The organism is Vibrio sp. 10N.247.311.47, assembly GCF_041467535.1.
Lineage (GTDB): Bacteria > Pseudomonadota > Gammaproteobacteria > Enterobacterales > Vibrionaceae > Vibrio > Vibrio crassostreae_C.
In genome coordinates, this window is record NZ_JBFSUR010000017.1 from 1 (window position 1) to 57,671 (window position 57,671).

Consider the following 57,671-nt stretch of genomic DNA (forward strand, 5'->3'; position numbering starts at 1 on the left):
CCGTGTCAGCGAGGTGGCATTATAGAGATTTCGATCACACTGGCAAGCCCTTTTTTAAGTTTTTTTCGTTTTTTTACTCGTTCGATTAAAAAGAACTCAAAACGCCTCAAAAGTAGGCTTTTATCTTACATATTCTTCAGTTTTTCAGTGAACAAAGAGACTTTTTCCCAGTTTGTGTACTCAACTTCCTTCGTTGTATCCGTTTCACCACCTGTCATATTCATAATAAAGCGGATCATGGTTCTATCGAACCAGTTATAACGTGGGTAATAGAGGGCACCTGCAAATACACCGATTAAAGTCGGCTGCCATGGAGACTTGGTAAGGAACTTCTTAATATACGCACTGCCTTCTGGTGTATCTTTGCCTTGGTCTTCTTTACGCGCCGTTAAGTTAACACAGAAGAACGCAACCTTGTTTGATTGCAACTGAGTAAGGTTGGCATCAATAAATTGATATAGCTTCTTATTAAGGTGGCCATAACGAATCGATGCGCCAATCAACACTCTGTCGTACTGAGCAAAGTCCACCTTGCCAATAGTGTGCAGATCTTGAAGCTCACATTCGAACTCACTCATTTCTTCTTTTATATAGTTCAAGATTTTCTTGGTCTGCCCTTCACGGCTTGAATACAAAAATAGAACTTTTGCCACAATGTTGTCCTTAGCTACGCCAAAACGTAGGGGTCAATAAGATTAATAAGGTGAAGATTTCTAATCGGCCAAACAGCATAGATACGATAAGTACCCATTTTGCTTTGTCGTTCACATCGCCAAAGTGCACCGCGACTTCACCAAGGCCCGGGCCAAGGTTATTTAATGTCGCCGCTACCGCAGAGAAAGCACTCAACTCGTCCATACCAGTTGCAATAAGAGCCAGCATACAAACCACAAACACTAATGCGTATGCAGAGAAGAAGCCCCAGACCGCATCTACAACACGTTGTGGTAGTGCAGAACCGCCAACCTTGATGGTATAGACAGCCCGTGGGTGAACAAGACGCTTCATTTCACGAGCACCTTGCAGAGTAAGTAGTAAGATTCGAATCACTTTCATACCACCACCCGTAGAACCTGCACATCCCCCTATAAAAGAAGAGAACAAAAGCAGTACGGGTAAGAACAATGGCCACTCTGAGAAACCCGTCGTTGTAAAACCCGCGGTCGTAGAGATAGACACGGTTTGGAACAAGGCTTGGTCGAAAGCATCGTAGTACGAATCATAAGAGTGATGATTGAGCAGTAATAAGAAACAAACCAAGAACAGTACTGCCTGAATAAAGATAAAGGCGCGGAACTCAGGATCTTTCCAATAATACTTAGGATGCACACCACCTGAAGCAAATGCAGCAAAGTGAAGCGAATAGTTACATGCGGATATAAGAAGGAACACAACTGTAATCATGTTGATCGCAGGGCTATTGAAATACCCCATGCTCGCATCGTGAGTCGAGAAGCCACCAATCGCAATAGTAGAGAAGCTATGACTGATGGCATCAAAGAAGCTCATCCCAGCAAGCCAAAACGCCACTGCACAAGCAATGGTTAAGCTCAGGTAGATGTACCAAAGCGCTTTTGCCGTTTCAGCAATACGCGGAGTCATCTTGCTATCTTTTACTGGACCCGGGATTTCAGCACGATATAACTGCATACCACCGATACCCAGAACAGGGAGGATAGCTACCGCTAATACGATGATACCCATACCACCAAACCATTGTAGGAACTGACGATAAAAAAGAATCGCCTTAGGCAGATCATCGAGGCCGACAATTACGGTCGCACCTGTCGTAGTTAATGCAGAGAAGGATTCGAAGAAAGCATCGGTTACCGACACATTGGGGTTATCGGCGATCAAAAACGGCAGCGCACCCGCACTACCGATTACCGTCCAAAACAGAACAACAATCAAAAAGCCATCACGCGCTTTCAATTCATGCTTATAACGTCGGTTTGGAAACCAGCAAGTTGCTCCACAGAATAAGAGAACGAAGAAGGTCGTCACAAATGGCACACCCGCACCATCTCGATAGATCAGTGCGACGAGCGCAGGAGCAAGCATTGATACACTAAAAAGTGCTAATAATAATCCGACGATTCGAATAATTGAGCGAAATTGCATGAGCTATTGAACGAAGCGAAATGCTTCACACTTCCTAGTTGTCTTTGACTTTCGTTACCAGTGCCTTAGCACCGCTTTTATTGATCATGGTTTGGGTAAACGAATCTACCTGAAGGAGCTCTATTTCAATAATAAGCTCAACTTGAACACCATAATCCGCTTGGACCTCAACAGCCTGATGCTGAGCCATGATGGATTGTGCGATCGGCACAAAGCCATAGTCTAACTCTAGCCGTAATTTTGTGGTTATTTTTTTCTCGATAGTTTGAAGCAGCTTGAGAGCTTGTTGTACGCCACCGCCGTAAGCCTTAACCAAACCGCCGGTTCCAAGCTTAATTCCGCCAGAGTAGCGCGTCACAACAGCCGTTAATTCACCGACACCAGAGCCCGATAGTTGCGCCAAGATAGGCTTACCCGCTGTACCCGAGGGTTCACCATCATCACTGAAACCCCAAAGCATTGAGTCTTCAGGTCGACCAGCAACAAAACCCCAACAGTTATGTCGTGCTGAAGAATGCTCTTTTTTCACCTGTTCTACGAACTGTTTTGCAGCTTCAACACTTGGAGTATGAGCAAGATGCGTAATAAAGACGCTCTTTTTTATCTCTTCTTCAAACAGAGCCGACGCAGAAGGTATTAAATAAGGCTGTTCATTCATATCGTTAACTTAGTTAATAAGAGCGACGAAGTGTATCACGCGTGAATAATAAGGGTTAGAGGATCTGTGCCATCGCACAATGTTAAACAATTGTTTAAAAAATGTATTGAAATTAATCAAGCAGAGGTACAGACTAAGACAACTGGTCTTACCAGGTATTCTACAATAATAGAAAGATAACAAGATTCTCTCAAACAATCGTGGATTGTATGTCATGGAGATAGACAATGATTTACCAAGCTAACACCCTACAGGTAAAGGAATTACAAGATGGTATTGCGGAATTAAGCTTCTGTGCACCAGCCTCTGTAAACAAACTCGACCTTGCTACTTTAGAATCACTAGATAAAGCGTTAGATGCTCTTAATGCTCACGCAGGATTACGTGGTTTAATCTTAACTTCAAACAAAGACGCGTTCATTGTAGGCGCAGACATCACTGAATTTCTTGGCCTATTTGCTAAGCCAGAAGCAGAACTTGATGAATGGTTAAGATTCGCTAATTCAATCTTCAGCAAGCTCGAAGACCTTCCTGTCCCAACTCTTTCAATGATGCGTGGCCATGCCCTTGGCGGCGGCTGTGAATGTGTACTCGCTACCGATTTCCGTATCGGTGACAAGACCACCAGCATTGGCCTACCTGAAACCAAACTTGGCATCATGCCTGGTTTTGGTGGTTGTGTACGCCTACCTCGTGTTATCGGTGCTGACAGCGCAATGGAAATTATCACGCAAGGCAAAGCATGCCGTGCAGATGAAGCGCTTAAAGTTGGCTTGTTAGATGCGATTGTTGAAACAGACCAGTTACTAGAATCGGCAATCAATACCGTTTCTCTGGCTGCTAATGAAAAATTAGACTGGCAGCTACGCCGTAAACAAAAGACATCAGCGCTTTCACTAAGCAAACTCGAAGCGATGATGAGCTTTACCATGGCGAAGGGCTTAGTTGCTCAAAAAGCAGGGCCTCACTACCCAGCTCCGATTACTTCTGTGATTGCGATTGAAGAAGCAGCACGCAGCAATCGCGATGCAGCACTCGACATCGAACGTAAGCACTTCGTTAAGCTAGCGAAATCGGAAGAAGCAAAAGCATTAGTTGGCTTATTCCTGAATGACCAGTACATCAAAGGCTTAGCGAAACAAGCGGGTAAGTCAGCAAACAAAGCAACTGAGCGTGCAGCCGTACTTGGTGCAGGTATCATGGGCGGCGGTATTGCTTACCAATCAGCTCTAAAAGGCGTGCCAGTGATGATGAAAGACATCGCACAAGCATCGCTTGATCTAGGTATGAACGAAGCATCTAAGCTGTTGAATAAACGCTTATCACGCGGTCGCTTAGATGGATTCAAGATGGCAGGTATTCTGTCTTCTATTACTCCAAGCCTGCATTACGCGGGTGTAGAACAGTCGGATGTGATTGTTGAAGCAGTAGTAGAAAACCCGAAAGTAAAAGCAGCAGTACTGAGCGAAGTGGAAGGTTTGGTTGGTGAAGACACGGTTCTAACATCAAACACCTCTACAATTCCGATCAACCTGCTAGCGAAATCACTGAAGCGCCCAGAAAACTTCTGTGGCATGCACTTCTTTAACCCTGTGCATCGCATGCCTTTGGTTGAGATCATCCGTGGTGAACAAACCTCAGAAGAGACCATCAATCGCGTGGTTGCTTACGCAGCGAAGATGGGTAAATCCCCAATCGTTGTTAACGACTGCCCAGGCTTCTTCGTTAACCGTGTACTTTTCCCTTACTTTGGCGGTTTCAGCATGTTGCTACGCGACGGTGCTGATTTCACTAAGATCGATAAAGTGATGGAGCGTAAGTTCGGTTGGCCAATGGGCCCGGCTTACTTACTAGACGTTGTAGGCCTAGACACTGCACACCACGCACAAGCTGTGATGGCGCAAGGTTTCCCAGAGCGTATGGGCAAAGAAGGTCGTGATGCGATTGATGCACTTTACGTTGCTGAAAAATACGGTCAGAAAAACGGTAGCGGTTTCTACACATACAGCGTAGACAAGCGTGGTCGTCCGAAGAAGACCTTCTCTGAAGACATTCTTCCTATCTTGGCTGACGTATGTCAAGCACCACAAGATTTTGATGACCAAACAATTATCCAGCGCGTGATGATTCCAATGATCAACGAAGTGGTGCTTTGTCTAGAAGAAGGCATTATCGCGACACCGCAAGAAGCGGATATGGCACTGGTTTACGGTTTAGGCTTCCCTCCATTTAGAGGCGGCGTATTCCGCTACTTAGACAGTGTGGGCATTGGTAACTTCGTTGAAATGGCGAAAGGCTACCAAGACTTAGGTGCAATGTACCAAGTTCCTCAGCTATTGCTTGATATGGCAGCGAAGGGCGAAAGCTTTTACGACAGCCAACAAGCCAGTTCTCTGTAACCCACATTTGGAAAAGGAATAGCAAAATGAAAAATGTAGTTGTTGTTGATTGCCTTCGCACCCCAATGGGACGTTCCAAAGGTGGAGCTTTCCGTCACACTCGTGCTGAAGATCTGTCTGCACATTTGATGAAAGGCATTTTAGAGCGCAACCCAGAAGTAAACCCTGTCGAAATTGAAGATATTTACTGGGGTTGTGTACAACAAACACTAGAGCAAGGCTTCAACGTTGCACGTAACGCTGCCTTGCTTGCTGGTCTACCGATTGAGATTGGTGCTGTAACAGTCAACCGTTTATGTGGTTCATCTATGCAAGCTTTGCATGATGCAACTCGCTCTATCATGGTTGGTGATGCTGAAATCTGCCTGATTGGTGGTGTGGAGCACATGGGCCACGTACCAATGAACCATGGTGTTGATTTTCACCCAGGCATGTCAAAACACGTAGCAAAAGCGGCCGGCATGATGGGGCTAACCGCTGAGATGTTAGGCAAAATGCACGGTATTAGCCGTGAAGACCAAGATGCATTCGCAGCACGCTCACATGCTCGCGCTCAAGCAGCTACGGTTGAAGGTCGTTTCAAAAATGAAATCCTGCCAACCGAAGCTCACGCTGCAGACGGTTCTCTGTTCACTCTGGATTACGACGAAGTCATTCGCCCAGAGACAACAGTTGAAGGCTTATCCCAGCTGCGTCCGGTATTTGACCCAGCAAACGGCACAGTAACAGCAGGTACTTCATCAGCTCTGTCTGATGGTGCTTCTGCAATGCTTATCATGAGCGAAGAGAAAGCTAACGCACTTGGCCTTAAGATTCGCGCTCGCGTGAAGTCTATGGCTATCGCTGGCTGCGATCCTTCAATCATGGGTTACGGCCCAGTACCAGCAACCCAAAAAGCACTTAAACGTGCAGGACTAACCATTGAAGACATGGGTGTGATTGAGTTAAACGAAGCGTTTGCTGCTCAATCTCTACCTTGTGCTAAAGACTTAGGTCTACTGGATGTTGTTGACGAGAAAGTAAACCTTAACGGCGGTGCGATTGCTCTGGGTCACCCACTAGGCTGTTCTGGTTCTCGTATCTCGACGACGCTAATCAACCTGATGGAAGCACAAGACGTGAAATACGGCTTGGCGACTATGTGTATTGGTTTAGGCCAAGGTATTGCAACGGTATTTGAACGCCCATAGCGTTTACTGACTGTAATATTTGAAGGGTAATCTTTTGTGCAGCTATATTTATATAGCTGCACTTTTTATTGCTTGGCATCCAACAATGCATCGATTGTGTTCAGCGAACTCAACGAGAGAAAAACCAACCCTGACATCTATGCACAAAACGCATATATTCAATGTTGATGTTTCATTATTTTTTCTCGGATGATTCAACTAAAGTTACTTCAGTTTCCTAATATTCCTCCACGGAGCAGATCATGTTTAAAGCACTTGTACTAAACCAAGAAGACAAAAAAACTATCGCGTCAGTTTCTCAAATTGAAGAATCTCAATTACCAGAAGGTAACGTGAAGATTGATGTTAGCTACTCTTCTTTGAACTACAAAGATGGTTTGGCGATTACAGGTAAAGGGCGCATTGTTCGCAACTTCCCTATGGTTCCTGGTATCGACCTTTCTGGTGTGGTTTCACAATCTGATGACCCTCGCTACAAAGCAGGCGACGAAGTGGTTCTAACTGGTTGGGGTGTTGGTGAAGGTCACTGGGGCGGCATGGCTGAGAAAGCAAGCCTAAACGGTGACTGGTTAGTGCCGATGCCTAAAGGTCTAGACGCTAAGAAAGTAATGGCGATTGGTACAGCAGGCTTCACAGCAATGCTTTGTGTTCAAGCTATTGTCGATGCTGGCATCAAGCCTGAAGACGGTGAAATCCTAGTTACCGGCGCAAGTGGCGGTGTAGGTAGCGTATCTATCACTCTACTAAACCAACTGGGCTACAAAGTGGCAGCAGTGACTGGCCGTGCTTCTGTAAACGGTGAACTACTTAAATCACTAGGCGCGACACGTATTGTAGAGCGTGCTGAACTAGAAGAACCAGCTAAGCCACTAGAAAAACAACTGTGGGCTGGCGCTATCGATACGGTAGGCAGCAAAGTGCTTGCGAAAGTATTGGCGCAAATTGATTACAACGGTGCGGTTGCGATGTGTGGTCTAGCTGGCGGTTTTGACTTACCAACCACGGTAATGCCATTCATTCTGCGTAACGTTCGCCTACAAGGTGTTGATTCTGTAATGTGCCCTCGTGAAAAACGTATTAAAGCGTGGGAACAACTGGCTGAGCTACTACCAGAATCTTTCTACGCTCAAGCAACCAAAGAAGTGTCTTTAGACGGTGCAATTCAAGCAGCAGAAGACATCACTAACGGTCAAATCACTGGTCGCGTAGTCATTAAACTATAGGCTCTCAAACATAAAGTTATCAAACCTTAAGCAACAGCTTTAGGCTTGGATAACCCAAAACAACAAAGGGCTGATTTTTATCAGCCCTTTTGCGTTTTTGTCATTCGGGTCAAGTGAACTCAGACTCAGATCCGGTTAACCCAAACCGACATCCGCAATCCGTTTTTGAATCAACTCACCACACTCTTCTTTTACCACTCTTCTTAACCATTGTTGTGAAGCAGAAGAATCGCAACGCGAGTGCCAGATCAGTGAGTAATCAAACGGCATAAATTCAAATGGTAATGGCTTAACAACCAAGTCATAACGCTCTGCTACCAAATAAGCCAAATCAGCAGGCACAGTAATCACCAACGGCATTCTATCGACAATCGCCAATGCCGCTTCAAGGTGATAAGCACGCAGTACCATTTTTCTGGGTTGTTGATTAGCTAAAGCGTTGTCCAATAAAGCCTTAACACCATCACTGATCGCAATCATCGCATGTGGGAGTGAAACATAGTCTGCAAGGCTTAAAGGTTGATCGGCTAATGGATGGTTTTTAGATAACAGACACGACACACCAACCGGCCCCAAGACTTCTTGATGAAGTGGTGCAATGCTGCCACTCGGACGACAGATCGCCATATCAACGCGTTCGGTGCTGAGCTGTTTAAACAAATGCTCATGCTGCAACGGAGCAAACTCCAAAGAGATATTGGGTGCTTGTTCATAAATCTTAGGCAACGCATAAGGCAAGATGGTTTGCATCGCATAATCGGTGGTAGCGATCAGAAAACGTTCGCTGCAATAGTAAGGGTCAAAGTCACTCGGACTCAGCAATTGGCGAAAAGACTCCAAAGGCTGATCAATACGCTGACTGATCTCGAGTGCTTTCTTGGTAGGAATAAGGTGCTGACCTTGACGTGTAAACAACGGATCGTTTAGTAATTCTCTTAAACGCCCTAATACTCGACTGGTTGCGGATTGGCTTAAGTTAAGACGAAGCGCGGCCTGGCTTACGCTGCCCTCTTCAATCAATACCTTTAAAGCGACCAATAAATTAAGGTCTCTACGATAGATGTCTTCTAATTCCACGCCACTTACCTAGCTGTATACGATTGCCATTAGTCACTAAGTTGTTTATAGCATGCTTTAGATAAAAAAAATCCCGCAATTACGCGGGGAAGCCCAAGAAAATTGGGGGATAGTGTCGGAATGTTGTCGTATCGGAATTCGCTTGCTGTATTCGGGTTAGTGCTCTTGCTCTTCGGCTATACCTTGCCAACGGCGCATCTCTACCCAAATACCAATAATCGTTGCTACTATGCCAAAAATAGGCATCAGTGAGGTCTCTGTCGATGAGCGTAGTACTAACGCACAAAAAGAAATAAAACAGAGAACCGAATAAATTGTTAATCTATCTAATCCTGTCAACATCGCCACTCCTTAGCTAGTTGCCTTTGCTTCAAGTTGTTATCAACTTGTTAACTAAGTTATAGGAAATGATTCTGTTTGCCAAGCACTTATTGCATATTTTTTCTGCAGACGTATTATTCACTCGTTAGATAGATATAGAGATACAAACCATGACATTCAAACCTGAACTGGCAACCCATACTTTAGAAGCTGAAGGCCTGCGTTGCCCGGAACCAGTAATGATGGTCAGGAAGACAATTAGAAACATGCAGGATGGCGATGTGTTACTGGTAAAAGCTGACGATCCTTCGACAACTCGAGATATTCCGAGCTTTTGTCGATTCATGGATCACCAGTTGGTAGGCCAAGCAACAGAAACGTTGCCTTACCAGTATTTGATCAGAAAGGGATTGGAGGCGTAACGCCCCACCGACTATCAAGTATCAAAAAAGCCGCTCGTACCTTATGTTCTTAAACAGAACTCAGAGTACGAGCGGCTTTTTGTTTATTCGCTTCTAGATTTGTTTTGCAGATGCTCCAGCTGATGCTGAATTTCTCGGATATCTTTGCGCATCGGAATAATATGCGCGACCCGAATCCAAGCCTCTACCGCAAGTGCAGTCATGATGATGGCACCCGCGACCATTGGCAGCCACATGTCCGTCAACACCATGCCTAACAGTGTAAGTGCAAGACCAAAAGTAAATAGATAACTTTGGCTTTGTGGAGTAATACCCATATAACGCGTCAACATAATCATGCCCTCGTGTTCTTAACTCACAAGATTAAAATATCATGACAAGTATGACAGTTATATGTCCATTCGCTCGATAAACCCCACAATACTGTAAGAGTATGACCTACAACACATTACTCTACTGATTGAGTATAATAAGACTCAATACCACCTGTTAATAGAAAGCAGCAGCGATAGCTAAACCCACGAATAGCAAGGCTGTGATCTTACGAATCAGATCAAGCGGCATCTTATCCGCAGAGAGCTTACCGATGATCACCACAGGCACATTCGCCAGCAGCATACCGATCGTAGTACCCAGAATCACCCACGTTAATGCATCAGAATATTGAGCCCCTAGAATAGAGGTCGCAATTTGGGTTTTATCACCGATCTCAGCAATGAAGAAGGCGATGAAACTGGCGACAAACGGGCCTCGATTCGAGATCTGCTCATCGTCATCCAACTTATCCGGAATCAGAATCCAGCCCGCCATCGCAATGAAACTGACCACCAGCACCCATTTTAAGATTTCAGGAGATAAGTAATCTGCGATAACGACACCGAGCCATGCAGCAAGAGCATGATTGGCAATGGTGGCAAAAAAGATAGCCGCGATAATAGGTATCGGCTTGCGATATCGACTGGCTAATAAAAGGGATAGCAACTGAGTCTTATCACCGATCTCGGCTAAGGCGACAGTTGTAATTGAAATTGCTAAAACGCTCACGACATGCTCATTTGGGACGGAGATTATTATATTTAACCAAAGACAAACCTCGCGCCCCATCCCGGTTCACGATGCTTGTCTAAGGTCTTGCTAAGCGCCACCAAGGTGGTGGTTGCCTCGAACGCCATGATGATTTTGCATCAATTATGTTGACGGACGAACTCATTCAAATAGGATATGAATAAGTAAGCTACTCCCCAAAGACCGCGAGATTTTAATCACCCACGCTTTCAAACACAAGTGTCAAAGTTATCAAAATATCCACTTGTGCCGAAAAACAAACATTAAAGGCAAAAAAATCCACTAAACGACATTTTAGACCACTAATTAAACAAGATTACCCCTACTCGCTTTACCAATATCTCGGTATACTCAGAGGTTATTTTTATCATTCATTTAAAAGAATCGCGCGAACCTGACTATGCAAAAATACGATATCAAAACCTTCCAGGGAATGATCCTCGCGCTGCAGGATTACTGGGCACAAAACGGTTGTACCATTGTTCAACCACTAGATATGGAAGTAGGTGCTGGCACCTCTCACCCAATGACATGTCTACGTGCACTTGGCCCAGAGCCAATGTCTACAGCTTACGTTCAACCTTCTCGTCGTCCGACCGATGGCCGTTACGGTGAAAACCCGAACCGTCTGCAGCACTACTACCAATTCCAAGTAGCGCTAAAACCATCGCCAGACAATATCCAAGAGTTGTACCTAGGCTCCCTAGAGGTTCTTGGTGTTGACCCACTTGTTCACGACATTCGCTTCGTTGAAGATAACTGGGAAAACCCAACACTAGGCGCATGGGGCCTTGGTTGGGAAGTATGGCTAAACGGCATGGAAGTAACTCAGTTTACTTACTTCCAACAGGTTGGCGGCCTTGAGTGTAAGCCAGTAACTGGCGAGATCACTTACGGTATCGAGCGTCTAGCAATGTACATCCAGGAAGTAGATTCTGTTTACGACCTAGTATGGAACGTAGCACCAGACGGTTCTAACGTGACTTACGGTGACATCTTCCACCAAAACGAAGTTGAGCAATCGACGTACAACTTCGAGCACGCAGACGTAGATTTCCTATTCACTTTCTTCGACCAGTGCGAGAAAGAGTGTAAAGAGCTACTTGAGCTTGAGAAGCCACTGCCGCTTCCAGCTTACGAGCGCATTCTAAAAGCAGGTCACGCATTCAACATCCTTGATGCGCGCAAAGCTATCTCTGTAACAGAGCGTCAACGTTACATCCTTCGTATCCGCAACCTGACTAAATCAGTTGCTGAAGCGTACTACGCGTCACGTGAAGCGCTTGGCTTCCCAATGTGTAAGAAGGAAGGTAAATAATCATGGCGAAGAATTTTCTAATTGAACTGGGTACGGAAGAGCTTCCACCAACAGCACTTCGTTCTCTAGCAGAAGCGTTTGCTTCTAACTTTGAAGCAGGTCTTAAAACGGCTGAGCTTTCTCACGAAGGCATCAAGTGGTACGCAGCACCTCGTCGTCTAGCACTTAAAGTAACTGCACTGGCTGAAGGCCAAGCAGACAAAGTGGTTGAGAAACGTGGCCCTGCTGTTTCTGTGGCATTCGATGCTGAAGGCAACGCGACCAAAGCGGCACAAGGTTGGGCTCGTGGTAACGGTATTACTGTTGAGCAAGCTGACCGTCTGAAAACAGACAAAGGCGAGTGGCTTCTTTTCAAACAAGAAGTAGCTGGCAAACCAGTTCAAGAATTGGTGATGGACATTGCTGCGAAAGCACTGGCTGGCCTACCAATTCCTAAAGCAATGCGCTGGGGTAACTCAGACATTCAATTTATCCGTCCAGTAAAAACACTGACAGTACTACTAGGTGATGAGCTTGTTGAAGGCGAAATCCTAGGCGTAGCATCTGCTCGTACTATCCGTGGCCACCGTTTCATGGGCGAACAAGAGTTCACAATCGACTCTGCTGACCAATACCCTGCGATCCTAGAAGAGCGCGGTAAAGTAATGGCAGATTACGAAGCGCGTAAAGCGATCATCCTTGCTGATTCGCAAAAAGCGGCAGCTGCGGTTGGCGGTACAGCTGACCTAGAAGATGACCTTGTTGAAGAAGTAACGTCTCTGGTTGAATGGCCAGTAGTACTGACAGCGAAGTTTGAAGAAGAGTTCCTAAAAGTCCCTTCTGAAGCTTTGGTTTACACCATGAAGGGTGACCAAAAGTACTTCCCTGTTTACGATGACAACAAGAAGCTACTACCGAACTTCATCTTCGTATCGAACATCGAGTCTAAAGAGCCTCGTCACGTTATCGAAGGTAACGAGAAAGTGGTACGCCCACGTCTTGCTGATGCTGAATTCTTCTTCAACACAGACCGTAAGCGCCCGCTTATCGACCGTCTTGCTGAACTAGACCAGGCTATCTTCCAGAAGCAATTGGGTACTATCAAAGACAAAACAGACCGCATCACAGAGCTTGCAGGCTACATTGCTGAGCAAATCGATGCTGACGTTGAAAAGTCTAAGCGTGCTGGCCTACTGGCTAAGTGTGACCTAATGACCTCTATGGTATTCGAATTTACGGATACTCAAGGTGTGATGGGCATGCACTACGCGACTCACGACGGTGAAGACGAGCAAGTTGCACTGGCACTTTACGAGCAATACATGCCTCGTTTCGCGGGTGACGATCTACCAAGCACTGGTATCTCTTCAGCAGTAGCAATGGCAGACAAGCTAGACACTATCGTAGGTATCTTCGGTATTGGCCAAGCACCAAAAGGTTCTGACCCATTTGCACTTCGTCGTGCGTCTCTAGGTGTGCTACGTATCATCGTTGAAAACGGCTACAACCTAGACCTAACCGATCTGATCGGCAAAGCGAAAGAGCTACTAGGCGACAAGCTGACTAACAAAAACGTAGAAGCTGACGTTATCGACTTCATGCTAGGTCGTTTCCGCGCATGGTACCAAGATGCTGGTTTCAGCGTTGATATCATCCAAGCGGTACTAGCACGTCGTCCAACTAAGCCTGCTGACTTTGACCAACGTGTTAAAGCGGTTTCTCACTTCCGTGAACTGGAAGCAGCAGAAGCACTAGCAGCAGCGAACAAGCGTGTAGGTAATATCCTTGCGAAATTCGATGGCGAGCTACCAGCTGAAATCGACCTAACGCTTCTTCAAGAAGACGCAGAGAAAGCACTGGCTGAAAACGTTGAAGTAATGACGGAAGCACTAGAACCAGCATTCGCAACAGGTAACTACCAAGAAGCCCTAAGCAAGCTTGCTGATCTACGTGAACCAGTTGATGCATTCTTCGATAACGTAATGGTTATGGCTGATGACGAAGCGCTTAAGAAGAACCGTCTAACGCTACTGAACAACCTACGTAACCTGTTCCTACAGATTGCTGACATCTCTCTACTGCAAAAATAAGCACAAGTGAGACAATTACTCTAAGTCATACTCTGAGTAATTAACGGTAAACACCCAAAGGGAAGCGAAAGCTTCCCTTTTTGTTTTTGTGAACCAAGCATTTGTTTGTAGAGGTCTTATTGATTAACTGAATGAAACAGCACTCAGACTGTAGAGGGCATTGTTTGCTATAACTGACCTGTTTATTCAGGGGAAGGGAACAATGAAAAAAACAGTACTCGCGCTTTCAATACTCGCACTCAGCGCATGCAGCCAAACCAGTGACAACAACCTATTACTGACAATTGATAACGACACTGTCGTATTCGAATCATCCGGTAAAGGCACCGTGATTGCAGAACAGGAACTCGCGAAAGGTAGCTATACCTTCTCTATCAGCGATACTCAAAATACCTGTGGCACCAACTATGCGCTGGCTGAAGAAAACCGCATCAAATTCAATAAACCCCTTCGCCTAGACGACTGCGCCGAGAAGTCTGAATTAGATATCAAGATCTTTCGCGCTAACACCTATCAGTTTATGCTCAACCCACAAACCAATGAACTGACCGTTCAGATAAAGCCGAAGCAACAACAAGTACAAAGCTTTGCTTGTCCGGTTCCTAGTGACGAACCAACCATCATCGACGTTGCTCAAACCTTTGATGATGGCACCGTGGTTAGAGACGCTCTTTCAGGCAAACAAGTCACAGTAACGAATGGCAGCGTCACCATGCAGCCAGCAGAAAATAGCCAAGGTGTTCTGCTGCTTGAGAAAGTAGAACCAGAAACCAAAGCTGACTTTAGTTGGGATAACGCCACGGTTTACTTCGTAATGACTGACCGTTTCCACAATGGTAATCCTGATAACGACAACAGTTACGGTCGCAGCCAAGATGGACAAGACGAAATCGGCACCTTCCACGGTGGTGACTTGGCAGGCTTAACCGAAAAACTCGATTACATAGAATCACTCGGTGCTAATGCTATCTGGATAACGTCTCCGTTAGAGCAAATCCACGGCTGGGTTGGCGGCGGTGATCGAGGTGACTTCAAACACTACGGCTACCACGGCTACTACCATCAAGATTGGACCAAGCTCGATGACAACATGGGCACCGAAGACGAGCTAAAAACCTTCATCGATACCGCGCATAGCAAAGGCATTCGTGTTGTTTGGGATGTGGTAATGAACCACACCGGCTATGCGACGCTTGCCGACATGCAAGAGTTTGATTTTGGTAAGCTCAACCTAACTGACGAAGAAGCCAAACAAACACTTGGCGAAAACTGGACAGATTGGCAACCTGCCAAAGGTCAGAACTGGCACTACTTCAACAACTACATCTCTTACAGCGACAAAGAAGCGTGGGAAAAGTGGTGGGGCAAAGCTTGGCTACGCAGCGATATCGGCGCCTATGACTCTCCGGGCTACAATAACCTCACCATGTCTTTGGCGCATCTGCCCGATTTCAAAACAGAGTCGACAGAGACAATCGGGCTGCCTAATTTCTATCGCAATAAGTCCACCAGCGCGACCGATGAACTCAAAACACCTCGTAACCATTTAATCACTTGGTTATCGGATTGGGTGCGCGAATATGGTGTCGATGGTTTCAGGGTCGATACCGCTAAACACGTTGAACTCGAAGCATGGGCAGAACTGAAAGAGAGCACCAACCAGGCACTTGCCGAGTGGAAACAGAACAACCCAGACAAGGCCTTGGATGACTTCCCCTTCTGGATGACTGGCGAAGTATGGGCACACAGCGTGGTCAAATCAGATTACTTCGCTAACGGATTTGATTCGATCATCAACTTTGAATTCCAGAGTGATATCGCACCAAAGGCGCTCAAGTGCCTATCCGATCTTGATGCTGATTACCTTCGATACGCAGAGAAGATCAACAACGACAGCGAGTTCAACGTACTGAGTTACCTTTCGTCTCACGACACCTCGCTATTCTGGACACAACATGGCAGTGACTTTGCAAAACAAACCAAAGCTGCAAACGCGTTGATGCTGGCTCCCGGTGCGGTACAGATCTATTACGGCGATGAAATCGCCCGAGACTTTGGCCCAACGGGTTCTGATCCAATGCAAGGCACACGCTCAGACATGCCTTGGGATCAAATCACTGGCGAACGTGCAGAGCTGCTAGAACACTGGCAAGCGCTTGGCCAATTCCGCCAACGCCACCCAGCCGTTGCTCAGGGTAAGCACATCATCCGTAACAGCAAGGGCTACTATGCGTTCGAACGCCAATACCAAGATGACAAGGTATTAGTCGTTTATACCGGTTCGAACTAAACCTTCATTAACATAAACACCAGAAACTAAAGGGGAAGCTTAGGCTTCTCCTTTTTTTATCGCTAAAGGTACGTTCAATAAGCAAGCTGTCACTCATTAACCAAACTTTATAGAAGTTTTTTACGTGTTAGAGCATTTGGCGCTATGCGTCGCAAAAACATTGCGGTATGTTCAAGGAATACACTGATGGCAGACATAAGGTCTGCCTTAATGACACGTAACAAGCAATCACAATGAATTAGGTAAAATTAGTAATGCAGTTCTCTAAGTTTGGCGAAAAGTTTAATCGATACTCTGGAATCACTCGTTTAATGGATGATTTGAATGATGGCCTGCGCACTCCTGGCGCTATCATGCTCGGTGGTGGCAACCCAGCCGCTATCCCTGCCATGCTCGATTACTTTAACCAAGCCAGTGCCGACATGCTCGCCAGTGGAGAACTCATCGCCGCCCTCGCCAACTACGATGGTCCGCAGGGTAAAGACAGCTTCATCAAATCGTTAGCGGCAATGCTGAAAGAGACCTACGGTTGGGACATCAGCGAGAAGAACATCAGCCTGACTAATGGCAGTCAAAGTGGCTTCTTCTACCTATTCAACCTGCTAGCAGGCCAACAGCCTGACGGCTCACATAAGAAAATCCTACTGCCGATCGCACCGGAATACATCGGCTACGGCGACGCGGGTATTGATGACGATATTTTTATCTCTTACCACCCAGAGATCGAACTGCTAGAAAACCGTCAGTTTAAATACCACGTTGATTTTGAACAACTAAAGGTTGATGACTCAGTCGCGGCTATCTGTGCATCTCGTCCAACCAACCCAACGGGTAACGTACTGACCGACGAAGAAGTGCGTAAACTGGATAAACTGGCGCGTGAAAACAACATCCCACTGCTGATCGACAATGCTTACGGCCTGCCGTTTCCTAACATCATCTTTGAAGATGTCGAACCGCTCTGGAATGAAAATACGATTCTGTGCATGAGCCTTTCTAAGCTTGGTTTGCCGGGTGTGCGTTGCGGTATCGTAATTGCGAATGAAGAAGTAACACAAGCATTGACCAACATGAATGGCATCATTAGCTTAGCGCCAAACAGTGTTGGCCCTGCAATTGCCAATCACATGATTGAAAAAGGCGATTTACTGCGCTTAAGTAGCGAGGTAATCAAACCTTTCTATAAAGATAAGTCACTACGTGCAGTTGAACTGTTACAAGACGCTATCGACGACCCTCGCTTCCGTATTCACAAGCCTGAAGGCGCTATCTTCTTATGGCTATGGTTTGATGAGCTGCCGATCACCACAATGGAACTGTACGACCGCCTTAAAGCTCGCGGCGTATTGATTGTTCCGGGTGAATACTTCTTTATCGGCCAAGAAGACGAGTGGGGTCATGCTCACCAGTGCTTACGCATGAACTACGTACAAGATGATGAGGCGATGCAGAAAGGCATTGCTATCATTGCTGAAGAAGTGAAAAAGGCTTACTCAGAGCAGTAATAAGAGCTTTTAGCTTACCGCAGGTCAAATACAAAAAGAGCACCTCATTAGGTGCTCTTTCACTTTTACTTCCCGATATTTTTTAGCTCTAAGGAGCTAACAGTAATTAGCCTTCTAGTAGACTATTACCATTGATAGCAATCTTACGTGGTTGCATCGCTTCTGGGATTTCGCGTTCGAGGTCGATGTGAAGAAGACCATTTTCCATGCTTGCACCTACCACTTTTACGTAGTCAGCCAGTTGGAATTTACGCTCGAAATCGCGCTCTGCGATACCTTGGTATACGAAGGTTTTCTCTGCTTCTGCTTTACGCTCACCTTTCACAATTAGCATGTTCTCTTTCTGAGTCAGATCTAATTGGTCATCAGCAAAACCAGCGACTGCCATAGTAATACGGTAGTTGTTCTCGTCTTTTTGCTCGATGTTGTATGGAGGGTAACCGCCAGAAGAGTTCTTCGATGTATTCGCTTCCATCATGTTGAATAGACGATCGAAGCCGATTGCGTTGCGGTAAAGTGGAGTGAAATCTACAGTTCTCATAATGCTATCCTTTTAGTAAGCAATAGTCTTAGCTGCGAATTTTACTTGGATCTAACCTGTGTGTGACCCAGTAAACAGCTAAGAGATTCAATTCGCATTCCTCGGGTTTCACCTCTATTGGCGACAACGCTGGGACATGGCAATGAATCAATTTTTAAGTTGTGTGCTGCCAAAGTTATCCTCTATTGAGCGATACTTCGTTAGCGGTAATGAAGGTTCTGTTTCTTCTCTTGTAGAGCAAGACAGTCATCCTCTTCACAAATAGATATATGGATTGAGCAAAATAGTTTCAAGGGGTTATTTTCAATTATTTTTGCAACTCAATATTTTTCAATATCTTACAAACATAAAAAAGCACCATCCAAAGGATAGTGCTTTAAAATGATTTTAGTTTTTTGAGACGAAGCTATTTGGCTTTAGTTCAAGGAAGAGGCGCGGAGCATACGAATGTATGTGAGCACCTCTGACACAGAAATTAAGCCAAAGAGCGAAGTATCAAAGAGACTAAACGTCTAGGTTTGCTACTTTCAGTGCATTCTCTTCGATGAAGTTACGACGAGGTTCAACTTGGTCACCCATTAGCGTCGTAAACAACAAATCAGCACCAACAGCGTCTTCAATTGTTACTTGCATCATACGGCGAGTTTCAGGATCCATTGTGGTTTCCCAAAGTTGATCCGGGTTCATCTCGCCTAGACCTTTGTATCGCTGTAGGCTTAGACCACGACGAGACTCTTTCACTAACCAGTTCAGAGCATCAACGAAGCTAGAAACTTCTTGAGTACGCTCACCACGCTTAATGTAAGCGCCTTCTTCAATCAAGCCATCAAGAGCTTCAGAAAGATCCGCTAGCTTACCAAACTCTTTAGAGTTAATAAGATCGATGCTTAGTAGGTGTTCATGAGTCACACCATGAGTACGAACCACAATCTTAGGAACGCTTAAGCCTAGCTCTTCGTGTTTTTCAACTTCAAGGCTGTATTGGCTTGCACCTACTTCTTTCGCGTTTAGCTGTTCAACAAGCTGCTTACCCCAAGCTTCAACTGCCGCGTCATCATGACACTGCTCGGCCGTTAGACGAGGAACGTAAATCAGTTCGTGAACCAATGCGCGTGGGTAACGGCGGCTCATACGATCAACAAGCTTGATGCCTGCATTGTATTGCTGAACAAGCTTCTCTAAACCTTCACCTGCAAATGCTGGCGCTTCAGGGTTTACGTGCAGTTCTGCGTTGTCTAAAGCCAAAGATACTTGATACTGGTTCATCGCATCTTCATCTTTAATGTACTGCTCTTGCTTACCTTTCTTCACTTTGTAAAGTGGCGGTTGAGCAATGTAGATGTAGCCACGTTCAATCAGCTCTGGCATTTGACGGTAGAAGAACGTCAGTAGCAGGGTACGGATGTGAGAACCATCGACATCGGCATCGGTCATGATGATGATGTTGTGGTAACGCAGTTTATCTGGGTTGTATTCGTCACGACCAATACCACAACCAAGAGCGGTGATTAGCGTTGCTACTTCTTGAGAAGACAGCATTTTATCGAAACGTGCTTTCTCTACGTTAAGGATTTTACCTTTCAGCGGTAGGATTGCTTGGTTCTTACGGTTACGCCCCTGCTTAGCTGAACCGCCAGCAGAGTCTCCTTCCACAATATATAGTTCAGACAGTGCAGGATCTTTTTCCTGACAGTCAGCAAGCTTACCAGGAAGACCCGCTAAATCTAATGCGCCTTTACGACGAGTCATTTCACGAGCTTTACGCGCTGCATCACGAGCACGTGCTGCATCAATAATTTTAGAACAAACTGTTTTCGCTTCACCTGGGTTCTCAATAAGGAACTCAGACAACTTCTCACCCATTGTAGATTCAACGGCAGACTTCACTTCTGAAGAAACCAGCTTATCTTTAGTTTGGCTTGAGAACTTAGGATCAGGCACTTTAACAGAAACAATCGCCGTCAGACCTTCACGAGCATCATCACCAGAGGTCGCAGTCTTCGCTTTCTTAGAGAAGCCTTCCTTGTCCATGAAGCTGTTCAGAGTACGCGTTAGCGCCGCACGGAAACCTGCTAAGTGAGCACCACCATCGCGTTGAGGGATGTTGTTGGTGAAACAGTAGATGTTTTCTTGGTAGCCGTCATTCCACTGCATCGCAACTTCAACGGTAATACCGTCTTCGCGCTCAGAGTTAAAGTGGAAGATTTTTTGGATGATTGGCGTTTTGTTAGTATTAAGGTGTTCAACAAACGCTTGGATACCGCCTTCGTATTCGAAGTGATCCATTTTGTCTTCTTCGCGCTCGTCAATTAGCTTAATTGATACACCTGAGTTCAAGAATGATAGCTCACGTAGACGCTTAGCTAAAATGTCGTAATGGAACTCGATGTTAGTGAAGGTTTCTTCACTCGGCCAGAAACGAATCTCTGTACCTGTTTTATCCGTGTCACCGATAACCGCTAGTGGCGCTTGAGGCTCACCGTGGCTGTAGGTTTGAGTGTGGATTTTGCCACCGCGGTGGATAGTAAGAGTAACTTGCTTAGAAAGTGCGTTAACTACTGAAACACCAACACCGTGCAGACCACCAGATACCTTGTACGAGTTATCATCGAACTTACCACCAGCGTGAAGAACCGTCATGATTACTTCGGCTGCAGATACGTTTTCTTCTGGGTGCAATTCTGTTGGAATACCACGGCCGTCATCGCTCACAGACACAGAACTATCTTCATGGATAGTTACAATGATGTCATTACAGTGACCAGCTAGCGCTTCATCAATAGAGTTATCTACCACCTCAAAAACCATGTGGTGCAGACCGGTACCATCATCCGTGTCGCCAATGTACATTCCAGGACGCTTACGTACCGCATCCAGACCCTTCAGTACTTTAATACTCGATGAATCGTAATTATCTGACATAGTTACTCTCTGACTAATTATCCTTGCTCTATTTTGCCATGTTCCACATGAAACATCCTGCTATTTTCGTCATGCATATCTGCAATCTGATCAGCGGTAATAGAGCTTACAAAAACTTGAGCCTGGGTCGCCTTTAAACACTCAGCAAGACGTGCTCGGCGTTGGCTATCTAATTCGGAAGCGAAGTCATCTATCAAATAGATGCACTGCTTACCTGTCATTTGAGTGAGGTGTTGCCCTTGTGCTACTCGTAGCGCGCACACCATCAACTTCAATTGACCTCGTGACAAGACATCTTCCACTGGAGTGCCGTTCACTTTTATCTTCAGATCCGCTTTGTTTGGCCCACTAAAGGTGTAACCAAGCTGCTGATCCCTTTCAAAATTCTTTTCTAATATATCGGCGTACGGGGTGTCTTTGTCCCAGCCACGATAGTAGTTAATCTTTATCTCAAACTCAGGAAGGAAGGTCGCACAGATTTCTTCGGCGACTTCTTTGAGCTGATCAACGTAGGTGGCACGCCACTGACTGATGCTTTCTGCTAAACGGGCCAATTCTTGGTCCCAATAGCTCAGCTCTCGATAGTGCGTTGCCGTTTTCAATAAGGCGTTTCGCTGCTTATTGAGGCGCTTTACCCTGCCCCACGCATCATAAAAGCCCGACTCACTGTGGAAGACTCCCCAATCAATGAATGCTCGGCGATGCTTAGGTCCATCGGTTAGTAAATCAAACCCTTCAGGGTGAATCAACTGCAAAGGTAAGACTTGAGCTAACTGAGCCAACTTTTGCCCAGTTTGACCGCTTATTTTAACCTCTGTCGTGCCATCGCGCTGCTTATTAATGCCAATTGGCAGCTCAAATTGATCCGAGGTCATAAAACGGCCATGTACAAACAGCTCACTACACTCGTTTTGTATGATACGACCGGTAAGTGAACTCTTGAATGAGCGACCATGTCCGAGCAGATACACAGCTTCAAGGACACTGGTTTTGCCGCTTCCGTTAGCCCCTATAAGAAAGTTAAAGCCTGATGACGGTTGAATGTCACAGGCTTCAATATTTCTAAACTGCTTAACGATTAAGCGCGATAAAGGCATAACGTCTTCATATTAATCTTCAATCACGACTCGGTAGGTCAACATAGGGCTGCTTATAAGCGAATTGGCATAACAACGTACATCGCGCTGTCATCTTGTGCGTTCTCGATAAGAGCACTCGCATTGGCGTCTGACATTGAGATGCGAACCTGTTCACAACGCAGTGTGTTCAGAACATCCAATACGTAGCTTACGTTGAAGCCAATCTCTAGCGCGTCACCGTCGAAGTTAACATCGAGTACTTCTTCTGCTTCTTCTTGCTCTGGGTTGTTCGCGGTAATGCGCATCTCGCTATCCGCAAGGTTAACGCGAACACCACGGAATTTTTCATTCGATAGAATCGCAGCACGAGAAAATGCTGAACGTAATTCATCACAGCCAGCTTCAAGTGTCTTGGTGGTATTTTGCGGCATTACGCGGCGATAATCAGGGAAACGACCATCAACCAGCTTAGAAGTGAAGACATAGTTGTTCACTTCAGCTCGCACGTTAGAGTTACCAATTTGCAGTGTTACTGGCTGTTCAGGTGCATCCAATAGCTTCACTAGCTCTTGAACACCTTTACGAGGAACAATGATCTGCTTCTGAGCAAAATCCGCACCCAGTTGTGCTTGAGATACTGCCATACGGTGACCATCGGTCGCCACGCTGCGCAGGATAGAGCCTTCAATCTCAAACAACATACCGTTGAGGTAATAACGAACATCTTGGTTCGCCATTGAGAATTGTGTTTTCTCGATAAGACCGCGAAGTTCAGCTTGTGTCACTGACACTTCAACTTCACTGCTCCAGTCTTCAATATTTGGAAAATCTGCCGCAGGTAATGTTGCTAAAGAAAAGCGGCTACGACCAGAGCGAACCTGAATACGGTCACCATCCAATACCACAGTGATCACTGAGTTATCTGGCAATCCACGGCAGATATCTAGGAATTTACGTGAAGGTACGGTAATGCTGCCCGCTTCGAAATCACCTTCAAGCGTTACACGGCTGATCAGTTCAACTTCTAGATCCGTCGCTGTCATCGACAACACGTTATCTTCTACTTTAATCAGTAGGTTTCCTAGAATTGGAAGCGTTGGCCTGCCACCGAGTGCGCCAGATACTTGTTGTAATGGCTTAATCAGGTGACTACGTTCAATGGTAAATTTCATATCTTGCTCTTACGGTCTAAATGGCACTGCGTAATAGTACGTGGCCAAGATTCTGCTTATTAAGGTTAAGAATACTGTGTATTAAGAAGAAAGGGTACGAATCAAGTTCGAATAATCTTCTTTAATGTCGTGGCTCTCTTCACGCAGCTGAGCAATCTTACGACAAGCATGTAGTACCGTCGTGTGGTCACGACCACCGAATGCATCGCCAATCTCAGGCAAGCTGTGGTTTGTTAGCTCTTTCGCCAGTGCCATCGCCAATTGACGTGGACGAGCAACAGAACGAGAACGACGCTTAGACAATAGATCAGCGACTTTGATTTTGTAGTACTCAGCGACTGTCTTTTGAATGTTATCAATAGTGACCAGTTTTTCTTGCAGGGCAAGTAAGTCACGCAGTGCTTCACGCACGAAGTCGATCGTGATCGGGCGGCCAGTGAAGTTTGCATTCGCAATAACACGGTTCAATGCGCCTTCCAGTTCACGAACGTTAGAGCGTAGACGCTTGGCAATAAAGAACGCCACTTCATCCGCAAGGTGAATTTGGTGGTCTTCGGCTTTCTTCATCAAGATCGCAACACGTGTCTCAAGCTCTGGTGGCTCAATCGCTACCGTCAAACCCCAGCCGAAACGAGATTTAAGACGATCTTCTACCCCGTTGATCTCTTTTGGATAACGGTCAGACGTTAGGATGATCTGTTGGTTGCCTTCAAGCAGCGCGTTAAAGGTATGGAAGAACTCTTCTTGAGAACGCTCTTTATTAGCAAAGAATTGGATGTCATCGATAAGCAATGCATCAACACTACGGTAGTAGCGCTTAAATTCTTCGATCGCGTTGTTTTGCAGAGCCTTTACCATATCCTGAACAAAACGCTCTGAGTGCATGTAAACCACTTTCGCATTCGGCTTATTATCAACAATGGCGTTACCCACCGCATGCAACAAGTGCGTTTTACCTAAACCAGTGCCGCCGTATAGGAACAACGGGTTGTAGGCTGTACCTGGGTTATCAGAAACCTGACGTGCCGCAGCCAAACCGAGTTGGTTCGACTTACCTTCAACAAAGTTATTGAACTTATGTTTTGGGTTCACGTTTGAGCGGTGATTCAAGTCAACCGCGACAGGCTCTTCATCACGCCAGATATTATGGACAGGTTTGCGAGCTTGTAATTGCGCAGGTGCTGATGACTCAGCGGCCACATCAGCTGCAGTGCGAGTCTGAGTTGGTGTCGGTGTCGCAGGCTTTGGTGCAATCACACGCTTGCTTCCCACTTCAAAATGAAGATGTGGGATATCGTTACCGCAATATTCTTGCAGCAGACGGTTAATGCTATTTAGATACTTATCACGAACCCAATCGAGTACGAAACGGTTCGGTGCAAATAGAGTTAGAGTATTGTCATTGAGTTCCGCTTGTAACGGACGAACCCACATACTGAATTCTGTAGCTGGTAACTCTTCTTGAAGCTGTTGCAAACACTGCAACCAAAGCGAAGATGACACGGTGCCCTCACTCTATTTAAAGTAATATGAAATGACCGCTAATTTTACCTGTTGATAAGTCAGATCACCAGCAATTGATCACAGATCCAGTGAATAAGATCCAAGTTATTCACAATAAATTTGTAATTTATCGGTGGATCCACACATCTTGCCCCTAATTTACTCACACAATGATCCACTTATGCCCGGATCCTTGCTAGTTATCCCCAAATCGGGAATTCAATCTGGTTATGGTTAATAACATCTGGTTATTTATTCTAGTGAGCATTTTCCCAGTAACATCCAAACCCATAAATATAAGGAGTTACCAAATGAATAACTGGATTAAGGCTGCAATTGCGGCTATCGCACTCTCTGCTGCTACTGTTCAAGCTGCGACTGAAGTTAAAGTCGGCATGTCTGGTCGCTATTTCCCGTTTACGTTCGTTAAACAAGACCAGCTACAGGGTTTTGAAGTGGATTTATGGGATGAGATCGGTAAGCGTAACGATTACAAGGTTGAATACGTAACGGCAAACTTCTCTGGTCTGTTTGGTCTTCTTGAAACGGGTCGCATCGATACCATTTCAAACCAAATTACAATGACGGATGCACGTAAAGCGAAATACCTATTCGCAGACCCATACGTAGTAGACGGCGCACAAATTACCGTTCGTAAAGGTAATGACAGCATTAAAGGCATCGAAGACCTTGATGGCAAGACGGTTGCGGTAAACCTAGGCTCAAACTTTGAACAACTGCTTCGCAGCTACGACAAAGATGGCAAGATCAATGTCAAAACCTACGATACAGGTATTGAACATGACGTGGCACTGGGTCGTGCCGATGCATTCGTAATGGATCGCCTATCAGCACTAGAGCTTATCAAGAAGACTGGTCTACCATTACAACTAGCAGGTCAGCCATTCGAAACAATTGAAAACGCTTGGCCTTTCGTCGACAACGATAACGGCAAAAAACTGCAAGCAGAAGTAAATGAAGCATTAGCAGCAATGCGCGCAGATGGTACGCTAGAAAGTATCTCTCAGAAATGGTTTGGTGCGGACATTACTCAGAAGTAATTACTCACTTTCTCCATTCAAGGCCCACTGCTTTATACAGCGGTGGGCTTTTTGCTTTTGTGCACTGATTAAAAAACCTGATACAACAGTACTTACATATAGAACAACACTGCCAATAAAAATACGAGATAGATTATGGGATTTGACTTTAATTACATGCTAGAGCTGTTGCCAATACTACTGAAGTATTTAGGCACCACGATGGAGATGGCGACCTGGGGCTTGTTCTTTGCTCTGATCCTGTCTCTGATACTGGCGAATATTCGTGTATTCAAAATCCCAGTGCTCGACCAACTGAGCCAGCTGTACATTAGCTTCTTCCGAGGCACACCACTGTTGGTGCAGCTGTTCCTCCTTTATTACGGCTTACCACAAGTCTTCCCGTGGATGGTTGGGTTGGATGCCTTCAGCGCCGCTGTGATTGGCTTAACCCTGCACTTTGCCGCGTATATGGCAGAAAGTATTCGTGCCGCGATTATCGGTATTGATCGCAGCCAGATGGAAGCCAGCCTTTCGGTCGGTATGACAACCAGCCAAGCGATGCGCCGAGTGATCTTACCGCAAGCAACTCGCGTGGCACTGCCGTCGTTGATGAACTACTTCATCGATATGATCAAGTCGACTTCACTTGCCTTCACCCTAGGTGTCGCCGAAATCATGGCTAAAGCTCAGATGGAGGCTTCTTCAAGTTTCCGCTTCTTCGAGGCTTTCTTAGCAGTCGCACTGATTTACTGGGGCGTGGTGGTTATCCTCACTCGTATTCAAATTTGGGCCGAAGTGAAACTGAATAAGGCGTATGTACGATGATCAAATTACAAAATATCCACAAGCAGTTTGGTGACACCGAAGTTTTGAAAGGGATCGACCTAGAAATCAAACAAGGTGAGATAATTGTCATCATAGGTTCAAGTGGTACGGGTAAATCTACCCTACTGCGTTGTGTGAATTTTCTAGAGCAAGCCGATCAAGGCACGATTTCGATTGATGATATCAAGGTTGATACTCAGAAACACACTAAGGCAGAGGTGCTTGCACTGCGTCGTAAGACCGGTTTTGTGTTCCAAAACTATGCACTGTTCGCTCACCAAACCGCGAGACAGAATATTGCTGAAGGTTTAATTACCGTTCGTGGTTGGAAAAAACAGCAAGCCCATGAAAAAGCACAACAAATACTTGATGATATTGGCTTAGGTGACAAAGGTGATAGCTACCCAGCCGCGCTCTCTGGTGGCCAGCAACAACGGGTGGGTATTGGCCGTGCAATGGCACTACAACCCGAGCTTTTACTGTTTGATGAGCCGACTTCAGCGCTCGATCCTGAGTGGGTTGGCGAAGTGCTTAACCTAATGAAAAAACTGGCAAATCAGCATCAAACCATGCTGGTGGTTACCCATGAAATGCAGTTCGCGAGAGAGGTCGCAGACCGAGTGATCTTCATGGCTGACGGTCATATTATCGAGCAGGGATCTCCACAGGATATTTTTGGTAATCCACAGGATCCTAAATTAAAAAAATTCTTAAATAAGGTTGGGATCGACTAAGGATCCTTGTGATTTTAGTTATTCTACGTATAATCCCCCGACCGGAATTTTAGTTAACCCAATCATTGACACTTTTTGTGACAGTGATTACAATTCCGCCTCTTTGTTGAGAGGCGTCGGTTTTCCTTTCTTATATAAAGAAGAGAAAAAATGCCCACGCCGGGTTTAACAAAAACCTAAAACTACTGATCAGTAAGGTAATTACAATGAAACGCACTTTTCAACCTACAGTTCTAAAGCGTAAGCGTACTCACGGTTTCCGTGCTCGCATGGCTACTAAGAACGGTCGCGCAACAATCAATGCACGTCGTGCAAAAGGCCGTAAGCGTCTTTCTAAGTAATCTTTGATTATTTTGAATAAGCTAGCCTTCGGTCGGGAGTTACGCTTGTTAACTCCCGAACATTATCAAAATGTCTTCAAGCAAGCTCATCGAGCTGGCTCCCCTCATTTCACCATCATTGCCCGAAATAACTCTCTTTCAAATCCTCGTCTTGGATTAGCCGTTCCGAAAAAGCAGATTAAAACCGCCGTGGGTCGTAACCGATTCAAGCGTCTTACTCGTGAAAGCTTTCGTAACACTCAACACAAACTTCCTAACAAAGATTTTGTTGTAATCGCTAAGAAGAGCGCGCAAGATTTAAGCAATGAAGAAATGTTCAAGCTACTCGACAAATTATGGCTTCGCCTGTCTCGCCCTTCGCGTGGATAGCGCTAATACCCATCTATTTTTATAGATGGTTTATTAGTCCACTCATCGGCCCACGCTGCCGATTTACTCCAACCTGCTCTTTATATGCGATAGAAGCGTTGAAAGCTCACGGTTTTGTAAAAGGGTGTTGGTTATCAGGCAAACGTCTATTAAAATGCCATCCTTTGAACGAAGGGGGCTTTGACCCCGTTCCACCAGTCCAAAAACAAGACAGAGATAAATAACGATGGATTCTCAACGTAATATCCTGTTAATCGCATTGGCTTTGGTTTCTTTCCTACTGTTCCAACAATGGAACGTAGCTCAGAATCCAGCACCACAAGCGGTTGAGCAGGCACAATCTGGCAGCACCCTACCAGCGCCATCTTATGCAGATGATCTAGACCCGGCTCCTGGTCAAGTTGCTTCTTCTGCTAAAACTATCACAGTAACAACTGATGTACTGACTCTGTCAATTGATACGGTTGGTGGTGATGTCGTTAAAGCAAACCTAAACGATTACTCTGCTGAGTTCGATTCTGAAGATACGTTTGTTCTTCTTAAAAACGAACCAGGTCACCAATTTATCGCACAAAGCGGTCTAGTGGGTCCTCAAGGTATCGATTTAAGCAGCACAAACCGCCCAAGCTACACAGTTTCAGCAGACAGCTTCACGCTTGCTGATGGTCAGGATGAACTACGCATCCCGATGACTTACCAAGCGAACGGCCTTGATTACACGAAAACATTCATCCTTAAGCGTGGCAGCTACGCAATGGATGTTGAATACGATGTAGTCAACAACTCTGGTAACAACGCGACATTCGGCATGTACGCTCACCTGCGTCAGAACGTAATGGATGACGGCGGTAGCCTAACAATGCCAACTTACCGTGGTGGTGCTTACTCTACGGAAGATACGCGTTACAAAAAATACAGCTTCGACGACATGCAAGATCGCAACCTGTCTCTTAACCTAGCAAACGGTCAAGGTTGGGCAGCGATGATTCAGCACTACTTTGCAAGTGCATGGATCCCACGCGACGAAGCAGGCAGCAACCTTTACACTCGTGTAATTGGTAACCTTGGCGACATCGGTGTTCGCATGCCGAACAAAACCATCGCTACTGGCGACGAAGCAAACTTCAAAGCAACGCTTTGGGTTGGTCCTAAACTTCAAGACCAAATGGCTGCTGTTGCACCTAACCTAGACCTAGTAGTTGACTACGGTTGGTTATGGTTCATTGCTAAACCACTTCATACTCTGCTTTCGTTCATTCAAGGCATCGTTGTGAACTGGGGTCTGGCAATCATCTGTCTAACTTTCATCGTTCGTGGTGCTATGTACCCACTAACGAAAGCTCAGTACACGTCTATGGCGAAAATGCGTATGCTTCAGCCTAAGCTGACTGCAATGCGTGAGCGTATCGGCGACGACCGTCAACGCATGAGCCAAGAAATGATGGAGCTTTACAAGAAAGAGAAAGTAAACCCACTAGGTGGCTGTTTACCTATCCTTCTGCAAATGCCTATCTTCATTTCGCTATACTGGGCACTAATGGAGTCTGTTGAACTGCGTCACTCACCGTTCTTCGGTTGGATTACTGACCTTTCAGCACAAGACCCATACTACATCTTGCCACTTCTGATGGGTGCTTCAATGTTCCTAATCCAGAAGATGAGCCCGACAACTGTAACGGATCCAATGCAGCAGAAGATCATGACCTTTATGCCGGTTATGTTCACATTCTTCTTCCTGTTCTTCCCTTCAGGTCTGGTTCTATACTGGCTAGTATCGAACATCGTAACTCTGATTCAGCAAACGCTTATCTACCGCGCGCTGGAAAAGAAAGGCTTACATTCTAAGTAAGTTCGATAATAGAAAGAGACAAAGAAAGGCGACCAAAAGGTCGCCTTTTTGTTTTTAGCTGATTACAATTCAGCTAATTGATTAATCGTGAGCGCCCCTTTTTGGCTTTCACATGCTAGCAGGCACAACTATGACTACAGATACGATTGTTGCTCAAGCGACTGCACCCGGCCGTGGCGGCGTCGGTATTATTCGCGTTTCAGGCCCACAAGCAGCCCAAGTTGCGCTTGAAGTTACCGGCAAAGTACTGAAACCACGTTACGCTGAGTACACCCCTTTTAAATCTCACGATGGTTTAGAGCTAGACCAAGGCATCGCGCTTTACTTTCCTAACCCGCACTCGTTTACCGGTGAAGACGTTTTAGAGCTGCAAGGCCACGGTGGTCCTGTGGTAATGGATATGCTCATCAAGCGCATCCTCGCTATTCCAGGGCTACGCGCAGCACGCCCAGGTGAGTTCTCGGAGCGTGCCTTCTTGAACGACAAGATGGATTTAACCCAAGCAGAAGCGATTGCTGACCTCATTGATGCCAGTTCAGAAGAAGCGGCGAAATCAGCTCTGCAATCGTTGCAAGGTGAGTTCTCGAAACGCATTAATACGCTGGTGGACTCTCTGATTCACTTACGCATCTATGTTGAAGCCGCTATCGACTTCCCAGAAGAAGAGATTGATTTCCTTGCTGACGGTAAAGTAAGTGCTGACTTACAAGCTATCATCGACAACCTCGAAGCGGTTCGCCAAGAAGCCAATCAAGGTGCCATCATGCGTGAAGGTATGAAGGTGGTGATTGCAGGTCGTCCTAATGCCGGTAAGTCGAGCTTACTGAATGCATTATCGGGTAAAGACTCCGCGATTGTGACTGATATTGCAGGTACAACCCGTGATGTACTTCGTGAACATATCCATATTGATGGTATGCCACTGCACATTATTGATACCGCAGGCCTGCGTGAAGCCTCGGATGAAGTCGAAAAAATCGGTATTGAACGCGCTTGGGAAGAAATTGCTCAAGCCGATCGCGTTTTATTTATGGTCGATGGCACCACTACCGATGCAACCGACCCGAAAGATATCTGGCCAGATTTCGTTGATCGTCTGCCGAATAACATCGGAATGACCGTGATTCGTAACAAAGCCGATCAAACCGGTGAAGATCTCGGGATTTGCCATGTTAATGATCCAACTCTGATTCGACTATCAGCAAAGACGGGACAAGGCGTTGATGCACTACGTAATCACTTAAAAGATTGCATGGGCTTTGCTGGTGGCAATGAAGGTGGCTTCATGGCACGTCGTCGCCACTTAGATGCCCTAGAACGCGCATCTGAGCATCTAGATATTGGCCAGCAACAGCTCGAAGGCTATATGGCAGGGGAAATCTTGGCAGAAGAACTGCGTATAACGCAGCAACACCTTAACGAGATTACTGGTGAATTCAGTTCCGATGACCTACTCGGCCGTATCTTCACCTCTTTCTGTATTGGTAAATAACCTTTAAAGGCCGGCTCATGCTGGCCTTTTTCTTTAGTAAGGACAGCTTAATGATCCACATTATTACAGGCAGCACCTTAGGTGGTGCAGAGTACGTTGGCGATCACCTTAATGATCATCTTGAAGAGCAAGGCCACGAGATCACCCTTCATAATCAGCCTGAATTCGATGATATTCCCCAACAAGGCTTTTGGTTGCTGGTGACTTCAACTCATGGTGCGGGTGAATTTCCAGATAATATTAAGCCGTTTATCGACGCATTGACCCAGCAATCTCCAGATTTAAGCCCGGTTCGCTTTGCTGTCGTGGCGCTTGGTGATTCGAGTTACGATACCTTCTGTTTGGCGGGAAAATCAGTCCACAGCCAGATGAAAGAGCTCGGTGCTCAGCCTATTTCTGACTGTTTTACCATCGATGTATTGGAAACTCCGGTACCAGAAGACGCAGCAGAAGCTTGGTTCAACGATCATAGCGACCAGTTTTAACCTCTCTCCTCTCTCAAAAAGCGGCTTATGCCGCTTTTTTTGTCTCTGAACATCGTGATTGTGAATAACTTTTTTTCAAAAACATCGAAAATTAGCGATCTATTTTCAATTTCTGCTGTGGATAAGATCATACATATACGGTGATTAACCTATAGTTATCCAAATAACAAGTTTTAGGCTAATTTCCTCCTGTGAATAAGTAGCCATTTTGATCCCAGCTAATCCTCATCCTGATCAAAGTTAGATCACATCATTTGATCCAAAAAAGATCCATGATCTCGTTGATCATTTCCGACTTATCCACAGATACCCTCGATCCTAATAATAGATCTAATAAAAGATCTCCTTAAAGATCTTATCTATATTAATTAAAAACAGCTTTTTCGAAAAATCCCAAAAACGTTTTCTCAGGCTATGAAAACAGGTAGAATATCGCTCCTTTTTATCAATCTAGAAAACGTTTGAATACCTGAGGTCGGTTCATGCTTTATCACGAAAAATTTGACGTCATCGTTGTTGGTGGTGGCCATGCAGGAACGGAAGCCGCACTCGCATCTGCACGTACTGGTCAAAGTACGTTATTACTTACTCATAATATCGATACACTAGGACAAATGTCTTGTAACCCAGCCATTGGCGGGATCGGTAAGGGCCACTTGGTAAAAGAGGTCGATGCAATGGGTGGATTAATGGCGCAAGCTATTGATCATGCAGGTATTCAGTTCAGAACATTGAACGCATCAAAAGGCCCTGCGGTTCGTGCTACTCGTGCACAAGCTGACCGCGCACTGTACAAAGCCTTTGTTCGTAACGTTCTTGAAAACACGCCAAACCTGACTTTGTTCCAACAGTCGGTTGATGACTTGATCGTTGAACAGGATCAAGTGGTAGGTGTGGTAACGCAGATGGGCCTTAAGTTCCGCGCAAGCGCTGTGGTTCTGACTGTGGGCACATTCCTAGGCGGCAAGATCCATATTGGTATGGAAAGTTCTTCAGGTGGCCGTGCTGGTGATCCACCATCGATCGCACTGGCTGACCGTCTTCGTGATCTTCCATTCCGAGTTGATCGCCTGAAAACAGGTACTCCTCCTCGTATCGATGCGCGTAGCGTTGATTTTTCTGAGCTTGAGGTTCAGCACGGTGATAACCCGACGCCTGTTTTCTCGTTCATGGGCAGCCGAGCTCAACAACCTCGTCAAATTCCATGTTACATCACGCATACCAATGAAAATACGCATGACGTAATTCGTGCCAACCTTGATCGCAGCCCTATGTACGCGGGTGTGATTGAAGGCATTGGCCCTCGTTACTGCCCTTCGATTGAAGACAAAGTAATGCGTTTTGCTGACAAGAACAGTCACCAAATTTTTATTGAGCCAGAAGGTCTAACGACTCACGAGCTATACCCGAATGGTATCTCTACCAGTCTGCCGTTTGATGTACAGGTTCAAATTGTTCGTTCGATGAAGGGCTTTGAAAATGCTCATATCGTTCGCCCTGGCTATGCGATTGAGTACGATTTCTTTGATCCTCGCGACCTTAAGCTGACTTACGAAACTAAGTTTATCAAAGGTCTATTCTTTGCGGGTCAAATCAACGGTACCACTGGCTATGAAGAAGCGGCTGCACAAGGCTTGATGGCCGGTCTGAATGCAAGTTTGTTTACTCAAGGCAAAGAAGGCTGGAGTCCACGTCGTGACCAAGCTTACATGGGCGTGCTTATCGACGACCTATCTACCATGGGTACCAAAGAACCTTACCGCATGTTTACGTCTCGCGCGGAATACCGTCTGCTGCTTCGTGAAGACAACGCCGATATCCGCTTGACTGAAAAGTCGCGTGAACTTGGCCTTGTTGATGACGCTCGTTGGGCTCGTTTCAACGAGAAGATGGAAAACATGGAGAAGGAGCGTCAACGTCTGAAAGAGACTTGGATTAATCCAAAATCTGAAGATATTGATCAACTGAACCAAATTCTGAAAACACCAATGTCTCGTGAAGCGAGCGGTGAAGATCTTCTTCGTCGCCCTGAAATGACTTATTCACAGTTAACCGCATTGGATCGTTTTGGTCCTGCACTGGAAGATCAACAAGCGTCTGAGCAAGTTGAGATCCAAGTGAAGTACGATGGTTACATTCAGCGTCAACAAGACGAAATTGAAAAATCACTGCGTCATGAAAACACCAAACTGCCTGCTGATATCGATTACAGCAAGGTAAAAGGACTTTCTAACGAAGTGGTTCTTAAACTAACGACAGCTAAGCCTGACTCAATTGGTATTGCTTCGCGAATTTCAGGTATCACACCTGCAGCAATCTCAATTCTGTTGGTTTACTTGAAAAAACACGGCCTGTTGAAAAAAGGTGAGGAAGCATAATGAGCGCATTACGCGAAAAACTGGATCACCTTATTGGCCAGACTGAACTTGAAGTATCTGAAAAACAACGTGGCCAGTTGGTTGGCTACGTTGAGTTACTGAACAAGTGGAACAAAGCTTATAACCTAACATCAGTTCGTGACCCACAAGAAATGATGGTGAAACATATCTTAGATAGCATCATTGTTAGCACTCACTTACAAGGTAAGCGCTTTATCGATGTGGGTACGGGACCTGGTCTTCCTGGGATTCCGCTCTCAATCATGAATCCAGACTGCGAGTTTTACTTGCTAGACAGCCTAGGTAAGCGTATTCGTTTTATCAAACAGGTGATTCATGAGCTGGGTATCGACAACGTGGTACCGGTTCAAAGTCGCGTTGAAGAATTTCAACCAGAAGAAAAGTTTGATGCAGTGCTCAGTCGTGCATTTGCGTCAATGACAGACATGGTAGAGTGGTGTCACCATTTACCTAAAGAGCAATCCGGTGTATTTTTGGCTCTTAAGGGACAACATCCTAGAGACGAAATCGACCTGTTACCTGAATGGTGTTCAGTGACAGACATTAAAGCTTTGCAAGTGCCAGAGCTTGATGGAGAGCGTCATCTAGTTACTTTATCGCGTCAGGGATAATCAGCGAGGCCATAGTGGGTAGAATCGTAGCAATTGCCAACCAGAAGGGTGGCGTAGGAAAAACAACAACTTGCATTAATTTAGCAGCATCAATGGCGGCAACAAAACGCAAGATATTGGTTGTTGACCTCGATCCTCAAGGTAATGCCACTATGGCGAGCGGTGTCGACAAGTATCAAGTTGAAGCAACAGCTTACGATTTGTTGGTTGAAGACACCCCATTTGATGAGGTGGTTTGCCGGAGTACATCTGGCAATTATGACCTCATCGCCGCGAACGGTGATGTTACTGCGGCAGAAATCAAGCTGATGGAAGTGTTTGCTCGTGAAGTTCGTTTAAAAAATGCACTCGAACCCATTCGTAATAACTATGATTTCATCTTTATTGATTGCCCGCCCTCATTAAACCTTCTTACAATCAACGCGATGGCTGCGGCCGATTCCGTATTGGTTCCTATGCAATGTGAATACTTTGCTTTGGAAGGTTTGACTGCATTGATGGATACCATCAGTAAGCTAGCGGCTGTTGTAAACGAGAACCTGAAGATCGAAGGTCTTCTGCGTACTATGTACGATCCTCGCAACCGCTTATCGAACGAAGTATCTGATCAACTCAAAAAACACTTTGGTAGCAAAGTCTACCGAACTGTGATCCCTAGAAATGTGCGTCTGGCAGAAGCCCCGAGTCACGGCAAGCCAGCAATGTACTACGACAAATATTCCGCAGGAGCTAAGGCTTACCTTGCTCTTGCTGGCGAAATGTTGCGTCGTGAAGAAGTCCCAGTATAGGTCCAACCAAAGGAATTCGCTCAATGTCTAAGCGTGGTTTAGGAAAAGGGCTAGATGCATTGCTTGCAACTAGCTCATTGGCTCGTGAAAAACAGCAAGTTGCTTCTCATAGTCAGGCGTTGTCGGCTGATGGTGAGCTTATTGAACTGGCTGTTGGTTGCTTAAAGCCTGGTGTATATCAACCGCGTAAGGATATTGCGCCGGAAGCGCTAGAAGAGTTAGCGGCATCTATACAATCTCAAGGCATTATCCAACCGATCGTTGTACGCCCTTTAGCGCACGACCAATTTGAGATTATTGCTGGTGAACGTCGTTGGAGAGCGGCTCGTCAAGCTGGTCTTAAACAAGTTCCATGCTTGATCAAGAGAGTAGAAGACAAGGCCGCGATTGCGATGGCATTGATCGAGAACATTCAACGTGAAGATCTGAATGTTATCGAAGAATCACAAGCGCTAGAGCGCTTGCAGAACGAGTTTTCACTGACACATCAGCAGGTCGCCGATGTGATTGGTAAATCCAGAGCTACCGTTAGTAACTTATTACGTCTAAATCAGCTCGAAAATGAAGTAAAAGGTTTAGTTTCCAGTAAACAACTAGAAATGGGGCATGCTAGAGCACTGCTTGCGCTTGAAGGTGTTACCCAGGTTGAGGCAGCGAATACCGCAGCAACCAAAAAAATGACCGTGCGTCAAACTGAGCAACTTGTCAAAAAGTGCTTAAAACCAGACGTTGAAGCTGAATCGAAGCCCGAAGACACTGAGGCCATCGAACTTTCACGAAGACTCACGGAAAAATTGCAAGCAAACGTTTCAGTTACTCGTTCTGTTAGCGGTAAGTCAAAAGTGACAATTACTCTTGATGAGCCTCACAAATTAGAGCAACTTATTGCTAAACTAGAGTACTAAATGAGATAATTGATTTAGGTCAATTATGTAATAAACAAGTAATTTCTTACAAAAGTTGTCGGTTTGTATACAGAAATGTAAATGATTGCTGCATTCTTATTGCAATCAATTTGGCTGAACGTATAATTTTCGCCAATTTCTCAGCACGCTTTTAAGCGAGTGGTAAAGTGGGCTTAAAGAGGAACGAATACATGGTAGCGGCGTTAGCAAGACCAGGACGAGTGCTTGCAAAGCAAATGTTATTGATCGAGCTTAGCGCGGTTATATTAGTGGCGATAGGGTTAGGTTTAGCTGTTAATCCTGATTGGGGTTTTGCTGCATTGGTTGGTGGCGGTATTTTTGTCATCGCGAATGTGGTTTTTTGTGTGTGTGCTTTCCTATTTTGTGGAGCTCGCGCAACTAAGTTAGTTGCGGCGTCGTTCTATGCAGGTGAAGCACTAAAGATCCTTATCACAGTTCTACTATTCTCTATTGTCTACATGTATATGCAGGTGGAATTAATTCCCCTCAAACTGACCTATTTACTGGTTCTAGGTATTAATATCTTTGCGCCAGTGCTTTTCATTAACAATAAAAAATAGGATGAGTTATGGCTGCGCCAACAGCATCCGGATACATTGAACACCATTTACAAAACCTTTCTTTAGCTAAGTTTGGTCTTGTAGAGGAGACAAGTTTCTGGAACGTACATATAGACAGTCTGTTTTTTTCGGTGTTGACAGGGATGTTATTCCTTTGGGTTTTTCGCTCAGTCGCTAAGAAAGCAACAGTAGGTGTACCTGGTAAGCTTCAGTGTTTTGTTGAAATGGTAGTGGAATTCGTTGGCGACAACGTTAAAGAAACTTTCCATGGTCGCAACCCTCTGATTGCCCCACTAGCACTGACTATATTCTGCTGGATTATCATTATGAACTTGATGGACTTAGTGCCTATCGATTTCTTACCATATCCTGCAGAGCATTGGCTAGGTATCCCTTACTTGAAAGTGGTTCCTACAGCTGATGTAAATATAACCATGGCAATGGCTTTGGGTGTTTTTGCTCTGATGATCTACTACAGCATCAAAGTGAAAGGCCTAGGCGGATTTGCTAAAGAATTGGCACTGCATCCATTTAATCACCCAATCATGATCCCATTTAACTTGGTACTTGAGGTAATTTCGTTATTAGCGAAGCCACTATCTCTAGGTATGCGTTTATTTGGTAATATGTTTGCGGGTGAGGTGGTGTTTATTCTTATCGCGGCAATGCTACCGTGGTACTTACAATGGGTAGGTGCACTACCTTGGGCTATCTTCCATATCTTAGTTATATTGATTCAAGCGTTTGTTTTCATGATGTTGACAATCGTTTACTTATCAATGGCTCATGAAGATAGTGATCACTAAAAAATTTTTAAGCTTTATTCTAACTATTAATGTTAATCGGAGAACGTAAATGGAAACTGTACTAAGTTTTTCAGCAATCGCTGTTGCTATTATTGTTGGTCTTTGTGCCGTAGGTACTGCAATTGGTTTTGCTATTCTTGGTGGTAAATTCCTAGAAGGCGCTGCGCGTCAACCTGAAATGGCTCCAATGCTACAAGTTAAGATGTTCATCATCGCTGGTCTACTGGATGCTGTTCCAATGATCGGTATCGTAATCGCACTACTATTCACGTTTGCTAACCCATTTGTTGGTCAACTAGCAGGCTAATTAACTCTTTAATAGTTAATTAAATTTTTGTAGTTGATTCTTAACGAGGGGTAGCTGTTGTGAATATGAACGCAACTCTGCTAGGTCAAGCAATTGCTTTTTCACTGTTTGTTTGGTTCTGCATGAAATATGTATGGCCACCAATCATGCAAGCAATTGAAGAACGTCAGAAAAAAATTGCTGACGGTCTTGTAGCCGCTGAACGCGCTACTAAAGACTTGAACCTGGCACAAGCCAACGCTTCTGAGCAAATGAAAGAAGCAAAGCGCACTGCAACTGAGGTTATTGATCAGGCAAACAAACGTAAAGCTCAAATTATTGATGAAGCACGCGAAGAAGCTCAGGCAGAACGCCAGAAAATCTTAGCGCAAGCTGAAGCAGAAATTGAAGCAGAGCGTACACGTGCCCGTGATGACCTGCGCAAACAAGTCGCAACTCTGGCTATAGCTGGTGCTGAGAAAATCCTTGAGCGTACAATCGATAAAGATGTACACGATGATCTTCTTAACAACATTACTGCAAAACTTTAAAGCAAGGGGCTGTATATGTCTGATTTGACTACAATCGCACGCCCCTATGCTAAAGCAGCGTTTGACTTTGCGGTAGATAAAGGTGAGCTAGACCAATGGGGTCAAATGCTTACTTTTGCTGCCGAAGTGGCACAAAATGATGATGTTCACAATTTATTAAGCGGTTCTATGACTGCTGAAAAATTAGCTGAAGTATTCATTGTAATTTGTGGCGAACAATTTGATGAATTCGGCCAGAACTTAATTAAAGTGATGGCAGAGAATGGCCGCTTAATGGCTTTTCCTGATGTTTGTAAAGAGTTCTTTATACTCAAAAAAGAGTATGAGAAAGAGATCGACGTTGAAGTTACTTCAGCTGTTGAACTTTCTGAAGAACAACGCACAAGCATTATCAGCAAATTGGAACTGCGCCTTGCGCGCAAAGTTCAGCTGAATTGCAGTATAGATGAGACTCTACTTAGTGGAGTTATTATTCGAGCCGGAGACCTAGTCATCGATAACTCAGCGCGCAGTCGTTTAGACCGCCTGAGCGATGCATTGCAGTCTTAATGGGGATTGGAGCATGCAACTTAATTCCACTGAAATTAGCGATCTAATTAAACAACGTATTGAATCTTTCGACGTTGTTAGTGAAGCTCGCAATGAAGGTACTATCGTTTCTGTAAGCGATGGCATCCTTAGCATCCACGGCCTAGCGGACGTGATGCAAGGTGAAATGATCGAACTACCGGGTGGCCGTTACGCTCTAGCACTGAACTTGAACCGTGATTCGGTTGGTGCTGTTGTAATGGGCCCGTATGCTGACCTACAGGAAGGCATGAAAGTTACAGGTACTGGTCGTATTCTAGAAGTACCAGTAGGTCCTGAAATGCTTGGTCGTGTTGTAAACACGCTAGGTGAGCCAATTGATGGTAAAGGTCCAATCGAAGCTAAATTGACTTCGCCTGTAGAAATTATCGCACCAGGTGTAATCGACCGTAAATCGGTAGATCAACCTGTTCAAACTGGTTACAAGTCTGTTGACTCAATGATCCCTATCGGTCGTGGTCAACGTGAACTAGTAATCGGTGACCGTCAGACTGGTAAAACAGCAATGGCGATCGATGCGATTATTAACCAAAAAGATTCTGGTATTTTCTCTATCTACGTAGCTATCGGCCAAAAAGCGTCGACTATTGCTAACGTAGTTCGCAAACTAGAAGAGCACGGCGCACTAGCAAACACTGTTGTTGTTGTTGCATCGGCTTCTGAATCTGCAGCGCTGCAATACCTTGCACCGTATGCTGGTTGTGCGATGGGCGAATACTTCCGTGATCGCGGTGAAGATGCACTGATTGTTTATGATGACCTATCTAAGCAAGCTGTAGCTTACCGTCAAATCTCGCTACTACTTAAGCGTCCACCAGGTCGTGAAGCGTTCCCAGGTGATGTTTTCTACCTTCACTCTCGTCTACTAGAGCGTGCTGCTCGTGTAAGCGAACACTACGTAGAAGAATTCACTAAAGGCGAAGTGAAAGGCAAGACGGGTTCTTTAACTGCTCTTCCTATCATCGAAACGCAAGCTGGTGACGTATCTGCATTCGTACCGACGAACGTAATCTCGATTACCGATGGTCAGATCTTCCTACAAACTGAGCTATTCAACGCGGGCGTACGTCCAGCTGTTGACCCTGGTATCTCAGTTTCTCGTGTAGGTGGTTCGGCGCAGACTAAAATCATCAAGAAGCTATCTGGCGGTATCCGTACTGCTCTAGCTCAATACCGTGAACTTGCAGCATTTGCTCAGTTCTCTTCGGATCTTGATGAAGCGACTAAGAAGCAGCTAGACCACGGTCAAAAAGTTACAGAACTGATGAAGCAGAAGCAATACGCTCCTATGTCTGTATTTGACCAAGCTCTAGTAATCTTCGCTGCAGAGCGTGGATACCTTCAAGACGTTGAACTTTCTAAAGTTCTAGACTTTGAAGCTGCTTTACTGTCGTTTGCTCGTGGTCAATATGCCGATCTAGCAACACAGATCGACACAACGGGTGCTTTCAATAAAGAAATCGAAGCTGAGCTGAAGAAGCTTGTTGACGATTTCAAGGCAACCCAGACCTGGTAATTGGTAGGTGGTCTTAGGGCCACCTCATACCATTAACGGAGAGTAACGATGGCCGGCGCAAAAGAGATACGTAATAAAATCGGTAGTGTTAAAAGCACACAGAAGATTACGAAAGCAATGGAAATGGTAGCAGCTTCAAAAATGCGTCGTTCTCAAGACGCAATGGAAGCTACTCGTCCATATGCAGAAACAATGCGTAAAGTGATCGGTCATTTGGCTAATGGTAGCCTCGAGTATAAGCATCCTTATCTTGAGGAACGTGAAGCCAAACGTGTTGGTTACATCATCGTTTCTACAGACCGTGGTCTTTGTGGTGGTTTGAACATTAATTTGTTCAAAAAAGCCATGAACGACATGAAAGATTGGTCTGAGAAAGGTGCTGACGTTGAACTTGCAATTGTAGGTTCAAAAGCGACAGCATTTTTCAACAACAGCGGCGCGAAAGTAGCAGCTCAAGTTTCTGGTCTGGGCGATCGCCCAAGCCTTGAAGACTTGATTGGCTCTGTAAGCGTTATGCTGAAGAAATATGATGAAGGCGAATTGGATCGCCTGTTCGTAGTGTTCAACAAGTTTGAAAACACTATGGTACAAGAACCAACGATCGATCAATTACTTCCTTTGCCTAAATCAGACAGCGAAGACATGAAACGCGATCATGCTTGGGACTACATTTATGAGCCTGAGCCAAAACCACTACTAGATGCACTACTGGTTCGCTACGTCGAATCTCAAGTATATCAAGGTGTGGTCGAGAACCTTGCTTGTGAGCAAGCGGCTCGAATGATTGCTATGAAATCAGCAACAGATAACGCTGGTGACATTATTGATGACTTAGAACTTGTGTACAACAAAGCGCGTCAAGCGGCAATTACACAAGAACTTTCTGAGATCGTTTCAGGCGCAGCTGCGGTTTAAGCTTAGGTAAAACTAAATAGTTAGAGGATTAACGATGGCTACAGGTAAGATCGTACAGATCATCGGTGCGGTAGTCGACGTAGAGTTCCCACAGGGTGAAGTACCTCGTGTATACGACGCTCTGAATGTTAATGAAGTACAAGAACGTCTAGTTCTTGAAGTTCAGCAACAACTTGGCGGTGGCGTAGTTCGCGCAATCGTAATGGGTAGCTCTGATGGTTTACGTCGTGGTTTGACAGTTGAAAATACTGGCGCTCCAATCTCAGTACCAGTAGGTACTAAGACATTGGGTCGTATCATGAATGTCCTAGGTGACGCGATTGATGAGTGTGGCGAGATTGGTGCTGAAGAGCATTACGCCATTCACCGTGAAGCTCCAAGCTACGAAGAGCAGTCTAACGAGACAGCTCTTCTAGAAACTGGTGTTAAAGTAATCGACTTGATTTGTCCATTCGCTAAGGGTGGTAAAATCGGTCTATTCGGTGGTGCTGGTGTAGGTAAGACCGTTAACATGATGGAACTTATCAACAACATCGCACTTCAACACTCAGGCCTATCTGTATTTGCAGGTGTAGGTGAGCGTACTCGTGAAGGTAACGATTTCTACTTTGAGATGCAGGAAGCAGGTGTTGTAAACATCGAAAAACCTGAAGAATCAAAAGTAGCGATGGTTTACGGTCAGATGAACGAGCCACCAGGTAACCGTCTACGTGTTGCCCTGACTGGCCTAACAATGGCAGAGCGCTTCCGTGACGAAGGTCGTGACGTTCTACTGTTCGTTGATAACATCTACCGTTACACACTAGCAGGTACTGAAGTATCAGCACTTCTAGGTCGTATGCCTTCTGCGGTAGGTTACCAACCTACACTGGCTGAAGAAATGGGTGTTCTACAAGAGCGTATCACGTCAACTAAAGCTGGTTCTATCACGTCTGTACAGGCGGTATACGTACCTGCGGATGACTTGACTGACCCGTCTCCAGCAACAACGTTCGCTCACTTGGATGCAACGGTTGTACTTAACCGTAACATCGCATCTATGGGTCTATACCCTGCGATCGACCCGCTAGATTCTACTTCACGTCAACTGGATCCATTGGTAGTTGGACAAGAGCACTACGACATCGCTCGTGGCGTTCAGTCTACTCTTCAGCGCTATAAAGAGCTGAAAGATATCATTGCTATCCTAGGTATGGACGAGCTATCTGAAGAAGATAAGCAAGTTGTATCTCGTGCTCGTAAGATTGAGAAGTTCCTAACTCAGCCTTACCACGTAGCGGAAGTATTTACAGGTGACCCAGGCATTTACGTACCTCTTAAAGAGACTCTACGTGGCTTCCAAGGTCTTCTATCTGGTGAATACGATGACATTCCAGAGCAAGCGTTCATGTACTGTGGTGCAATTGACGAAGCTATCGAGAATGCTAAGAAGCTATAAGGCTAACTAGGAGGCGATATGGCAGCAATAACCTTTCACCTAGACGTTGTAAGTGCAGAGAAACAAATTTTCTCAGGCCTTGTTGAGACGTTTCAGGTGACCGGTAGTGAGGGTGAACTTGGTATTTTCCATGGTCACTGTCCACTGCTGACCGCTATCAAGCCTGGCATGGTGCGTATTGTTAAGCAGCACGGCCACGAAGAAATCATTTATGTTTCTGGTGGTATGGTAGAAGTTCAGCCTGGTACAGCAACTGTACTGGCTGATACAGCTATCCGTGGTGAAGAGCTAGACGCAGCAAAGGCGGAAGAAGCTAAGCGCAAGGCTGTGGAGAATATCCAAAATCAGCATGGCGACATAGACTTCGCACAAGCGGCCGGTGAACTGGCTAAAGCCATTGCTCAGTTACGAGTTATCGAACTGACAAAACAGCGTCGTTAATCTTTTTAAGATTACAGACTCTGAGATAAAGGCGACCTAAGGGTCGCCTTTTTGCATTTTTAGATTCTCAAAAATGCTTCTTTTACGTATCACTACTGGTTAAATGGTTATTGTGATTTAATTTTTTGCCCAAAAACGGTTACAATATCGGCTTAATAAAAATAACGTTGGATAGGTTTACAATGAAGTTTAGCGCGGTAATTCTCGCGGCGGGCAAAGGCACTCGCATGTATTCAAACACACCAAAGGTTCTGCACACACTTGCGGGTAAGCCAATGGTGAAGCATGTTATCGATACATGTAATGGTCTAGGCGCTCAAAACATCAACCTGGTTTACGGCCACGGTGGTGATCAGATGAAGGCTACCTTAGCTGAAGAATCTGTAAACTGGGCACTGCAAGCTGAACAGCTCGGCACAGGTCACGCTGTGGATCAAGCATCTGCACATTTCGCTGATGATGAAAAAGTATTGGTGCTCTACGGTGATGTTCCACTAATCTCACCTGAAACCATTGAAAACCTATTAGACGCTCAACCAAACGGTGGCATCGCGCTACTTACTGTCGTGTTAGACAACCCGATGGGCTACGGACGTATTATTCGTCGTAATGGCCCTGTTGTGGCTATCGTTGAACAGAAAGATGCAACGGATGAGCAGAAGCTTATCAAAGAGATCAATACCGGCGTTATGGTGGCGACTGGTGGCGATCTGAAGCGCTGGTTGTCAGGTCTAAGCAACGACAACGCACAGGGTGAATATTACCTGACTGACGTTATCGCTGCGGCTCACGACGAAGGTCGTGCAGTTGAAGCGGTACACCCAGTAAGCCCGATTGAAGTGGAAGGCGTAAACGACCGCTCTCAACTGGCTCGTCTAGAGCGCGCTTACCAAGCTGAGCAAGCCGATAAGCTATTGAAGCAAGGCGTAATGCTACGCGACCCAAGCCGCTTTGATCTGCGTGGTGAACTGCAGTGCGGTATGGACGTTGAGATTGATACTAACGTTATCATCGAAGGCAGCGTAAGCATTGGCGATAACGTGGTTATCGGCACTGGCTGCGTGCTGAAAGACTGTGAGATCGATGACAACACAGTTATTCGTCCATACAGCGTAATCGAAGGAGCGACTGTTGGTGAAGACTGTACGGTTGGTCCATTTACTCGCCTACGCCCTGGTGCAGACATGCGTAACGATTCGCACGTTGGTAACTTTGTTGAAGTGAAGAACACTCGCCTTGGTGAAGGTTCTAAAGCGAATCACCTAACGTACTTGGGCGATGCTGAAATTGGTCAGCGTGTAAACGTAGGGGCGGGTGCAATTACTTGTAACTACGATGGGGCGAATAAGTTTAAGACCATTATTGGTGATGACGTGTTTGTTGGTTCAGATAGTCAATTAATAGCGCCTGTTACGATTGGTAATGGTGCGACGGTTGGTGCTGGCTCTACAGTGACGCGTGATGTGTTGGAAAATGAGCTGGTTATCAGCCGTGCGAAAGAACGTAAGATTGCTGACTGGCAGCGTCCGACTAAGAAAAAGTAGTCTCTTAATAAATAAGATGATTTAAATGAAAGTCAGTAGTACCGCTACTGGCTTTTTCTTATTTATCTAGATATAAAAAAAGAGCGAGTAATCTCGCTCTTTTTTGTTTTCGTTAACTTAGAAACTAGTCTTGTTTCTCGTCAGCGACTACTCGAGAGTTGTCAGGTGTCGCGAAGTGTTCAGAAAGCTCTTTGTTCGAAACAATATAGCCAACCCACAACGCACCCAAACAGATCACAACGGCAATACCCGTCGCGCTTAGTGCTTGGCTAGCCATTGCCGCGACCAATGCACTTGATAGGCCACTGATACTGATTTGCAGGCTGTTTTGTAGACCAGCAGCTGTTGCTGGGCTTTGTTTAGCGCTTGATAGAGCACGGTTTACTACGATTGGGTAAAGTGCGCCGTTTGCGACAGCAATCAAACAGAAAGGCGCAAGTAGAGGCCAGATTGACGTCAGTTCCCACTGTGATGCGATAAAGATAAGCATCGCCGCTACACTGAACAAACCGATAAGGTTTCTTAGTACAACGCCATCGCCATATTTCTTCACTGCTTGCTTACCGAAGTAACCACCCGCCATGAACGCGATTGTTTGTGGGATAAAGCTCAAACCGATGTCTTTTGCTTCATAACCTAGTTGGGCCATGATCTCTGGCATACCCGTTAGGTAAGCGAAGAACGCTGCAGATGCTGAAGCAAACATTAAGACATTACCCATGTAAGGCTTTGATTTAAGCAACATCTTGATGTCTGTCTTAATCGATGTCTGTTTTACTTCAGGCGCTTCTTTTGGTTGAGCCATTGTTGTCGCCACTAGCAGTGCACCCATCAAGGTTAATGTGATGAAGATGCTGTGCCAGCCAAAGCTATCCGCCAGTAACACACCTAGCTGAGGTGCTAATGCAGGAGATAGCGCAACCAAAGGCATGATGGTTGCAAAAATTTGTTGGCTACTGCTTTGCGAGTAACGCTTGATAACCATTGCTTGCCAGATTACCGCAGGAGCACATACGCCGATCGCTTGAATGAATCGTAGTGTCAGTAGGTGCCATACCTCGGTGCTGAATGCTAAGCCGAATGAAGCTGCAGTAAAGATAACAAGACCAACCGCCAGCGTATTACGGTGACCATACTTGTCACTCGCCAGACCCCAAAGAAGCTGACCCATTGCCATACCGCCAAGGAATACCGTTAAAGACAGGGCAATCTGCTCTGGGCCGGTTGCGAAATCAACTTCCATTGCCTTAAATGCAGGAAGGTACATATCGGTCGCAATAAAGCCAAGCATTGAAAGAACTGCAAGGTAGACCAATTGAAATTTAGAAATATTCATAAGATGCCATTAAGCTAAAGGTAGTGATGTTTTTATCATCAAAAAAATTGTTTGATATACAGAAGTGAAAGCCCCTGTTTATTTATGCTGACATTCTATTTTTCAGACCTGATAAAATAAAACGCTAAAATATGTGGTTATCAATCAAAAAATTTGAAGGCTTATGTTCTCTAAATCCTCTTTAGAAATGCTCGATACGGTAGCGCGCTTGGGCAGTTTTACCGCGGCGGCTGAGCAGTTGCACAAAGTGCCCTCGGCGATCAGTTATGGTGTCAGACAGGTCGAACAAGAACTGGATGTGCTGCTTTTCAGGCGTTTACCGAGAAAGGTTGAGCTCACTCCGGCAGGTGAACTGTTCATTGAAGAGGCGCGTGCACTACTGAGGCAAATGGAAGAGGTCAGTGCCCAGACTCGTCGAGCAGCTCGAGGTTGGAAGAAAACCTTGCGTCTGACGCTCGATAATGTGGTGAAGCTCGACAAGATGAAGCCGATGATTGAAGAGTTCTATCAAACCTTTGAGTTTGCCGAACTTCAGATCAACATGGAGGTTTTCAACGGCTCATGGGAAGCGATTGCACAGGGCAGGGCGGATATCGTGATTGGCGCCACCTCAGCTGTGCCAGTTGGTGGCGATTTTGAAGTCAAAGACATGGGGCAATTAGATTGGGCATTTGTAATGTCGCCAAGTCACCCGTGTGTGCGCGAACAGAACCTCAATGAAGAGTTCGTGAGCCAATATCCAGCCATCTGCTTGGATGATACCTCCAGTGTGCTCCCTAAGCGACACACAGGCCACTACTCAAGTCAAAGACGCCTGTTGTTACCCAATTGGTATAGCGCAATTGAATGCCTTAAAAATGGAGTAGGGGTGGGTTATATGCCGAGGCACATTGCCGCGCCAATTATCGAACAAGGCTTGCTGGTGGAAAAAATACTGCCTGAACCGAGTCCGCAGAGTCATTGTTGTTTGGTGTGGCGAAAAGACGATAACCATAAGTTGATCGAGTGGATGGTGAAATACCTAGGATCGAGTGAACAACTTCACCAAGATTGGTTGGATCATCGCAAGGCGGTCTAATGATCTTAGCGAGAAGATCCTTTTCAAGTTTGAGTTGAATCAGCACCAATAAAAAGAGCGAGTAAATACTCGCTCTTTTTGATTCGGTCGTTAACTCTTATGACAAGAAGAACTTGTAGGAAGGGTTATCGGTTTCATCTTTACACTGATAGCCAAGCTCTCGTAGATGTGTTGAGAACTGAGCTAAATCATCATCATCCAGTTCGAATCCACACAATACACGGCCGTAATCAGCGCCGTGGTTACGGTAGTTGAACAGGCTGATATTCCAATGGGTACCTAAGGTATCAAGGAACTTAATCAATGCTCCTGGGTATTCAGGAAACTCGAAGCTGTATAGGCGCTCTTTCAATGGTTTTGATGGTTTGCCACCAATCATGTAACGAATGTGCAGTTTTGCCATCTCATCATCAGACAGATCGACGACTGGATAGCCACCTTCACGCAGGTCGTTGATGATGTGATCGAGTTCTTCTTGTCCACCATTGAGACGTACACCGACGAAGATGTTCGCTAGGCTGTCATCGTTATGACGGTAGTTAAACTCAGTCACAGCACGGCCGCCAATGATATTACAGAACTCTAGGAAGGCACCTTGTCGCTCAGGAATAGTAACCGCAAGTAGACCTTCGCGCTTTTCACCCAGCTCACAACGTTCAGACACATAGCGCAGACCATGGAAGTTGGTATTAGCACCAGAAAGTACAGTTGCCAGTTGTTTGCCTTGCAGTTGGTTCTGCTCTGCAAACTTCTTTAAACCAGCCAGAGCAAGCGCACCAGAAGGCTCGGCAATCGCACGAGTGTCTTCAAAGATGTCTTTCACCGCAGAGCATATCTCATCGCTAGAGACTGCAATGTGACCGTCAATGTACTGTTGGCAAAGACGGAATGTCTCTTCACCAATGCGTTTAACCGCAACACCATCAGCAAACATACTGACCTGATCCAGTACCACAGGTTCACCGGCATCGAGGGCCGCTTTTAAGCAAGACGAATCTTCTGGTTCTACTGCAATGACTTTAATCTCTGGCATCAGCTGTTTTACTAATACAGCAACACCCGCAGCTAAGCCACCACCACCAACCGGCACAAAGATGTAATCCATATGACCATTCTGCTGCAGCATCTCCATACCCATCGTGCCTTGTCCTGCAATCACCAGTGGGTGATCGAAAGGCGGCACAAAGGTAAAGCCATGTTCAGCAGAAAGACGCTCGGCTTCTGCCTTGGCTTCATCAAAGTTGCTGCCGTGCAGAACCACGTTACCGCCAAAGCCACGTACCGCATCAACCTTGATGTCTGGCGTGGTTTTTGGCATCACAATCGTAGTCTGAATGCCCAGCTTAGAGCCAGACAGCGCCATACCTTGAGCATGGTTACCTGCCGATGCTGCAATCACACCTGCGGCTTTCTGTTGCTCTGAAAGGCTTGATACCATGTTGTAGGCACCACGTAGCTTGAACGAGTGGACCGGCTGACGGTCTTCACGCTTTAGCTGAACCTGATTACCAATGCGAGCACTTAAGCGAGGCATCTCTTGCAGAGGTGTCACGATTGCGGCTTCGTAAACTGGCGCTCTCAGGATCTGACGCAGATAATCTGCGCCAGTTTGTTTTTGGGGACTGACCGTGTCATCACTCATAGACTAGCCCTCTAGCTTAGACTTATCACGCACGGCGCCTTTGTCGGCACTGGTTGCCATGCTTGCGTAAGCTTTCAGTGCGAATGAAACTTCACGCTGACGGTTTTCTGGTTTCCAGCCTAGTGCGTCTTGCTTAACACGACGCGCTTCTAGTTCAGCTTCAGGCACATCAAGTGTGATCGAACGGCTAGGGATGTCGATAGTGATGATATCGCCAGTGTTTACTAGACCAATCACACCGCCACTTGCTGCTTCTGGAGAAGCGTGACCGATAGACAAACCGGATGTACCGCCAGAGAAACGTCCGTCAGTTAGAAGAGCACAAGACTTACCTAGACCCATAGATTTTAGGTAGGTAGTTGGGTAGAGCATTTCTTGCATGCCCGGACCACCTTTAGGACCTTCGTAACGGATAACAACCACTTCGCCTGCTTTTACTTTACCCGCTAAGATGCCGTCTACGGCTGTGTCTTGGCTTTCAAATACGATAGCAGGACCTTGGAATTTCAGGTTCTCTTCATCAACACCTGCTGTCTTAACGATACAACCGTCAACGGCGATGTTGCCTGAAAGTACGGCTAGGCCACCTTCTTGGCTGAATGCATTCTCTTTAGTACGGATACAACCTTCTTTACGGTCGTCATCAAGACGATCCCAACGGCAATCTTGTGAGAAGGCTTTGGTGGTACGAATACCTGCTGGGCCCGCGCGGAAGAACTTAAGTACCGCTTCGTCTTCTGTCTGCATGATGTCGTATTGAGCTAGCTGCTCTTGCATGCTTAGGCCAAGTACAGTGCGAGTTTGGTTGTTCAGTAGGCCTGCGCGGTCTAGTTCACCTAGGATAGCCATAACACCACCAGCGCGGTGAACGTCTTCCATGTGGTATTTAGGTGTTGAAGGCGCAACCTTACATAGGTGTGGAACGCGGCGAGACATCTCGTCGATATCACCCATATCAAAGTCGACTTCACCTTCTTGAGCTGCTGCCAATAGGTGAAGAACGGTGTTACTAGAACCGCCCATTGCGATATCCAGTGCCATCGCGTTTTCAAATGCTGCGCGGTTTGCGATGTTACGAGGCAGTGCTGATTCGTCATCTTGCTCGTAGTAACGCTTGGTTAGGTCAACGATGCGCTTACCAGCATTGATGAATAGCTCTTCACGGTCTGCGTGGGTTGCTAGCATAGAACCGTTACCTGGCTGAGATAGACCAAGCGCTTCTGTTAGACAGTTCATTGAGTTCGCTGTGAACATACCTGAACATGAACCACATGTCGGACATGCAGAACGCTCTACTTGCTCACTTTGCTCATCAGAAATGGTTGGATCGGCACCTTGGATCATTGCGTCAACAAGGTCTAGCTTGATGATTTGATCGGAAAGCTTAGTTTTACCCGCTTCCATTGGGCCGCCTGATACAAAGATCACTGGGATGTTAAGGCGCATTGCTGCCATCATCATTCCCGGAGTGATTTTGTCACAGTTAGAGATACATACCATCGCATCCGCACAGTGAGCATTCACCATGTACTCTACTGAGTCTGCGATAAGCTCACGTGATGGCAGTGAGTACAGCATGCCACCGTGACCCATTGCGATACCATCATCAACTGCGATGGTGTTGAATTCTTTAGCGATACCGCCCGCTTTCTCGATTTCACCTGCTACCAATTGACCCATATCTTTAAGGTGAACGTGGCCTGGTACGAATTGAGTGAAAGAGTTTACAACTGCGATGATTGGCTTACCGAAGTCATCATCTTTAACGCCAGTTGCACGCCATAAAGCGCGCGCACCAGCCATGTTGCGTCCGTGGGTAGTCGTTGCTGAACGATAGATTGGCATTGCTTAAATCCTTATAAAATATTTGGCTGTTGCTTACTTAGTTGTTTGCGTTTGGTTTTCTGAAGTTTGGTCTGCTGGGTAAACGTAGTCTAACCAGCCCCACTTATCTTCAGTGGTTCCATTGAATAGACCAAAGTAAGCCGCTTGAACTTTTTCAGTGATAGGACCGCGTTTGCCTTCACCTACTGTAATTTTGTCTACGCTGCGAACCGGAACGATTTCCGCCGCTGTGCCTGTCATGAATACTTCATCGGCAAGGTATAGCGCTTCACGAGCAATGTTCTCTTCACGGATCTCATAACCCATGTCTTTTGCTAGTGTCATGATCGAATCACGCGTGATACCCGGCAGAATCGCACTGGTCGCTGGTGGTGTGGATAGCACGCCGTTACGTACCACAAAGATGTTCTCACCAGCCCCTTCAGAAAGGTAACCATCAACACTCAGTGCGATGCCTTCATCGTAACCATGACGGCGAGCTTCGCCACCAACTAATAGTGAAGATAGGTAGTTACCACCGGCTTTTGCTGCGGTTGGGATCGTGTTTGGAGCGGCACGGTTCCAGCTAGAAATCATTGCATCAACGCCGTTTTCTAGTGCTTCTTCGCCTAGGTAAGACCCCCAAGGGAAAGCAGCGATGATCAGTTCCATCTCAGTATTTTCTGGCGGGCAGACACCCAAACCAACGTTACCTACGAAACCTAGAGGGCGGATGTACGCTGACTCTAGCTTATTTTGGCGTAGCGTTTCGCGAGTCGCTTCCATAATTTCTTCCTCAGTGTAAGGAATAGGGAAGCGATAGATTTTTGCTGAGTCTTTTAGGCGCTTAGCATGTTCAGGGTGACGGAAGATAACCGGCCCTTTTGGTGTGTTGTAACAACGAACACCTTCAAACACAGAAGTACCGTAGTGCATTGCGTGAGTCAGGACGTGAACGTTCGCCTCTGCCCAAGGAACCATCTCACCGTTAAACCAAATATAGTCTGCTGTTTTAGCTGTCATGTTTGCGGTTCCTTATGCGTTTATCTTTTGTTGTAAGTTGTTGTTTGGCAGTTCATTACGGCTGATCGAGATAACGTCAACGGTACGCACATCCCACAGCTTTTCGATTTGATTGACCAAAAAAGAGATTGGACGGTCACTGTCTACAATGATCTCTACACTCGCCACTTTACTTTCGTGGTTTTGAGTGCCCGCGACTTGCTTAACAATAAAGCCACGGTGGCGGATAACACGAAGAACACGCTCTAGTAGTACAGGCTTATCATCGGCTTTGATGTCTAATAGGTATCTTTTCATGTTATGTGTTCTCCAACATCTCACTGTTTGAAGCACCTGGCGGTACTAGTGGCCATACGTTCTCTTCTTCATCAATAAGAACATGAAGTAGGTAAGCGGTTTTGCTTTCTAGCATCTCTTTCAGTGCTGGCTCTACTTCTTCTTTGCGCGTGATGGTTTTACCCGGGATATCGAAGGCTTTCGCTAGCATCACGAAGTCTGGGTTGTCATCTAGGATGGTTTCACTGTGGCGGCCATCGAAGAACAACGATTGCCATTGGCGAACCATACCCAAGCGAGAGTTGTTTAGAAGCACCATCTTCACTGGGATTTGGCGGCGTTTCAGTGTGCCAAGCTCTTGCACGTTCATCATGAACGAGCCATCACCAGAGATTAGAATAGATTGGTCATCAGGACGCCCAACCGAAGCACCCATTGCAGCTGGCAAGCCAAAGCCCATGGTGCCTAAACCGGCAGAGGTAATGAAGTTCTGTGGATCGCGAGGCTGAATGTGCTGAGCTGCCCACATTTGGTGTTGGCCCACATCAGTCGATACGATAGAGCTTGCTGGCATCATGTCTGACAGTTGCTTCAACAGCAGTGGAGCAAAAATCAGATCACCAGGGTGGTCGTAACGCCATTTGAATGAGCTACGAAGACCTTCAGAGTGATGAACCCAAGAGGAGATGTCTTGGCTTAGCTCTAGTTGAGGCATGATCTTGTTGATGTCACCGCGAATTGGCGCATTGGCAAGACGCAGTTTGCTGAACTCAGCGGCATCGATATCGATATGGATAACCTTAGCATGCGGCGCAAAGGTATCGAGTTTGCCAGTTACTCGGTCATCAAAACGAGCACCGACAACAATCAACAGGTCACTCTCTTGAACCACAAGGTTAGCGGCTTTAGTGCCGTGCATACCCAGCATGCCAAGGTAGTGTGGGTCGTCACGTTCGATAGTGCCCAAGCCTTTCAGTGTGCTTACTGCTGGCATTGGGTTTAGGCGTAAAAACTCACGAACCGCATCGGTTGCTTTAGCAAGTTGAACACCACCACCTACGTATAAAACAGGACGGGTCGCTTGAGACAAAAAGTACTGTGCCTGTTCAATGGCATCAGTTGTCGCAACAGGAATTGCGGGTGGAGTAAATTCAGGAAGAGCGTTAACAGGTGCTTCTGCTAGTTGAACGTCTTTAGCGATATCGACGATAACCGGGCCAGGGCGGCCAGACTTTGCTACCACAAACGCTTCAGCGAGGGTTGGAGCTAGCTCTTCAATATCAGTTACTAGGTAGCTGTGTTTAGTACATGACAGAGACATACCAATCACATCCATTTCTTGGAATGCATCGGTACCAATGTGGGAACTTGCAACCTGACCTGTGATAGCAACCAATGGGATTGAATCCATAAAGGCATCAGCAAGGCCAGTGACTAGGTTGGTTGCACCTGGTCCCGAGGTTGCCATACAAACAGCGACATCTTGTGTTGCTCTAGCCATGCCGATCGCGGCCATAGCGGCGCCTTGCTCATGGCGACATAGGATATGTTCAACCCCGCCGTCATAGAGTGCATCGTAGATTGGCATGATGGCACCACCGGGGTAACCAAATACGGTCTCAATTCCTTGTTGCTTGAGTGCGGATACGACTAGTTCTGCGCCTTTCATCGGAATTCTCCCGTATTACCTTTATTTTGGTAACTGTTTCCTTTGTCTCTGCACATCTTGTGCTCCCATTCTTCCTGTAAATCGGCAAAGCCGAAAATGCTCAAAAATATAAAAATCGAATGTTTAAATTAGAAAAAACCCCCGGACTTGTCAGTGCGGGGGTTTTTTCTAATTCGTGGTTACTTTCTTCCCACTCGCCCCCGCGCAGTCTTAATAATGACTACGATAATCAGGTTAATCAGTGCGTAAATGCGAGCGTTAAAAATCATAATATTCGAGTTTTCTCGTTTATTGTCTTCAGTAAATGTCTACATCTCTAGTGTTATCACACAAATCTGCCGCATGACAAGGGAAATGTCATTCTTTTTTCACATTAAAATACCATTCCACCAAGCTATATAACAACCTTATCGCTTTGGTGAGCAACGAATATCCAGAGCGAATACTTTTAAATCAAAGACAAAGGAAAGTTATGGGACTCGCGATAATTCATAGCCGAGCTAGTGTGGGTGTAGAGGCGCCAGAAGTGACCGTTGAGGTGCATATAAGCAACGGAATGCCTGGCTTCACGCTGGTGGGTCTACCTGAAACAACGGTCAAGGAATCTAAAGATCGAGTGAGAAGCGCGATCATCAATTCTCGCTTTGAGTTTCCATCGAAAAGAATCACGGTTAATCTCGCCCCAGCCGATTTGCCCAAAGAAGGTGGCCGTTTTGACCTGCCCATCGCGCTTGGGATTTTGGTGGCGTCAGATCAGCTTCCGACATCAAAAATAGCTCAACATGAATTTATCGGTGAGTTGGCATTGTCAGGAGAACTTCGCTCGGTAAAGGGCGTTTTGCCTGCGACGTTAGCCGCCGACAGTGTCGAGCGATGCTTAGTTGTCCCACATCATAACGGTGATCAGGCTGCGCTGGTGGGCAAGGGAGCGCATAAATCTGCACAAACCTTGTTGGAGGTTTGTGCTGACATGTGTGGACAGGCTCAGCTTGGGCTATATAGAACGGAACATCATCAGGCTGATGTTTCAGTGCTTCGCGACCTACAAGATATTATCGGCCAACAACAAGGCAAGCGAGCTCCACCGTCACCTCGATCAAGTTTATGAAAGTGTCACCTGTAAAATAATGCAAAAAGTGTTACCCTTTAGTTTGTGTTACTTAACAGTGGTTATCCATATGATTCTTAAGAAGGCTATCGAATTAGAAGTAGGCGCATTAGGTTCTTTCAATGAAGAGACAGAAGAGCTGAATGGTGAACATTTGAGAGTTATCAAATATCAGGCACCAGAGGTGGTACTTAAGTTTCCCGTGTTGCATAGCACTTCTATGATGAGTGAATGTCTTGATGCTAACTTGTTCTTACAGCAGAAATACACAGGTCGTGTTAATTACAAGGATATAGAGGACAAGAATAGAGATAGCGATGGTGAGACAGTTCAGGTGGTCACACTTGATAAGATAGCAGCTTCACTCAAAGCATACTTTACTTTCTGCGAAGAAGAGAGCTTAGATATTTACGATGGCCTACTAAACACTTTCTCTGCTGACCAGAAACTATGGCTGCCGCCATACCGATTTAAAAGTCATGTCATTGATAGAGTGAAATCTAGAGAGATAGAGTTCAGCACTGGGAACCTTTTACTCTTGCACGTTAAACAGTTTTACGAATGGATGTATAAGACTGGTCGAATTGATAAGATCCCTTTTGATTACAAGTACGTTTCAGTATCCAAGGGCAAGGATAAAGACGATGATGAGTTGGACTTTCTCTTTGCTCCTGATGCAGTTATTTCTGCATATAAGAAACCACTCCTAGTACAAACAACTGACCTAAGGGTACCAAAGAAACACAAATCGGATAAGGTGAAACGAGACAATCAGCCTTGGTCACTAGCTGAAATGACGGCTTTTTTCGGAACTCAATACATGCAGTTTGAGACAAGACGCCTCTGGGCTGATTTAGGTTTTCAGGTGGGTCTCAGAGCTAAAGAAATAACCCGCTTACCTGATGAACAAATTGTAGATCCTGAACTCTCTGATAAATCAGTATTCGATGTTGAGATAATTGGCAAAAATGACAAGCGAAGAACCGTATTAGTTCCCAAGAAACTGATGTCACGTCTTTTTGATCATAAGAATTCTGCAAAACGACTCAAGCATATGCCTAAGTACAAATCCTACTTAGAAAGCCTTCCTGAGCACTCCGATGCACTAGCCTACGAACAAACACACGGCAAGCCATTATTTATAAACCAACGTGGGGTCAGAATCTCTGAGCGCTCTGTTATTAATATTGTTTCCAAATCTAGACCAGAACTCAGAAAAAAAGGCAACTTAATCCTTGATGAGCCGCACTTTCATGGCTCTAGATCCACATATGCTACAAGGTTAATTAAAGCTATGTTCGCTATGGGGATGCCATTAGGTTTCATCAAATGGAAGGTTATGGAGCTGCTAGGTCATAATAACTGGGATACCACATTACAGCATTACGTTAATGTGGCTAGAGGCATTACATATGATGAGAAGTTAGACCTGTGGGTTAGTGAAATTTACAAGGATGTTGAAGAACGTTTAACTCGGGAAAAACAGGAGCTAAGTCAAGAAGTGGAAGCTTCAGTAATAGAACTAGGAAGTGAGGATCAGGGATGACAATAAGTGAAGCAAACATGGTTAAAAAGTTTCACGAGAAGAATGGAGCCATCATTGAAAGGCATCATTTGCAAGATTCTAGGCTACTGAAGCAATTAGATAGCATACTCACAACTTCTTTACCTGCGGGAGCATCAAGGGACACAAAGCGCCAAACAATAAATTATTTCTTTGAACTCTTGGACTGTTTATCCGATGAAAACCTTAAGGTATTGAGAGGTTCTGGCGTAAGCTTCTTGTTAGAAGAAACAGATGTATGGGTTGAGTTAGAATATCTTATTCATGCTGCTCATGCTTCTAACCCCAAAAAAGCAGTAGGGTTAAGAAAGGCTTTAGCAAATATCATAAATTACTCTCATGGTATTTATGCAACATCTAAAATAGTTACTACAGAGACTCTAGTAGGTAATGAGTACAGACTTCAATTACACAGTGATCTCATTTTTAATCATGGACTTTTTGGAACAAAGCTTTTTCAAGATCTAAGAGACTTAACTTCCTCTGTTTACAAACATGGTGGATTATCAGTAACGCTTGCTGGCTCTATCAAAGGTTTTTTTGACATCTTACCTCTTTTGAATAAGCAGCAAATCAAGAAGTTAAAAGAAAAAGGTTTGCATCCACTTATAATCAATAAGGTGGATTGGATCGATCTTGAGTATACCATATACAATGTAAGTGACGAAAAATCAGCTTTGCTACGAATAAAACAACTAACTAACTTAATAAATTACTCTAATGGTGTTTATAAGCAGGCTGATTTAATTACAACAACTAAACATGAAGG

General features: G+C 45.5%; 53 protein-coding genes and 1 pseudogene (1 of these 54 running past the window's edge). 36 read left to right on the forward strand and 18 right to left on the reverse strand.

Annotation, left to right across the window (positions count from 1 at the left end):
* Positions 1 to 125: 125 nt before the first annotated feature.
* Genes hemG through AB6E51_RS12620 form a run of 3 tightly spaced genes read right to left on the reverse strand, consistent with a single transcriptional unit; the run spans position 126 to position 2,779 of the window.
* Entirely contained in the window at positions 126 to 653 is a 528-nt protein-coding gene (gene hemG, locus AB6E51_RS12610) for a menaquinone-dependent protoporphyrinogen IX dehydrogenase (RefSeq protein WP_102331978.1), read from the reverse strand.
* A 10-nt stretch (positions 654 to 663) separates the two neighbouring features.
* Complete coding sequence (locus tag AB6E51_RS12615) at positions 664 to 2,121, reverse strand: TrkH family potassium uptake protein (RefSeq protein ID WP_008223210.1); 1,458 nt, start codon at positions 2,119 to 2,121, stop codon at positions 664 to 666.
* A 34-nt stretch (positions 2,122 to 2,155) separates the two neighbouring features.
* Entirely contained in the window at positions 2,156 to 2,779 is a 624-nt protein-coding gene (locus tag AB6E51_RS12620; protein WP_017058823.1) for a YigZ family protein, read from the reverse strand.
* A gap of 227 nt (positions 2,780 to 3,006) precedes the next feature.
* Here AB6E51_RS12620 and fadB point away from each other — a divergent pair, with 227 nt between their 5' ends.
* From fadB to AB6E51_RS12635, 3 genes are all read left to right on the forward strand, one after another.
* Positions 3,007 to 5,178, forward strand: a complete 2,172-nt coding sequence (gene fadB, locus AB6E51_RS12625; RefSeq protein WP_017058822.1) for a fatty acid oxidation complex subunit alpha FadB — start codon at positions 3,007 to 3,009, stop codon at positions 5,176 to 5,178.
* A gap of 26 nt (positions 5,179 to 5,204) precedes the next feature.
* Positions 5,205 to 6,368 (forward strand): acetyl-CoA C-acyltransferase FadA, encoded by a 1,164-nt coding sequence (fadA, locus tag AB6E51_RS12630; RefSeq protein ID WP_017058821.1) that lies wholly within the window; start codon positions 5,205 to 5,207, stop codon positions 6,366 to 6,368.
* 242 nt (positions 6,369 to 6,610) lie between these two features.
* Entirely contained in the window at positions 6,611 to 7,591 is a 981-nt protein-coding gene (locus tag AB6E51_RS12635; RefSeq protein ID WP_017058820.1) for an MDR family oxidoreductase, read from the forward strand.
* Between the two features lie 135 nt (positions 7,592 to 7,726).
* On the opposite strand, the gene AB6E51_RS12640 is transcribed toward AB6E51_RS12635, so the two are convergent.
* The gene (locus tag AB6E51_RS12640) at positions 7,727 to 8,668 is read right to left on the reverse strand and encodes a LysR family transcriptional regulator (protein WP_017058819.1); all 942 of its coding nucleotides are present in this window, start codon (positions 8,666 to 8,668) and stop codon (positions 7,727 to 7,729) included.
* A 156-nt stretch (positions 8,669 to 8,824) separates the two neighbouring features.
* Positions 8,825 to 9,010, reverse strand: coding sequence for a hypothetical protein (locus AB6E51_RS12645; protein WP_004736674.1), 186 nt, complete (start codon positions 9,008 to 9,010; stop codon positions 8,825 to 8,827).
* Positions 9,011 to 9,159: 149 nt separating this feature from the next.
* On the opposite strand from AB6E51_RS12645, the gene tusA reads away from it, so the two are divergent.
* Positions 9,160 to 9,411, forward strand: a complete 252-nt coding sequence (gene tusA, locus AB6E51_RS12650; RefSeq protein WP_004736675.1) for a sulfurtransferase TusA — start codon at positions 9,160 to 9,162, stop codon at positions 9,409 to 9,411.
* Positions 9,412 to 9,494: 83 nt separating this feature from the next.
* Here the strand turns inward: tusA and AB6E51_RS12655 are convergent, their stop codons facing one another.
* Both AB6E51_RS12655 and AB6E51_RS12660 read right to left on the reverse strand, forming a co-directional pair.
* Positions 9,495 to 9,749: a hypothetical protein gene (locus AB6E51_RS12655; protein WP_017058818.1), complete on the reverse strand. Its 255-nt coding sequence runs from the start codon at positions 9,747 to 9,749 to the stop codon at positions 9,495 to 9,497.
* 151 nt (positions 9,750 to 9,900) lie between these two features.
* Positions 9,901 to 10,455, reverse strand: a complete 555-nt coding sequence (locus AB6E51_RS12660) for a TMEM165/GDT1 family protein (protein WP_017077289.1) — start codon at positions 10,453 to 10,455, stop codon at positions 9,901 to 9,903.
* A gap of 421 nt (positions 10,456 to 10,876) precedes the next feature.
* On the opposite strand from AB6E51_RS12660, the gene glyQ reads away from it, so the two are divergent.
* From glyQ to AB6E51_RS12680, 4 genes are all read left to right on the forward strand, one after another.
* Positions 10,877 to 11,794 (forward strand): glycine--tRNA ligase subunit alpha, encoded by a 918-nt coding sequence (gene glyQ / locus AB6E51_RS12665; protein WP_017058815.1) that lies wholly within the window; start codon positions 10,877 to 10,879, stop codon positions 11,792 to 11,794.
* Positions 11,795 to 11,796: 2 nt separating this feature from the next.
* Complete coding sequence (glyS, locus tag AB6E51_RS12670) at positions 11,797 to 13,863, forward strand: glycine--tRNA ligase subunit beta (RefSeq protein ID WP_017058814.1); 2,067 nt, start codon at positions 11,797 to 11,799, stop codon at positions 13,861 to 13,863.
* Positions 13,864 to 14,065: 202 nt separating this feature from the next.
* Entirely contained in the window at positions 14,066 to 16,153 is a 2,088-nt protein-coding gene (locus tag AB6E51_RS12675) for an alpha-amylase (protein ID WP_372058963.1), read from the forward strand.
* Between the two features lie 254 nt (positions 16,154 to 16,407).
* Complete coding sequence (locus tag AB6E51_RS12680; protein WP_102331976.1) at positions 16,408 to 17,658, forward strand: valine--pyruvate transaminase; 1,251 nt, start codon at positions 16,408 to 16,410, stop codon at positions 17,656 to 17,658.
* 106 nt (positions 17,659 to 17,764) lie between these two features.
* Here AB6E51_RS12680 and AB6E51_RS12685 read toward each other — a convergent pair whose 3' ends face one another.
* Positions 17,765 to 18,199: an Hsp20 family protein gene (locus tag AB6E51_RS12685; RefSeq protein WP_009848140.1), complete on the reverse strand. Its 435-nt coding sequence runs from the start codon at positions 18,197 to 18,199 to the stop codon at positions 17,765 to 17,767.
* Between the two features lie 142 nt (positions 18,200 to 18,341).
* Here AB6E51_RS12685 and AB6E51_RS12690 point away from each other — a divergent pair, with 142 nt between their 5' ends.
* Positions 18,342 to 18,464 (forward strand): hypothetical protein, encoded by a 123-nt coding sequence (locus AB6E51_RS12690; RefSeq protein ID WP_267869012.1) that lies wholly within the window; start codon positions 18,342 to 18,344, stop codon positions 18,462 to 18,464.
* Positions 18,465 to 18,703: 239 nt separating this feature from the next.
* Here AB6E51_RS12690 and gyrB read toward each other — a convergent pair whose 3' ends face one another.
* The 4 genes from gyrB to dnaA all read right to left on the reverse strand — a co-directional run bounded on the left by gyrB (position 18,704) and on the right by dnaA (position 24,875).
* A complete protein-coding gene (gene gyrB / locus AB6E51_RS12695; protein ID WP_017058811.1) occupies positions 18,704 to 21,121 on the reverse strand; it encodes a DNA topoisomerase (ATP-hydrolyzing) subunit B in 2,418 nt (805 codons plus the stop codon).
* Positions 21,122 to 21,138: 17 nt separating this feature from the next.
* Positions 21,139 to 22,218, reverse strand: coding sequence for a DNA replication/repair protein RecF (recF, locus tag AB6E51_RS12700; RefSeq protein ID WP_017058810.1), 1,080 nt, complete (start codon positions 22,216 to 22,218; stop codon positions 21,139 to 21,141).
* A gap of 53 nt (positions 22,219 to 22,271) precedes the next feature.
* Positions 22,272 to 23,372 (reverse strand): DNA polymerase III subunit beta, encoded by a 1,101-nt coding sequence (gene dnaN / locus AB6E51_RS12705; RefSeq protein WP_017058809.1) that lies wholly within the window; start codon positions 23,370 to 23,372, stop codon positions 22,272 to 22,274.
* An 81-nt stretch (positions 23,373 to 23,453) separates the two neighbouring features.
* The gene (gene dnaA, locus AB6E51_RS12710) at positions 23,454 to 24,875 is read right to left on the reverse strand and encodes a chromosomal replication initiator protein DnaA (RefSeq protein WP_017058808.1); all 1,422 of its coding nucleotides are present in this window, start codon (positions 24,873 to 24,875) and stop codon (positions 23,454 to 23,456) included.
* A 311-nt stretch (positions 24,876 to 25,186) separates the two neighbouring features.
* Here dnaA and AB6E51_RS12715 point away from each other — a divergent pair, with 311 nt between their 5' ends.
* The 23 genes from AB6E51_RS12715 (at position 25,187) to glmU (ending at position 45,382) form a co-directional block, all read left to right on the forward strand.
* Complete coding sequence (locus AB6E51_RS12715) at positions 25,187 to 25,936, forward strand: amino acid ABC transporter substrate-binding protein (RefSeq protein WP_009848135.1); 750 nt, start codon at positions 25,187 to 25,189, stop codon at positions 25,934 to 25,936.
* A gap of 135 nt (positions 25,937 to 26,071) precedes the next feature.
* Positions 26,072 to 26,743 (forward strand): amino acid ABC transporter permease, encoded by a 672-nt coding sequence (locus AB6E51_RS12720; protein ID WP_009848134.1) that lies wholly within the window; start codon positions 26,072 to 26,074, stop codon positions 26,741 to 26,743.
* Positions 26,740 to 27,477 carry an amino acid ABC transporter ATP-binding protein gene (locus AB6E51_RS12725; protein WP_017058807.1) on the forward strand — a complete coding sequence of 246 codons (738 nt, stop codon included), beginning with the start codon at positions 26,740 to 26,742 and terminating at the stop codon, positions 27,475 to 27,477. Before AB6E51_RS12720 ends, AB6E51_RS12725 begins: the two co-directional genes overlap by 4 nt.
* 206 nt (positions 27,478 to 27,683) lie before the next feature.
* Entirely contained in the window at positions 27,684 to 27,818 is a 135-nt protein-coding gene (gene rpmH / locus AB6E51_RS12730; RefSeq protein WP_004735800.1) for a 50S ribosomal protein L34, read from the forward strand.
* Positions 27,819 to 27,863: 45 nt separating this feature from the next.
* Positions 27,864 to 28,187 carry a ribonuclease P protein component gene (rnpA, locus tag AB6E51_RS12735; RefSeq protein ID WP_017055478.1) on the forward strand — a complete coding sequence of 108 codons (324 nt, stop codon included), beginning with the start codon at positions 27,864 to 27,866 and terminating at the stop codon, positions 28,185 to 28,187.
* Entirely contained in the window at positions 28,154 to 28,411 is a 258-nt protein-coding gene (gene yidD / locus AB6E51_RS12740; RefSeq protein ID WP_004735802.1) for a membrane protein insertion efficiency factor YidD, read from the forward strand. The genes rnpA and yidD overlap by 34 nt, the downstream gene beginning before the upstream one ends.
* 2 nt (positions 28,412 to 28,413) lie before the next feature.
* The gene (gene yidC / locus AB6E51_RS12745) at positions 28,414 to 30,036 is read left to right on the forward strand and encodes a membrane protein insertase YidC (RefSeq protein ID WP_017058806.1); all 1,623 of its coding nucleotides are present in this window, start codon (positions 28,414 to 28,416) and stop codon (positions 30,034 to 30,036) included.
* 130 nt (positions 30,037 to 30,166) lie between these two features.
* Positions 30,167 to 31,528, forward strand: a complete 1,362-nt coding sequence (mnmE, locus tag AB6E51_RS12750; protein ID WP_029235098.1) for a tRNA uridine-5-carboxymethylaminomethyl(34) synthesis GTPase MnmE — start codon at positions 30,167 to 30,169, stop codon at positions 31,526 to 31,528.
* Between the two features lie 50 nt (positions 31,529 to 31,578).
* Complete coding sequence (gene mioC / locus AB6E51_RS12755; protein WP_372058962.1) at positions 31,579 to 32,013, forward strand: FMN-binding protein MioC; 435 nt, start codon at positions 31,579 to 31,581, stop codon at positions 32,011 to 32,013.
* A gap of 482 nt (positions 32,014 to 32,495) precedes the next feature.
* Complete coding sequence (mnmG, locus tag AB6E51_RS12760; protein ID WP_017058802.1) at positions 32,496 to 34,391, forward strand: tRNA uridine-5-carboxymethylaminomethyl(34) synthesis enzyme MnmG; 1,896 nt, start codon at positions 32,496 to 32,498, stop codon at positions 34,389 to 34,391.
* Positions 34,391 to 35,023: a 16S rRNA (guanine(527)-N(7))-methyltransferase RsmG gene (gene rsmG / locus AB6E51_RS12765; RefSeq protein ID WP_017058801.1), complete on the forward strand. Its 633-nt coding sequence runs from the start codon at positions 34,391 to 34,393 to the stop codon at positions 35,021 to 35,023. The genes mnmG and rsmG overlap by 1 nt, the downstream gene beginning before the upstream one ends.
* Before the next feature lie 14 nt (positions 35,024 to 35,037).
* The gene (locus AB6E51_RS12770; RefSeq protein ID WP_029235097.1) at positions 35,038 to 35,811 is read left to right on the forward strand and encodes a ParA family protein; all 774 of its coding nucleotides are present in this window, start codon (positions 35,038 to 35,040) and stop codon (positions 35,809 to 35,811) included.
* 23 nt (positions 35,812 to 35,834) lie between these two features.
* On the forward strand, positions 35,835 to 36,716 hold the full coding sequence (locus AB6E51_RS12775; RefSeq protein WP_017063024.1) for a ParB/RepB/Spo0J family partition protein: 882 nt from the start codon (positions 35,835 to 35,837) through the stop codon (positions 36,714 to 36,716).
* Positions 36,717 to 36,907: 191 nt separating this feature from the next.
* Positions 36,908 to 37,297 carry a F0F1 ATP synthase subunit I gene (locus AB6E51_RS12780; protein ID WP_010433210.1) on the forward strand — a complete coding sequence of 130 codons (390 nt, stop codon included), beginning with the start codon at positions 36,908 to 36,910 and terminating at the stop codon, positions 37,295 to 37,297.
* Positions 37,298 to 37,305: 8 nt separating this feature from the next.
* A complete protein-coding gene (atpB, locus tag AB6E51_RS12785) occupies positions 37,306 to 38,103 on the forward strand; it encodes a F0F1 ATP synthase subunit A (protein WP_009848124.1) in 798 nt (265 codons plus the stop codon).
* Positions 38,104 to 38,152: 49 nt separating this feature from the next.
* Complete coding sequence (gene atpE, locus AB6E51_RS12790) at positions 38,153 to 38,410, forward strand: F0F1 ATP synthase subunit C (RefSeq protein WP_004411110.1); 258 nt, start codon at positions 38,153 to 38,155, stop codon at positions 38,408 to 38,410.
* Positions 38,411 to 38,469: 59 nt separating this feature from the next.
* The gene (gene atpF / locus AB6E51_RS12795; protein ID WP_372058960.1) at positions 38,470 to 38,940 is read left to right on the forward strand and encodes a F0F1 ATP synthase subunit B; all 471 of its coding nucleotides are present in this window, start codon (positions 38,470 to 38,472) and stop codon (positions 38,938 to 38,940) included.
* 15 nt (positions 38,941 to 38,955) lie between these two features.
* The gene (gene atpH / locus AB6E51_RS12800) at positions 38,956 to 39,489 is read left to right on the forward strand and encodes a F0F1 ATP synthase subunit delta (protein WP_010433233.1); all 534 of its coding nucleotides are present in this window, start codon (positions 38,956 to 38,958) and stop codon (positions 39,487 to 39,489) included.
* 13 nt (positions 39,490 to 39,502) lie between these two features.
* Positions 39,503 to 41,044: a F0F1 ATP synthase subunit alpha gene (gene atpA / locus AB6E51_RS12805; protein WP_017063023.1), complete on the forward strand. Its 1,542-nt coding sequence runs from the start codon at positions 39,503 to 39,505 to the stop codon at positions 41,042 to 41,044.
* 48 nt (positions 41,045 to 41,092) lie between these two features.
* Complete coding sequence (atpG, locus tag AB6E51_RS12810; RefSeq protein ID WP_017058793.1) at positions 41,093 to 41,959, forward strand: F0F1 ATP synthase subunit gamma; 867 nt, start codon at positions 41,093 to 41,095, stop codon at positions 41,957 to 41,959.
* 34 nt (positions 41,960 to 41,993) lie between these two features.
* Entirely contained in the window at positions 41,994 to 43,397 is a 1,404-nt protein-coding gene (gene atpD, locus AB6E51_RS12815) for a F0F1 ATP synthase subunit beta (protein ID WP_017058792.1), read from the forward strand.
* Between the two features lie 18 nt (positions 43,398 to 43,415).
* Positions 43,416 to 43,838, forward strand: a complete 423-nt coding sequence (locus AB6E51_RS12820) for a F0F1 ATP synthase subunit epsilon (protein WP_017058791.1) — start codon at positions 43,416 to 43,418, stop codon at positions 43,836 to 43,838.
* A gap of 182 nt (positions 43,839 to 44,020) precedes the next feature.
* Positions 44,021 to 45,382, forward strand: coding sequence for a bifunctional UDP-N-acetylglucosamine diphosphorylase/glucosamine-1-phosphate N-acetyltransferase GlmU (glmU, locus tag AB6E51_RS12825; protein ID WP_102331973.1), 1,362 nt, complete (start codon positions 44,021 to 44,023; stop codon positions 45,380 to 45,382).
* A 124-nt stretch (positions 45,383 to 45,506) separates the two neighbouring features.
* Here the strand turns inward: glmU and punC are convergent, their stop codons facing one another.
* Entirely contained in the window at positions 45,507 to 46,718 is a 1,212-nt protein-coding gene (punC, locus tag AB6E51_RS12830) for a purine nucleoside transporter PunC (RefSeq protein ID WP_017063021.1), read from the reverse strand.
* Between the two features lie 163 nt (positions 46,719 to 46,881).
* Here punC and punR point away from each other — a divergent pair, with 163 nt between their 5' ends.
* Complete coding sequence (gene punR / locus AB6E51_RS12835) at positions 46,882 to 47,796, forward strand: DNA-binding transcriptional activator PunR (protein WP_136974240.1); 915 nt, start codon at positions 46,882 to 46,884, stop codon at positions 47,794 to 47,796.
* Positions 47,797 to 47,893: 97 nt separating this feature from the next.
* On the opposite strand, the gene ilvA is transcribed toward punR, so the two are convergent.
* Genes ilvA through ilvG form a run of 5 tightly spaced genes read right to left on the reverse strand, consistent with a single transcriptional unit; the run spans position 47,894 to position 54,230 of the window.
* Positions 47,894 to 49,438: a threonine ammonia-lyase, biosynthetic gene (gene ilvA, locus AB6E51_RS12840; RefSeq protein ID WP_372058958.1), complete on the reverse strand. Its 1,545-nt coding sequence runs from the start codon at positions 49,436 to 49,438 to the stop codon at positions 47,894 to 47,896.
* A gap of 3 nt (positions 49,439 to 49,441) precedes the next feature.
* Positions 49,442 to 51,283 carry a dihydroxy-acid dehydratase gene (gene ilvD / locus AB6E51_RS12845; RefSeq protein ID WP_017058786.1) on the reverse strand — a complete coding sequence of 614 codons (1,842 nt, stop codon included), beginning with the start codon at positions 51,281 to 51,283 and terminating at the stop codon, positions 49,442 to 49,444.
* Positions 51,284 to 51,316: 33 nt separating this feature from the next.
* Complete coding sequence (locus AB6E51_RS12850; protein WP_017063017.1) at positions 51,317 to 52,285, reverse strand: branched-chain amino acid transaminase; 969 nt, start codon at positions 52,283 to 52,285, stop codon at positions 51,317 to 51,319.
* A 12-nt stretch (positions 52,286 to 52,297) separates the two neighbouring features.
* Entirely contained in the window at positions 52,298 to 52,582 is a 285-nt protein-coding gene (gene ilvM, locus AB6E51_RS12855) for an acetolactate synthase 2 small subunit (protein ID WP_017055442.1), read from the reverse strand.
* Position 52,583: 1 nt separating this feature from the next.
* A complete protein-coding gene (ilvG, locus tag AB6E51_RS12860; protein ID WP_017058784.1) occupies positions 52,584 to 54,230 on the reverse strand; it encodes an acetolactate synthase 2 catalytic subunit in 1,647 nt (548 codons plus the stop codon).
* 472 nt (positions 54,231 to 54,702) lie between these two features.
* Between ilvG and AB6E51_RS12865 the strand changes: the two are divergent.
* The 3 genes and pseudogenes from AB6E51_RS12865 to AB6E51_RS12875 form a co-directional block, all read left to right on the forward strand.
* Positions 54,703 to 55,311: pseudogene (locus AB6E51_RS12865) on the forward strand (magnesium chelatase domain-containing protein); the annotation flags it as partial.
* 97 nt (positions 55,312 to 55,408) lie between these two features.
* Positions 55,409 to 56,884, forward strand: a complete 1,476-nt coding sequence (locus AB6E51_RS12870; protein WP_372139933.1) for a tyrosine-type recombinase/integrase — start codon at positions 55,409 to 55,411, stop codon at positions 56,882 to 56,884.
* A protein-coding gene (locus AB6E51_RS12875) for a hypothetical protein (protein WP_372139935.1) crosses the window boundary here: on the forward strand, positions 56,881 to 57,671 show its 5' portion. The gene runs 2,305 nt beyond the window's last position; only the first 791 of its 3,096 coding nucleotides appear in the window; its start codon is at positions 56,881 to 56,883; the stop codon falls past the right edge of the window. The genes AB6E51_RS12870 and AB6E51_RS12875 overlap by 4 nt, the downstream gene beginning before the upstream one ends.

Bases quoted from the DNA above. Each gene is read 5' to 3' on its own strand.
- glyS (WP_017058814.1), top strand. From the start codon at position 11,797: ATGGCGAAGAATTTTCTAATTGAACTGGGTACGGAAGAGCTTCCACCA.
- AB6E51_RS12680 (WP_102331976.1), top strand. From the start codon at position 16,408: ATGCAGTTCTCTAAGTTTGGCGAAAAGTTTAATCGATACTCTGGAATC.
- fadA (WP_017058821.1), top strand. From the start codon at position 5,205: ATGAAAAATGTAGTTGTTGTTGATTGCCTTCGCACCCCAATGGGACGT.
- glyQ (WP_017058815.1), top strand. From the start codon at position 10,877: ATGCAAAAATACGATATCAAAACCTTCCAGGGAATGATCCTCGCGCTG.
- fadB (WP_017058822.1), top strand. From the start codon at position 3,007: ATGATTTACCAAGCTAACACCCTACAGGTAAAGGAATTACAAGATGGT.
- AB6E51_RS12870 (WP_372139933.1), top strand. From the start codon at position 55,409: ATGATTCTTAAGAAGGCTATCGAATTAGAAGTAGGCGCATTAGGTTCT.
- atpG (WP_017058793.1), top strand. From the start codon at position 41,093: ATGGCCGGCGCAAAAGAGATACGTAATAAAATCGGTAGTGTTAAAAGC.
- mnmG (WP_017058802.1), top strand. From the start codon at position 32,496: ATGCTTTATCACGAAAAATTTGACGTCATCGTTGTTGGTGGTGGCCAT.
- glmU (WP_102331973.1), top strand. From the start codon at position 44,021: ATGAAGTTTAGCGCGGTAATTCTCGCGGCGGGCAAAGGCACTCGCATG.
- yidC (WP_017058806.1), top strand. From the start codon at position 28,414: ATGGATTCTCAACGTAATATCCTGTTAATCGCATTGGCTTTGGTTTCT.
- AB6E51_RS12645 (WP_004736674.1), bottom strand. From the start codon at position 9,010: ATGTTGACAGGATTAGATAGATTAACAATTTATTCGGTTCTCTGTTTT.
- AB6E51_RS12820 (WP_017058791.1), top strand. From the start codon at position 43,416: ATGGCAGCAATAACCTTTCACCTAGACGTTGTAAGTGCAGAGAAACAA.
- AB6E51_RS12685 (WP_009848140.1), bottom strand. From the start codon at position 18,199: ATGAGAACTGTAGATTTCACTCCACTTTACCGCAACGCAATCGGCTTC.
- recF (WP_017058810.1), bottom strand. From the start codon at position 22,218: ATGCCTTTATCGCGCTTAATCGTTAAGCAGTTTAGAAATATTGAAGCC.
- gyrB (WP_017058811.1), bottom strand. From the start codon at position 21,121: ATGTCAGATAATTACGATTCATCGAGTATTAAAGTACTGAAGGGTCTG.
- ilvD (WP_017058786.1), bottom strand. From the start codon at position 51,283: ATGCCAATCTATCGTTCAGCAACGACTACCCACGGACGCAACATGGCT.
- AB6E51_RS12725 (WP_017058807.1), top strand. From the start codon at position 26,740: ATGATCAAATTACAAAATATCCACAAGCAGTTTGGTGACACCGAAGTT.
- AB6E51_RS12635 (WP_017058820.1), top strand. From the start codon at position 6,611: ATGTTTAAAGCACTTGTACTAAACCAAGAAGACAAAAAAACTATCGCG.
- AB6E51_RS12675 (WP_372058963.1), top strand. From the start codon at position 14,066: ATGAAAAAAACAGTACTCGCGCTTTCAATACTCGCACTCAGCGCATGC.
- atpB (WP_009848124.1), top strand. From the start codon at position 37,306: ATGGCTGCGCCAACAGCATCCGGATACATTGAACACCATTTACAAAAC.
- yidD (WP_004735802.1), top strand. From the start codon at position 28,154: ATGGCTTCGCCTGTCTCGCCCTTCGCGTGGATAGCGCTAATACCCATC.
- atpE (WP_004411110.1), top strand. From the start codon at position 38,153: ATGGAAACTGTACTAAGTTTTTCAGCAATCGCTGTTGCTATTATTGTT.
- AB6E51_RS12850 (WP_017063017.1), bottom strand. From the start codon at position 52,285: ATGACAGCTAAAACAGCAGACTATATTTGGTTTAACGGTGAGATGGTT.
- dnaN (WP_017058809.1), bottom strand. From the start codon at position 23,372: ATGAAATTTACCATTGAACGTAGTCACCTGATTAAGCCATTACAACAA.
- punR (WP_136974240.1), top strand. From the start codon at position 46,882: ATGTTCTCTAAATCCTCTTTAGAAATGCTCGATACGGTAGCGCGCTTG.
- atpA (WP_017063023.1), top strand. From the start codon at position 39,503: ATGCAACTTAATTCCACTGAAATTAGCGATCTAATTAAACAACGTATT.
- punC (WP_017063021.1), bottom strand. From the start codon at position 46,718: ATGAATATTTCTAAATTTCAATTGGTCTACCTTGCAGTTCTTTCAATG.
- AB6E51_RS12720 (WP_009848134.1), top strand. From the start codon at position 26,072: ATGGGATTTGACTTTAATTACATGCTAGAGCTGTTGCCAATACTACTG.
- AB6E51_RS12690 (WP_267869012.1), top strand. From the start codon at position 18,342: ATGAATCAATTTTTAAGTTGTGTGCTGCCAAAGTTATCCTCTATTGAG.
- rsmG (WP_017058801.1), top strand. From the start codon at position 34,391: ATGAGCGCATTACGCGAAAAACTGGATCACCTTATTGGCCAGACTGAA.
- AB6E51_RS12780 (WP_010433210.1), top strand. From the start codon at position 36,908: ATGGTAGCGGCGTTAGCAAGACCAGGACGAGTGCTTGCAAAGCAAATG.
- ilvM (WP_017055442.1), bottom strand. From the start codon at position 52,582: ATGAAAAGATACCTATTAGACATCAAAGCCGATGATAAGCCTGTACTA.
- AB6E51_RS12655 (WP_017058818.1), bottom strand. From the start codon at position 9,749: ATGATTATGTTGACGCGTTATATGGGTATTACTCCACAAAGCCAAAGT.
- mioC (WP_372058962.1), top strand. From the start codon at position 31,579: ATGATCCACATTATTACAGGCAGCACCTTAGGTGGTGCAGAGTACGTT.
- AB6E51_RS12615 (WP_008223210.1), bottom strand. From the start codon at position 2,121: ATGCAATTTCGCTCAATTATTCGAATCGTCGGATTATTATTAGCACTT.
- tusA (WP_004736675.1), top strand. From the start codon at position 9,160: ATGACATTCAAACCTGAACTGGCAACCCATACTTTAGAAGCTGAAGGC.
- mnmE (WP_029235098.1), top strand. From the start codon at position 30,167: ATGACTACAGATACGATTGTTGCTCAAGCGACTGCACCCGGCCGTGGC.
- atpD (WP_017058792.1), top strand. From the start codon at position 41,994: ATGGCTACAGGTAAGATCGTACAGATCATCGGTGCGGTAGTCGACGTA.
- atpH (WP_010433233.1), top strand. From the start codon at position 38,956: ATGTCTGATTTGACTACAATCGCACGCCCCTATGCTAAAGCAGCGTTT.
- rpmH (WP_004735800.1), top strand. From the start codon at position 27,684: ATGAAACGCACTTTTCAACCTACAGTTCTAAAGCGTAAGCGTACTCAC.
- AB6E51_RS12775 (WP_017063024.1), top strand. From the start codon at position 35,835: ATGTCTAAGCGTGGTTTAGGAAAAGGGCTAGATGCATTGCTTGCAACT.
- ilvA (WP_372058958.1), bottom strand. From the start codon at position 49,438: ATGAGTGATGACACGGTCAGTCCCCAAAAACAAACTGGCGCAGATTAT.
- ilvG (WP_017058784.1), bottom strand. From the start codon at position 54,230: ATGAAAGGCGCAGAACTAGTCGTATCCGCACTCAAGCAACAAGGAATT.
- AB6E51_RS12620 (WP_017058823.1), bottom strand. From the start codon at position 2,779: ATGAATGAACAGCCTTATTTAATACCTTCTGCGTCGGCTCTGTTTGAA.
- AB6E51_RS12715 (WP_009848135.1), top strand. From the start codon at position 25,187: ATGAATAACTGGATTAAGGCTGCAATTGCGGCTATCGCACTCTCTGCT.